This window comes from Chitinolyticbacter albus, from assembly GCF_024437655.1.
GTDB classification, from domain to species: domain Bacteria; phylum Pseudomonadota; class Gammaproteobacteria; order Burkholderiales; family Chitinibacteraceae; genus Chitinolyticbacter; species Chitinolyticbacter albus.
Window position 1 is genome coordinate 1 of sequence record NZ_JANBVF010000041.1, and the last position, 50,286, is coordinate 50,286.

55 protein-coding genes are annotated in these 50,286 nt (G+C 62.4%); 33 read left to right on the forward strand and 22 right to left on the reverse strand.

Going from position 1 to position 50,286, the window contains the following annotated elements; translation table 11 throughout:
* The 4 genes from NLI84_RS16805 to NLI84_RS16820 all read left to right on the forward strand — a co-directional run.
* Window positions 1–301, forward strand: a 301-nt coding sequence (locus NLI84_RS16805) for a transaldolase family protein (RefSeq protein ID WP_284699963.1), incomplete at its 5' end; no start/stop codon positions are given.
* Window positions 302–435: 134 nt separating this feature from the next.
* Window positions 436–2,271 carry an adenylate/guanylate cyclase domain-containing protein gene (locus NLI84_RS16810; protein ID WP_255991907.1) on the forward strand — a complete coding sequence of 612 codons (1,836 nt, stop codon included), beginning with the start codon at window positions 436–438 and terminating at the stop codon, window positions 2,269–2,271.
* On the forward strand, window positions 2,268–2,816 hold the full coding sequence (locus NLI84_RS16815; protein ID WP_255991909.1) for an SH3 domain-containing protein: 549 nt from the start codon (window positions 2,268–2,270) through the stop codon (window positions 2,814–2,816). Before NLI84_RS16810 ends, NLI84_RS16815 begins: the two co-directional genes overlap by 4 nt.
* Before the next feature lie 8 nt (window positions 2,817–2,824).
* Window positions 2,825–3,697 carry a M48 family metalloprotease gene (locus tag NLI84_RS16820; RefSeq protein WP_255991911.1) on the forward strand — a complete coding sequence of 291 codons (873 nt, stop codon included), beginning with the start codon at window positions 2,825–2,827 and terminating at the stop codon, window positions 3,695–3,697.
* Window positions 3,698–3,827: 130 nt separating this feature from the next.
* Here the strand turns inward: NLI84_RS16820 and NLI84_RS16825 are convergent, their stop codons facing one another.
* On the reverse strand, window positions 3,828–4,283 hold the full coding sequence (locus tag NLI84_RS16825; RefSeq protein ID WP_255991913.1) for a hypothetical protein: 456 nt from the start codon (window positions 4,281–4,283) through the stop codon (window positions 3,828–3,830).
* 553 nt (window positions 4,284–4,836) lie between these two features.
* Between NLI84_RS16825 and pepP the strand changes: the two genes are divergently transcribed.
* The 3 genes from pepP to NLI84_RS16840 all read left to right on the forward strand — a co-directional run bounded on the left by pepP (window position 4,837) and on the right by NLI84_RS16840 (window position 8,349).
* Complete coding sequence (gene pepP, locus NLI84_RS16830; protein WP_255991920.1) at window positions 4,837–6,162, forward strand: Xaa-Pro aminopeptidase; 1,326 nt, start codon at window positions 4,837–4,839, stop codon at window positions 6,160–6,162.
* A complete protein-coding gene (locus NLI84_RS16835; protein WP_255991922.1) occupies window positions 6,159–7,325 on the forward strand; it encodes an FAD-dependent oxidoreductase in 1,167 nt (388 codons plus the stop codon). Before pepP ends, NLI84_RS16835 begins: the two co-directional genes overlap by 4 nt.
* 340 nt (window positions 7,326–7,665) lie before the next feature.
* Window positions 7,666–8,349, forward strand: a complete 684-nt coding sequence (locus tag NLI84_RS16840; protein WP_255991924.1) for a DUF502 domain-containing protein — start codon at window positions 7,666–7,668, stop codon at window positions 8,347–8,349.
* A gap of 76 nt (window positions 8,350–8,425) precedes the next feature.
* Here the strand turns inward: NLI84_RS16840 and NLI84_RS16845 are convergent, their stop codons facing one another.
* From NLI84_RS16845 to NLI84_RS16860, 4 genes are all read right to left on the reverse strand, one after another.
* Entirely contained in the window at window positions 8,426–8,683 is a 258-nt protein-coding gene (locus NLI84_RS16845) for a PEP-CTERM sorting domain-containing protein (protein ID WP_255991926.1), read from the reverse strand.
* A gap of 425 nt (window positions 8,684–9,108) precedes the next feature.
* Window positions 9,109–9,423 carry a PEP-CTERM sorting domain-containing protein gene (locus NLI84_RS16850; protein WP_255991928.1) on the reverse strand — a complete coding sequence of 105 codons (315 nt, stop codon included), beginning with the start codon at window positions 9,421–9,423 and terminating at the stop codon, window positions 9,109–9,111.
* Between the two features lie 573 nt (window positions 9,424–9,996).
* Complete coding sequence (locus tag NLI84_RS16855) at window positions 9,997–11,697, reverse strand: SulP family inorganic anion transporter (protein WP_255991930.1); 1,701 nt, start codon at window positions 11,695–11,697, stop codon at window positions 9,997–9,999.
* Window positions 11,698–11,777: 80 nt separating this feature from the next.
* Window positions 11,778–12,704 carry a LysR family transcriptional regulator gene (locus NLI84_RS16860; protein WP_255991932.1) on the reverse strand — a complete coding sequence of 309 codons (927 nt, stop codon included), beginning with the start codon at window positions 12,702–12,704 and terminating at the stop codon, window positions 11,778–11,780.
* 123 nt (window positions 12,705–12,827) lie between these two features.
* Here NLI84_RS16860 and NLI84_RS16865 point away from each other — a divergent pair, with 123 nt between their 5' ends.
* The 7 genes from NLI84_RS16865 to NLI84_RS16895 all read left to right on the forward strand — a co-directional run bounded on the left by NLI84_RS16865 (window position 12,828) and on the right by NLI84_RS16895 (window position 18,640).
* Window positions 12,828–13,583, forward strand: coding sequence for an SDR family NAD(P)-dependent oxidoreductase (locus NLI84_RS16865; protein WP_255991934.1), 756 nt, complete (start codon window positions 12,828–12,830; stop codon window positions 13,581–13,583).
* A 362-nt stretch (window positions 13,584–13,945) separates the two neighbouring features.
* A complete protein-coding gene (locus tag NLI84_RS16870) occupies window positions 13,946–14,659 on the forward strand; it encodes a hypothetical protein (RefSeq protein ID WP_255991936.1) in 714 nt (237 codons plus the stop codon).
* Between the two features lie 87 nt (window positions 14,660–14,746).
* Window positions 14,747–15,496 carry an AAA family ATPase gene (locus NLI84_RS16875; protein ID WP_255991938.1) on the forward strand — a complete coding sequence of 250 codons (750 nt, stop codon included), beginning with the start codon at window positions 14,747–14,749 and terminating at the stop codon, window positions 15,494–15,496.
* 81 nt (window positions 15,497–15,577) lie between these two features.
* Window positions 15,578–16,048: an HIT family protein gene (locus tag NLI84_RS16880; RefSeq protein ID WP_255991942.1), complete on the forward strand. Its 471-nt coding sequence runs from the start codon at window positions 15,578–15,580 to the stop codon at window positions 16,046–16,048.
* Window positions 16,049–16,074: 26 nt separating this feature from the next.
* On the forward strand, window positions 16,075–16,902 hold the full coding sequence (locus NLI84_RS16885; protein ID WP_255991944.1) for a GTP-binding protein: 828 nt from the start codon (window positions 16,075–16,077) through the stop codon (window positions 16,900–16,902).
* Window positions 16,903–17,464: 562 nt separating this feature from the next.
* Window positions 17,465–17,848, forward strand: coding sequence for a hypothetical protein (locus NLI84_RS16890; protein WP_255991946.1), 384 nt, complete (start codon window positions 17,465–17,467; stop codon window positions 17,846–17,848).
* Window positions 17,849–17,944: 96 nt separating this feature from the next.
* Window positions 17,945–18,640, forward strand: coding sequence for a penicillin-insensitive murein endopeptidase (locus NLI84_RS16895; protein WP_255991948.1), 696 nt, complete (start codon window positions 17,945–17,947; stop codon window positions 18,638–18,640).
* A gap of 103 nt (window positions 18,641–18,743) precedes the next feature.
* On the opposite strand, the gene NLI84_RS16900 is transcribed toward NLI84_RS16895, so the two are convergent.
* The 3 genes from NLI84_RS16900 to NLI84_RS16910 all read right to left on the reverse strand — a co-directional run bounded on the left by NLI84_RS16900 (window position 18,744) and on the right by NLI84_RS16910 (window position 21,253).
* Window positions 18,744–19,151 carry an EF-hand domain-containing protein gene (locus tag NLI84_RS16900; RefSeq protein WP_255991949.1) on the reverse strand — a complete coding sequence of 136 codons (408 nt, stop codon included), beginning with the start codon at window positions 19,149–19,151 and terminating at the stop codon, window positions 18,744–18,746.
* A gap of 70 nt (window positions 19,152–19,221) precedes the next feature.
* Window positions 19,222–20,022, reverse strand: a complete 801-nt coding sequence (gene dkgB, locus NLI84_RS16905) for a 2,5-didehydrogluconate reductase DkgB (protein ID WP_255991951.1) — start codon at window positions 20,020–20,022, stop codon at window positions 19,222–19,224.
* Window positions 20,023–20,050: 28 nt separating this feature from the next.
* Window positions 20,051–21,253, reverse strand: coding sequence for an MFS transporter (locus NLI84_RS16910; RefSeq protein WP_255991953.1), 1,203 nt, complete (start codon window positions 21,251–21,253; stop codon window positions 20,051–20,053).
* Between the two features lie 94 nt (window positions 21,254–21,347).
* Between NLI84_RS16910 and NLI84_RS16915 the strand changes: the two genes are divergently transcribed.
* Window positions 21,348–22,250 (forward strand): LysR family transcriptional regulator, encoded by a 903-nt coding sequence (locus tag NLI84_RS16915; protein ID WP_255991955.1) that lies wholly within the window; start codon window positions 21,348–21,350, stop codon window positions 22,248–22,250.
* Window positions 22,251–22,426: 176 nt separating this feature from the next.
* On the opposite strand, the gene NLI84_RS16920 is transcribed toward NLI84_RS16915, so the two are convergent.
* The gene (locus NLI84_RS16920) at window positions 22,427–23,692 is read right to left on the reverse strand and encodes a PEP-CTERM sorting domain-containing protein (RefSeq protein WP_255991956.1); all 1,266 of its coding nucleotides are present in this window, start codon (window positions 23,690–23,692) and stop codon (window positions 22,427–22,429) included.
* 528 nt (window positions 23,693–24,220) lie between these two features.
* Between NLI84_RS16920 and NLI84_RS16925 the strand changes: the two genes are divergently transcribed.
* Both NLI84_RS16925 and NLI84_RS16930 read left to right on the forward strand, forming a co-directional pair.
* The gene (locus NLI84_RS16925; RefSeq protein ID WP_255991957.1) at window positions 24,221–26,194 is read left to right on the forward strand and encodes a B12-binding domain-containing radical SAM protein; all 1,974 of its coding nucleotides are present in this window, start codon (window positions 24,221–24,223) and stop codon (window positions 26,192–26,194) included.
* A 163-nt stretch (window positions 26,195–26,357) separates the two neighbouring features.
* On the forward strand, window positions 26,358–26,807 hold the full coding sequence (locus NLI84_RS16930) for a hypothetical protein (protein WP_255991958.1): 450 nt from the start codon (window positions 26,358–26,360) through the stop codon (window positions 26,805–26,807).
* Window positions 26,808–26,866: 59 nt separating this feature from the next.
* Here the strand turns inward: NLI84_RS16930 and NLI84_RS16935 are convergent, their stop codons facing one another.
* Window positions 26,867–27,325, reverse strand: coding sequence for a PaaI family thioesterase (locus tag NLI84_RS16935; RefSeq protein ID WP_255991959.1), 459 nt, complete (start codon window positions 27,323–27,325; stop codon window positions 26,867–26,869).
* Complete coding sequence (locus NLI84_RS16940) at window positions 27,322–27,912, reverse strand: TetR/AcrR family transcriptional regulator (RefSeq protein WP_255991960.1); 591 nt, start codon at window positions 27,910–27,912, stop codon at window positions 27,322–27,324. The genes NLI84_RS16935 and NLI84_RS16940 overlap by 4 nt, the downstream gene beginning before the upstream one ends.
* Before the next feature lie 109 nt (window positions 27,913–28,021).
* On the opposite strand from NLI84_RS16940, the gene NLI84_RS16945 reads away from it, so the two are divergent.
* Both NLI84_RS16945 and NLI84_RS16950 read left to right on the forward strand, forming a co-directional pair.
* A complete protein-coding gene (locus NLI84_RS16945) occupies window positions 28,022–29,077 on the forward strand; it encodes an aldo/keto reductase (RefSeq protein ID WP_255991961.1) in 1,056 nt (351 codons plus the stop codon).
* Between the two features lie 124 nt (window positions 29,078–29,201).
* Window positions 29,202–29,726 carry a DUF2306 domain-containing protein gene (locus tag NLI84_RS16950; protein ID WP_255991962.1) on the forward strand — a complete coding sequence of 175 codons (525 nt, stop codon included), beginning with the start codon at window positions 29,202–29,204 and terminating at the stop codon, window positions 29,724–29,726.
* Between the two features lie 74 nt (window positions 29,727–29,800).
* Here the strand turns inward: NLI84_RS16950 and NLI84_RS16955 are convergent, their stop codons facing one another.
* Complete coding sequence (locus NLI84_RS16955; RefSeq protein WP_255991963.1) at window positions 29,801–30,625, reverse strand: alpha/beta fold hydrolase; 825 nt, start codon at window positions 30,623–30,625, stop codon at window positions 29,801–29,803.
* Window positions 30,626–30,902: 277 nt separating this feature from the next.
* Between NLI84_RS16955 and NLI84_RS16960 the strand changes: the two genes are divergently transcribed.
* The 4 genes from NLI84_RS16960 (at window position 30,903) to NLI84_RS16975 (ending at window position 33,894) form a co-directional block, all read left to right on the forward strand.
* A complete protein-coding gene (locus NLI84_RS16960; protein WP_255991964.1) occupies window positions 30,903–31,118 on the forward strand; it encodes a hypothetical protein in 216 nt (71 codons plus the stop codon).
* A 222-nt stretch (window positions 31,119–31,340) separates the two neighbouring features.
* Entirely contained in the window at window positions 31,341–32,912 is a 1,572-nt protein-coding gene (locus tag NLI84_RS16965) for a hypothetical protein (RefSeq protein WP_255991965.1), read from the forward strand.
* Between the two features lie 38 nt (window positions 32,913–32,950).
* Window positions 32,951–33,388, forward strand: a complete 438-nt coding sequence (locus NLI84_RS16970; RefSeq protein WP_255991966.1) for an ABZJ_00895 family protein — start codon at window positions 32,951–32,953, stop codon at window positions 33,386–33,388.
* 26 nt (window positions 33,389–33,414) lie between these two features.
* Window positions 33,415–33,894, forward strand: coding sequence for an ABZJ_00895 family protein (locus tag NLI84_RS16975; RefSeq protein ID WP_255991967.1), 480 nt, complete (start codon window positions 33,415–33,417; stop codon window positions 33,892–33,894).
* A gap of 147 nt (window positions 33,895–34,041) precedes the next feature.
* Here NLI84_RS16975 and NLI84_RS16980 read toward each other — a convergent pair whose 3' ends face one another.
* The 10 genes from NLI84_RS16980 to NLI84_RS17025 all read right to left on the reverse strand — a co-directional run bounded on the left by NLI84_RS16980 (window position 34,042) and on the right by NLI84_RS17025 (window position 40,557).
* Entirely contained in the window at window positions 34,042–34,278 is a 237-nt protein-coding gene (locus NLI84_RS16980) for a hypothetical protein (RefSeq protein ID WP_255991968.1), read from the reverse strand.
* A 197-nt stretch (window positions 34,279–34,475) separates the two neighbouring features.
* The gene (locus NLI84_RS16985) at window positions 34,476–35,615 is read right to left on the reverse strand and encodes a glycerate kinase (protein ID WP_255991969.1); all 1,140 of its coding nucleotides are present in this window, start codon (window positions 35,613–35,615) and stop codon (window positions 34,476–34,478) included.
* A 14-nt stretch (window positions 35,616–35,629) separates the two neighbouring features.
* Window positions 35,630–36,895 (reverse strand): GntP family permease, encoded by a 1,266-nt coding sequence (locus NLI84_RS16990; RefSeq protein ID WP_255991970.1) that lies wholly within the window; start codon window positions 36,893–36,895, stop codon window positions 35,630–35,632.
* A gap of 337 nt (window positions 36,896–37,232) precedes the next feature.
* Window positions 37,233–37,679, reverse strand: a complete 447-nt coding sequence (locus NLI84_RS16995) for a GNAT family N-acetyltransferase (RefSeq protein ID WP_255991971.1) — start codon at window positions 37,677–37,679, stop codon at window positions 37,233–37,235.
* Between the two features lie 76 nt (window positions 37,680–37,755).
* Window positions 37,756–37,998 carry a hypothetical protein gene (locus tag NLI84_RS17000; RefSeq protein ID WP_255991972.1) on the reverse strand — a complete coding sequence of 81 codons (243 nt, stop codon included), beginning with the start codon at window positions 37,996–37,998 and terminating at the stop codon, window positions 37,756–37,758.
* A 114-nt stretch (window positions 37,999–38,112) separates the two neighbouring features.
* A complete protein-coding gene (locus tag NLI84_RS17005) occupies window positions 38,113–38,454 on the reverse strand; it encodes a hypothetical protein (protein ID WP_255991973.1) in 342 nt (113 codons plus the stop codon).
* Between the two features lie 95 nt (window positions 38,455–38,549).
* Window positions 38,550–38,888 carry a DUF6176 family protein gene (locus NLI84_RS17010; RefSeq protein WP_255991974.1) on the reverse strand — a complete coding sequence of 113 codons (339 nt, stop codon included), beginning with the start codon at window positions 38,886–38,888 and terminating at the stop codon, window positions 38,550–38,552.
* On the reverse strand, window positions 38,885–39,244 hold the full coding sequence (locus tag NLI84_RS17015; RefSeq protein ID WP_255991975.1) for a hypothetical protein: 360 nt from the start codon (window positions 39,242–39,244) through the stop codon (window positions 38,885–38,887). Before NLI84_RS17015 ends, NLI84_RS17010 begins: the two co-directional genes overlap by 4 nt.
* A gap of 114 nt (window positions 39,245–39,358) precedes the next feature.
* Window positions 39,359–39,643, reverse strand: a complete 285-nt coding sequence (locus NLI84_RS17020; RefSeq protein WP_255991976.1) for a hypothetical protein — start codon at window positions 39,641–39,643, stop codon at window positions 39,359–39,361.
* A gap of 170 nt (window positions 39,644–39,813) precedes the next feature.
* A complete protein-coding gene (locus NLI84_RS17025; protein WP_255991977.1) occupies window positions 39,814–40,557 on the reverse strand; it encodes a hypothetical protein in 744 nt (247 codons plus the stop codon).
* Window positions 40,558–41,108: 551 nt separating this feature from the next.
* Between NLI84_RS17025 and NLI84_RS17030 the strand changes: the two genes are divergently transcribed.
* From NLI84_RS17030 to NLI84_RS19065, 10 genes are all read left to right on the forward strand, one after another.
* A complete protein-coding gene (locus tag NLI84_RS17030; protein ID WP_255991978.1) occupies window positions 41,109–42,116 on the forward strand; it encodes an acyltransferase in 1,008 nt (335 codons plus the stop codon).
* Between the two features lie 7 nt (window positions 42,117–42,123).
* Window positions 42,124–42,570, forward strand: coding sequence for a methyltransferase family protein (locus NLI84_RS17035; RefSeq protein ID WP_255991979.1), 447 nt, complete (start codon window positions 42,124–42,126; stop codon window positions 42,568–42,570).
* 123 nt (window positions 42,571–42,693) lie between these two features.
* Window positions 42,694–43,956, forward strand: a complete 1,263-nt coding sequence (locus tag NLI84_RS17040) for an amino acid deaminase (RefSeq protein ID WP_255991980.1) — start codon at window positions 42,694–42,696, stop codon at window positions 43,954–43,956.
* A 47-nt stretch (window positions 43,957–44,003) separates the two neighbouring features.
* Complete coding sequence (locus NLI84_RS17045) at window positions 44,004–44,864, forward strand: MurR/RpiR family transcriptional regulator (protein WP_255991981.1); 861 nt, start codon at window positions 44,004–44,006, stop codon at window positions 44,862–44,864.
* Window positions 44,865–44,868: 4 nt separating this feature from the next.
* Window positions 44,869–45,390, forward strand: a complete 522-nt coding sequence (locus NLI84_RS17050) for a hypothetical protein (RefSeq protein ID WP_255991982.1) — start codon at window positions 44,869–44,871, stop codon at window positions 45,388–45,390.
* The gene (locus NLI84_RS17055; RefSeq protein ID WP_255991983.1) at window positions 45,387–46,877 is read left to right on the forward strand and encodes an N-acyl-D-amino-acid deacylase family protein; all 1,491 of its coding nucleotides are present in this window, start codon (window positions 45,387–45,389) and stop codon (window positions 46,875–46,877) included. Before NLI84_RS17050 ends, NLI84_RS17055 begins: the two co-directional genes overlap by 4 nt.
* Window positions 46,870–47,259, forward strand: coding sequence for a RidA family protein (locus tag NLI84_RS17060; protein ID WP_255991984.1), 390 nt, complete (start codon window positions 46,870–46,872; stop codon window positions 47,257–47,259). Before NLI84_RS17055 ends, NLI84_RS17060 begins: the two co-directional genes overlap by 8 nt.
* A gap of 14 nt (window positions 47,260–47,273) precedes the next feature.
* Window positions 47,274–48,206 (forward strand): sugar kinase, encoded by a 933-nt coding sequence (locus tag NLI84_RS17065; RefSeq protein ID WP_255991985.1) that lies wholly within the window; start codon window positions 47,274–47,276, stop codon window positions 48,204–48,206.
* On the forward strand, window positions 48,203–49,378 hold the full coding sequence (locus NLI84_RS17070) for a hypothetical protein (RefSeq protein ID WP_255991986.1): 1,176 nt from the start codon (window positions 48,203–48,205) through the stop codon (window positions 49,376–49,378). Before NLI84_RS17065 ends, NLI84_RS17070 begins: the two co-directional genes overlap by 4 nt.
* A gap of 330 nt (window positions 49,379–49,708) precedes the next feature.
* Window positions 49,709–50,286, forward strand: a 578-nt coding sequence (locus NLI84_RS19065; RefSeq protein ID WP_284699966.1) for a carbohydrate-binding protein, incomplete at its 3' end; no start/stop codon positions are given.

Consider the following 50,286-nt stretch of genomic DNA (forward strand, 5'->3'; position numbering starts at 1 on the left):
GCAGCGTCTGCTGTGGGCGTCGACCGGTACCAAGAACCCGGCCTACCGCGACACCATGTATGTGGAAGAGCTGATCGGCGCGGACACCGTGAACACCGTGCCCGATGCCACCCTCGATGCCTTCCGTGACCATGGCGAGGCTGCGGCCCGCCTGGAAACCGGTACGGCCGAAGCCATCCAGGCGCTGGTCACCCTGCGCAAGCTGGGCTTTGACTTCAACATCGTCGGCGAGCAGCTGCAAAGCGAAGGCCTCAAGCTGTTCGATGAGGCGTTCGAGAAGCTGCTGCAACTGACTGCTTAAGCCGCACGCTGACGTCGCGGCTTGAAGCCATCACGGCGCCCCACGAGGGCGCCGTGATGTTTTGGCGCCGGCTCACGGCGCTGCACGCCGCCGTCATGCTATAACGGCGGCTATCCGCACCTTCCGGCCCATCCATGTCCACCCGCCGCCGCTACCTTGCCCTGCTGCTGCTGATCATCGCCCTGATCGGGCTCGACTACGGCTGGCTTAACGTCACGCGCCCGCTCGACGACCGAGGCGGCGACGTGCTGCTGCGCCAGCATGCGGCGTCGCGTCCAGCCAGCAGCGATATCGTCATCGTCGACATCGACCAGAAGAGTCTGGAAGCGATGAACGAGGTGGCCGGCAGCTGGCCTTGGCCGCGTGCCATCCATGCCGAGCTGATCGAGATCCTTGCGGCGCAGCGGCCGCGTGCCATCGTGTTCGACATTCTGTTCAACGAGGCCGACACCTTCCGCCCGGACAGCGACGCGTTGCTGCGCGACACCGCGCTGCAGCACCGCAATCTCTATTTTCCCTATGTGCTGCTGAACGACGGTAGCGGCAGCCCGCTCAAGGCCCTCCCCGCCGCGCTCGGCATCACGCCAGGACCAATCGCCAACGCCGAGGCCAACCCGCCGCTGCTGCTGCCTACGGTATTGCCACCCGAGACCTGGCGTGGCGGGCTGATCAACTTCGACGCAGACCACGACGGCATGGGCCGCCATTACCTCGTCGTACGCCAGGTCGATGGCTGGTCCATCCCCTCGCTGCCGGCGCGCATCGCCCGCGACGCCGGCTGGAGCGTGCCTGTGGGCGAGCGGGTCCGGCTCAACTGGACGCGGCCCCACGCCCATGTACCGTTCGCCGCTATCTATCTGGATGCCAATAGCAGTACCCCCAAGCGCGCGGCGGATGAATTCGCCGGCAAGATCGTCGTCATCGGTACCGCCGCCCCCGGCCTGCAGGATCTGCGCCCCACCCCGCTGTCGCAGACCTTCCCCGGAGTGGAAATCCTCGCCACCGCCATCGACAACCTGCAGCGTGGCGACTGGCTCAGCGAGCTGCCGCGCCCGGCATTCGCGGCGCTGGCCGTACTGCTTGCCGCACTGTGCTGGCTGGGGTTCGAACGCGGCGTGAACACGCTGTGGCTGGGCCTCGCGCTCGCGGGGGCCAGCGCCGTAGCACTCGCCGCCATGTGGCTGGGGCTGAAGACCCATCATTACTGGCCGTTGATCGGCGCGCTGGCCTGGGGCTGGATCTACTTCTGGCTGGCCGCACTGATCGCTTATCTGGCGGAGAAGGCGCGCCGGGAACAAGCGGTGCAACTGTTCGGTCGATTCCTCGATCACCGCGTGGTGCAGGATCTGATCGATCAGGGAGAGCTCGACCCCAATCGCAGCGCGGAAAGCCGGCAGGTGACGGTGCTGTTCTCCGACATCCGCGGCTTTACCACGCTGTCGGAGACGCGGCCACCCGAGGAAATCGTCGCGCTGCTCAATCGTTATTTTTCACGGCAGGTCGAAGTGATCTTCCGCCACGGCGGCACGCTGGATAAATTCATCGGCGATGCCATCATGGCATTCTGGGGTGCACCGGTGAACGACGCGAAGCACGCGGAACACGCGGTCGCCGCTGCACTCGAGATGTCGCGCGAGCTCGACGCCTTCAAGCTGGAGCTGACTGAACTGGGCGCCGACTTTGACATTGGAATCGGTATCCACACCGGGCCCGCCGTGGTCGGCTTCATCGGCTCGTCGGCCCGGCTCGATTACACGGCCATCGGTGACACGGTGAACCTCGCCAGCCGCATCGAGGGCGAAACCCGCGGCGTGGCCCGGGTATTGGTGTCGCAGGCCACACGCGACGCCTGCGGCGAGCGCTTTGACTTCATCGACCGTGGCCAGCATCACGTCAAGGGTCGCGGCCAAGCGGTACAGTTGCTGGAACCGCGCGCTGTCTCGGCGCGCAACGAGGACACATCGGAATGAAACAACACTGGATATCACTGGCGCTGGCTGGCCTGATCGCCGCCGGCGCAAGCTGGGCCGACAGCGGCACGCTGATCCGCGCCACACCGCTCAAGCAAAAGCCGCTGCTCGACGCCGCCACCGTCAGCGAGCTGCCGGCCAACAGCCGTCTCAACATCGTCGCCCGCAAGGGCGCGTGGATGCAGGTAAAGACCGCCAGCGGCCAGAGCGGCTGGGTGAAACTCCTGAACGTGCGCACCGGCAGCGCAGGCAGTGGCGGCGGCGGCGGGCTCGGCACGCTGGGCAAGGTGATCACCACCGGCTCGTCCGGCACCACGGTGACCACCGGCGTGAAGGGACTGTCGGCCGAGCAGATCGAGAATGCCAAGCCCAACTTCGCCGAGCTCGACAAGCTCAAGCAGTATCAGGTGAGCAGCGGCAGTGCCACGAGCAGCGCCCGCCAGGCCGGGCTCGGTGCGCAGAGCGTGCCCTACGTGGCCTACACCCGGGGGAGCGCCAGCGGCAGCAATACCGATGCGACTTCACCGATGAACCGCCGTCCGTGAGGCCCGCCATGAAACAGAACCTGATCTCCCTCGCCCTGGCGACCTTGCTGGTCGCGCCGCTGACTCACGCCCTGGACCTGGGCAAGCTCGTCGACGAGCTCAACAAGAACCCGGACCTCGTGAACGCCGTGTCTGGCGCCGTGCAGAACACCATCGATGCCAACCGCACCATAGGCCCCAAGGAAGAAGCGGCCATCGGCGACGGCTTGGCCGCCAACCTCCTGGGCGCGGCGCCGCTGGTGAACGACGCCGCGCTGCAGCGCTACGTGAACCAGGTCGGCGCGTGGGTGGCCAGCCGTTCCGAAGCGCCGAATCTCAGCTGGCGCTTCGGCGTGATCGACAGCCCGAACGTCAATGGCTTCGCCACGCCGGGCGGCACCATCCTGATCACGCGCGGCCTCTATCAGAAACTGAACGACGAGGCCGAGCTGGCCGGCGTGCTGGCGCATGAGATCAGCCACGTGCTGCTGCATCACCATATCCGTGCCATCCAGGCCGGCAAGGGCCGCGAGGCCATGGGCAACGCACTGCAAGGCTTCGCCAGCTACAAGCAGGGCGATACCGCGCGCCAGATCGGCGCCAATGCGCTCTCGGGCATGTCCGAAGTGTTCGTGCGCGGCCTCGACAAGGACGACGAGTACGAGGCCGATATCCGCGGCATGGCGCTGGCCGCGCGTGCCGGTTACAACCCGTATGCGCTGGTCTCGGTGCTGCAGGCGCTCTCGGCGATCAACCCGGCCGACGGTACGGTGCAATTGATGTTCAGCACCCACCCTGCCCCCAACGATCGCCTGAACAAGATCGACCAGGTGGTCGGCGACAAACTGGAACGCTACGCGACCGGTGCCGAGGAAACCCAGCGCTTCTACCGGCTGAAGTAGACGTTGCCGACTGGGCGATGCAACCTACGGGCGCGAAGCCCGTTCTGGCTGCATCGCAGGCGGCGCTACTGCGCGGCCCCCGCACTTCGATCAGCACGCGCCAGTCCGCGAAAAGGGTTTGAACAGGCGCTTAGCGCTTGCTTTCAATCTGCAAAGCGAAAAACGTCCCTTCCTCTTTGTTGGCGTGGAAGCCAAAAGCGACCCGTCCTGGGGGAAGCTCAAACAGGGTCTTGATTGCTTCGAAATCTTCGATAGCGGCCCAGCGTTGCGCGTCTGGACTGATCCTCAAACCAGTCGGGCTCACGATCATGAATACATCCTGAGCAAAAACCGCATTATTCGTTCCGTTTTCCAACTTGAGGGTAGGCAGGTCGATCGATACCTTTACCGGAACGCTTTGCCCCTTGGGGATCTTGAATATGACCTTTTCTCCGGCGCGCATGTCATTGGCGATCTCCTCCGACATGCCATCCGGGAGGGTCACGATCTTCATCTGGGTGCCATCCATTTGATGGATGGTTGTACAGCCTGCAGCCAGCAGCGTGAAAAGCGCTGATATCAAGAGTGGCTTGATGCGGGAAGTCATGGCGTCTCCTTTAGAGCCCGTTCAATCCAAGATTGGCGTGGGCCTACGCTTGAGGTAACAGGCAGCTAGGAGCTGATCACAAAACCCGCGCAGCGGTTCTGGCCAGAAGCGCGAAACGCCCTGAAAGGCGATAACTCGGACTTCCTTCACGCGCAGACAGTACATGGCGTACGGCAGGTGAGTGCGACGTCGCCAGCAGGGTTTTGTTAGCCGCTCTTAATCCGGCCCCGGTTGACTGAATAACTTCCCCCGCTTGCCCTGCGGCTGAGCCCTGCCAGTTGTGAAGCGAAGATCGAGGAGCAGGCTCAACCCGAAACAGCGCAGTGGAAGTCTGCCCGGATACTACAATTGCCCTCGTCAATGCGGCAAAGCAGGCGATCAGCGTATGGACAGCAACAATTTATAAGTCTTTTCAAAAAACTGTCTAACAACACAAGACACGCAATAAGTAATAGATGCGCCCATGCCGGGCGACGCATCGCCAAGCACCCGGGCGGCTGCCCGCGGAACAAGGCAGCCGTATAATCAGAACAGCCCACTCAGGAAAGCCCGCATGCCCGCCGCGCAGCAGATCTCCCCCTTCCAGTCCCGCCGTGCCCGGCTTACCGCTACGCTCGCACCCGGCATCGTCATCGTGCCGACCGCGCCAGAACTCGCACGCAACGCCGACACCCAGTTCCCCTACCGCTTCGACTCCAGCTTCTATTACCTGACCGGCTTCACCGAACCCGAGGCCGTGCTGGTGTTGCTGGTGAAGGAAGGCGGTGAGTTCGAAGCGGTGCTGTTCTGCCGTGACAAGAACCTGGAACGCGAGATCTGGGACGGCTACCGCTACGGGCCCCAGGCCGCGCGCGAGGCCTTCGGTTTCAACCGCACCTACAGCTGGGACGACCTCGACACCGAGCTCGTCAAGCTGATCGCCAATCAGCCGCGCATCCATACGCCGTTCGGCATCGATGCCGCCTGGGACGCGCGCGTCGCCGGCTGGCTGAACGCGGTGCGCTCGCAGGCCCGCGCCGGCGTGGCCGCGCCGCGCGAGATCGTCGACGTTCGCGACGCCATCAACGAGCTGCGCTTGTTCAAGGATGAGGCTGAGCTCGACGTGATGCGCCGCGCAGGCAGCATCAACGCCGCTGCGCACGTGCGCGCGATGCGCGCGACGCGCCCGGGAATGATGGAGTACGCGGTCGAAGCCGAGCTCTTGCACGACTACTACCGCCAGGGCAGCCGCTTTCCGGCCTACACCAGCATCGTCGCTTCCGGGCCCAATGCCTGCGTGCTGCACTACGTCGAGAACAACCGGCAGATGCAGGATGGCGATCTGCTGTTGATCGACGCCGGTTGCGAGCTCGACGGTTACGCCAGCGATATCACCCGCACCTTCCCGGTGAATGGCCGCTTCTCCGGCCCGCAAAAAGCGGTGTACGAGCTGGTGCTGGCCGCGCACGCCGCCGCCATGCAGCAAGCACTGCCCGGCAAGCCCTGGAACGCGATGCACGACGCGGCCGTCGCCGTGCTGGCGCAGGGCCTGATCGATCTGAAGCTGCTGAAGAGCTCGCTCAGCGAGGCACTGGAAAGCGAGAGCTATCGCCAGTTTTACATGCACCGCACCGGCCACTGGCTGGGGCTCGATGTGCACGACGCCGGCGCCTACAAGCAGAACGGCGATTGGCGCCAGCTCGAAGCCGGCATGGTGTTCACCATCGAGCCCGGCCTTTATATCCGACCTGCCGACAATGTGCCGGCCGAGTTCGAACATATCGGCGTGCGCATTGAGGACGATGTCGTCATCACCGCCAGCGGCAACGAGGTGCTCACCGACGGCTGCCCGCGCGATGTTGCCGGCATCGAGGCGCTGATGCGGGATGTCGCCGCATGAGCACCCTGCCCGGTCATGTCGATATCGCCATCGTCGGCGGCGGCCCGGTCGGCGCGCTGGTGGCGTTGCGGCTGGCTGCGGCCGGCCACGACGTGCTCGTGCTCGAAGCGAAGCGCGATATCGGCCAGGATGCCCGCGCGCTGGCGCTGTCACACGCCAGCCGCGAAGCGCTAAATCGCGTCGGGCTGTGGGACGAAGCACGGCTGGCACCGACCGCCATCGAAAAAGTACTGGTCTCGCAGGCCGATACGCTGGGCCGCGCCGAGCTGTCCGCCGCCGAGATCAAGCTGCCGGCACTCGGCTACGTGATCGGCTACGCGGCGCTGGCGCAGCTGGCGCTGGAACGACTGCAGGCCGGATCGGCACGTGTGTCGCTCGGCACTCCCGTCACCGGCATCCGCCAGCTGGCCCGATACGCCGAGCTCAGCATCGCCACCGAGGCCGGGCCGCGGCAGCTGACCTGCCGCCTCGCCATCCTCGCCGACGGCGGCAAGCTCGTTGATACGCTGGCCGGCATCCGCCAGACCGTGAAGCCGTACGACCAGCACGCGATCATCGCCACGCTGACCCCGTCCGCGTCGCACCGCCATATCGCCTACGAGCGCTTTGCCGACGACGGCCCGCTGGCCTTGCTGCCGCGCGGCGACGATTACACACTGGTGTGGACGCAGAACCCGGCCGATGCCCAGGTGCGGCTGGCGCTGTCCGATCACGATTTCATCGCTGAAGTCGGCCAACGCTTCGCCGGCCGTGTGCCAGGGTTTACCGCGGTCGGCCCTCGGGTCAGCTTTCCGCTGGCGCTAAAGACGGTGAACAGCGTGGCCGACCGCCGCGTGGTGCTGATCGGCAACGCCGCGCAGACCTTGCACCCGGTCGCCGGACAAGGCCTCAACCTGGGGCTGCGCGACGCCACGGTGCTCGCCGATGTATTGGCCGCCACGCCGCGCCACGATGTGGGTGAGACGGCCACGCTGGCGCGCTACGCCCGCTTGCGCCGGCGCGACGCCGGCCTCGTCACTGCGTTCACCGATAGCCTGATCACGCTGTTCGACAAACCCGGCCCGCTGTTCAAGCATGGCCGCAGCCTGGGGCTGCTGGCGCTGGACCAGGCGGCGCCGCTCAGGCGCGGCTTCGCCGAGCACATGGTCTACGGCGCGCGTTGAGCGGTTTATCGCTGCCCGCGGCAGTGATCGCGCAGAATGCACTGCCCACGCCGTTTACCGCCCGTGAGCCGCCGGTATGGCCGGCAACGCTTGCGTCACCAGCCGAGCCAGATCGGCCCGCATGCCGATCCCGGTCTCGCTGCTAGGCTGGGAGCGCAGTCGATCACACAGCGGCCTACCGGCTGGCCATAGACCTGCAACGGGCTGCCGCTCCAGTGGCGGCTGCACGGTAGCGCGACCGTCGTTGTTGCCCAATCCCGATATCGCGAGGGCAATTTCCACATCACACCGTCAGATCGTCGCTTTATCATGCGCCGTAACCGCCCCTCATTTGGCCATCATGCTCAAACACAGCTTCAGATCCATCCTCACCACCTGGCTCGCCGGCCTGATCGCCCTGCTGCCGCTTGCGCTCACCCTCACGCTGATCGGCTGGGTGATCAGCCTGCTCAACCAGCTCATCGGCCCAGGCAGCCTGATCGGCAAGCTGTTCGGCCTTCTGGGTACGCCATTTGCCAGCAACCCCTACCTTGCCTACTTCTTCGGCACGCTGTTGCTGATCGCCGCCATCTACCCGCTGGGCCTCGCCGTGCAATCCGGCCTGAAGCGCCCACTCGCGGCCTTGGTGGACAAGACGCTGCGCCGCATCCCGCTGATCGGCAACCTCTACAACCTGGCAGATCGCTTCGTCGGCTTGCTGGACCAGAATCAGGAAGCGGATATCGGCGCCATGGCGCCGGTCTGGTGCTTCTTCGGCGGCGACGGCGTCGCCGTGCTGGCCTTGATGCCCAACCCGGAACCGGTAGAGCTGGAAGGCAGGCCGTACCAGGCGATCCTGGTGCCGACCGCGCCGGTGCCCATCGGCGGCGGCCTGCTCTATGTGCCGTGCGAATGGATCCGCCCGGCGCAGATCGGCGTGGACAAGCTCACCAGCATTTATGTCTCGATGGGCATCACGCCACCGCCGACGCTCAAGACTGGCAAAGTGCCGCTGGCGCAAGGCCCTGCAGCCATCCTGCATTGATCGCTGCCGGCTGCGATTTCGCGGATACGCAGCATCGGCACGAGCGAATAGCGGGTGCGATAGCGCCCCCTATCAACTAGGACTTCGTGGCTCGACGCCGGCGCAGCACCAGCGCCAGTACGCCGATCCCCATCAGCGCATAGGTTTCCGGCTCGGGCACTGGGGCCACCGGCACAAGGAAATTGAGCTGCGCAGCACCCGGGCTCCAACTCCAGCCCATCTGATCCAGCTGTATGTGTTGCTGGTAGTCGAGCGTATAGGGTTCCCACGGAGTCCGACTATCGTAAGATCGACCAAGGCTGTAGCTACCGCCACCAGCGTGTATGACGACCACCCTACTGGCGTTGTACCGGAGAAATCCACCGTCCGTTTTCGGGTACCAAGCTGCGACACGAACGTGACATCACCATTTGCCACACCGGGATAATGAGACATATCTGGGGTGTTGGGGGGCATGTCCACGTGGATGTCGGCGCGTGCAGCCGAGATGTATATTCGCTCCAGAAAGGCTTGGTCGGACAGCTTCAGGTTCAGACCAAACGTCAGCTGCTGGCCAATATCGTTTTGTTGCTCTGCCAGCGGCAGTCAGATCAAACCTCAGGGTGAAAGACTCGAAAAGCTGCCCTTCGTACCGCACCCGTTGACTGTCACCGCTAAACGACGCGCCATCCGAAACGGTCAGGTAGCGCTGGTAATCGGAGAACTGCGCATACGCCTGGGTAGCCAACAACAGGCCCATTGCGGCAATCATCGGCTTCATCATGCTCGCACCTCATCACGATGCGACTTCCCAACCTGCTGGCGCCGGCGCACCAACAAGCCAGCGAGCAAGCCCGTTCCCATCAGCGCGTAGGTCTCCGGTTCCGGCACCGGGTTCGCCACGAAGGAGAGCTCGATTTCCGGTACGGTGAACGAGTTGCAGCAGCCCATCTGCCAGGCTTTCAACGAACTGTAAAAGACTTGCTCCGGCCCGCCAAATGCGCCCTGAAAAGTCTGCGTGTACAAATAGGGCCGCGTTTCGGTCGTAGCCTCGAAGAGGGGGTCTGCGTAGACGGTCTCAAACAGTTTGCCCACGCTGTATTCCCGGCCGCCAAGCTGATGGTAGTAGTCGAGAGAGAGACGCCAATTTCGGGATCAGTGCCGTCGTGGTAGTCGCGCTTTATCACGTACGTCAACTCACCAAGGCGCAAGTGCGTCAGAAATGCCTGGTTGGACAGACTACCCCGCAGGGTGAAGGTCTTAATGGGCCAATACTCTATAGCGGTCGGTAAGATGGTGAGATTGAAACGCTCGTACTGGCGACCGTTCAAGGTAAACAGCTCGCTGGTGCCCGTGACATTGCTTTGCTCGACTTTCCACTCCGTCAAAGTCAACCAACGGCTGTAATCACTGAACGCCGCATGCGCCGAGCTCGTCACCGCGAGCAGCGCCACAGCAGACCATATTTGCTTCATTGCCATGCTCCTCAAATGCAACCCCCTGTGGCTGCTGAGGCATTGATGCACGGAAATATTTTCTTCTTAAGAAAGAAATTAGACAGCAAATAAGCGGATTACGATGTGCTAAATCGTTTTTATCCCAGCTTGCGACGGTGGATCGCCACAATGGCGCTGCCTATGCAGCGCCGATGTAAGCGTATGGCAAATGCTAGCTCTGATCCGGTGCCGCCGCCGTAGGCAAAGCCAGGAACGCCGCCAGCGCCGCCTGGCGCGATGGATAGAAATGAAGGCCGGTGCTGGCCGGATCGATCCGGCTATGCGCCAGCCACTCCATCAGCTGCGCGGTACGGCCGGCGATCACCAGTTCGATACACGATTCGGCCAGTTTTTTTTGCAACGCCCTGATCGCCAGCGCACCGGTCAGGTCGACTTCGGCAATCGATACCGCATCGATCACCACCCAGCGCGGTGCGTGCTCCGCCACCAAGGCCAGCAGGCGCTGGCGGAAATAATCGGCATTGAAGAAGGTGAGCGGCGATTCGAAGCGGTAGATCAACAGGCCGGCAATCGGCTTGGCCTCCGGGTAGTGCGCCAGCTCGTACAACCCGCCCTGACCAGCAATCACGCCGAAGAGCTGCTCGGATGGCCGCGCCATCTGCATCAGGAAGCGCAGCAAGGCGAGTGCCACCGCCAGCAGGATGCCGGACATCACACCGAACAGCACCACGCCGATCACGGTGGCAAGCGCGATCTTGAACTCGGCGCGACTGTAGCGGCGCAACCCCAACAGGCCATCCATATCGATCAGGCTGATCGAGAACGCGATCAGGATGGCGCCCAGCGCCGCCACCGGTAGCGCGGCGAGGATATCGGTCAGCAGGAACAGCGACAGCAGCAATGCTGCAGCAGCGATCAGCGGCACCATGCGGGTCCGCCCGCCCGTTACATCGGCCACCAGTGTGCGCGAGCTGGAACCTGCCACGGCAAAACCCTGGCTGAGCACGCTTGCAATATCGGCTGCGCCCAGCGCCAGGAATTCGCGGTTGCCATCGATCTCGTAGCCGTTCTTGACCGCAAAACTGCGCGCGGTGAGCATGCCGCTGCTGAACGACACCAGCGCCAGCGCCGCGGCCGAGGGCACCAGCGTGCCCAACAGATCGTGTGGCAGGCTGGGCCAGACCCAATGCGGCAGGCCGGATGGCAACGCGCCGACCACCGCCACGCCATAGCGCGACAGCTCGAACAGATAGCTCGCCGCGGTCACCGTCGTCATCGCAACCAGCGCTGCCGGGCCGCGAGGCCAGCGGTACTTGAGCGGCGCATAGATGGCGATGGTCGCGCCGGCGAGCGCAAGGGTGATCCAGTGTATGTCCGGCAGCTGTTGCGCCAGCGACAACAAGCGGCTGATCACGTCATTGCCGGGCAGCTTCAGCCGCGTGATTCTGCCGAGCTGGCTGATGACAATACTGATCGCCACGCCATTGAGCAGCCCGGCCAGGATGGGTCGGGACAGGAAATCGGCGAGAAAGCCCAGGCGAAAGCGGCTGGCCAGCAGGCAGAACACCGCGCACAGCAGTGACAAGGTGATCGCCAGCGACTCGTATTCCGCGGTGCCCGCCACCGACAAGGGCGCCAGCGTGGCGGCGATCATGGCGCAGGTGGCGGCATCGGGCCCCACGATCAGCTGCCGCGACGATCCCACCAGCGCATACACCACCATGGGCGCGATGGAGCTGTAGAGCCCGGCGACAGGGCTCAGCCCGGCGAGCTGGGCATAGGCGATGCCTACCGGCAGCGCCACCGCCGCCACCGAGATGCCCGATTGCAGATCGGCGCGCCAGTGCTGCCGCTGGTAGTGGATCAGCTCGGCAAGACCTGGCATCCAACGGTTAGAGAGGGCAAGCAGCATGGCCAGATCGCGAACGATGATATCGCCACCTTAGCGCATGCGGCGCGCCGCAGCCTGAGGCCAATGGCCGGCCGAGCTGCTCAGCCCGAAGCGGCTTGATCGTCATCCGACTGCAGATAAGGCGCCATCACCTGGGCCAGCCAGGCCATGAAGGCCTGCACCCGCCGCGGCAGGTGGCGGCGGTTGGCGTAAAGCAGCGAGACCGGCATCGGCTCGGCGCGCCAGTCCGGCAGCAACTCCACCAGCTCGCCGCTCGCCAAGCCATCCGCTACGCCGACCCGCGGCAGCTGGATGATGCCAAGGCCCGCACGGCATGCGGCCTGGTAGGCCTCGGAGTTGTTCACTGTGATCACCCCAGCCATCGCCAGTAAGGCCACCCCGCCAGGGGTTACGTACTCAAAGCCCGCCACCTTGGCGCCCAGCGTCGCGGCGTAGTGCACCAGCCGGTGCTGAGCCAGATCGGCCAACGTGCCGGGCCGGCCGTAACGCGCCACGTAATCGCGACTGGCGCAATTGACCATCTCGAAGCGCCCCAGGCGCCGCGCGATCAGGCTGGAATCGACAAGCGCCCCCACCCGCATCACGCAATCGAAGCCCTCGCGCACCAGATCCACCCGCCGATCGGTGCTGGAGAGCTCCAGCTCGATGCGCGGATGCGCGGCGAGGAACTCCGGCAGGCGCGGCAGCACATACATGCGCGCGCTGGCCGCCGGCAAATCCACCCGCAACCGCCCCGTCAGATCCCCCTCCCCCGCCTGAAACATGGCCTGCAACTCATCCATGTCCGCCAGCAGATCGCGGCAGCGCTCGTAATACGCCTGGCCATCCTGCGTCATCTGCACCCGGCGCGTGGTCCGGTGCAGGAGCCGTGCGCCCAGCTGGTTCTCCAGCTGCTGCACCGCCGCCGAGATGCTGGCCTTGGGCAGGCCCAGCTGTTCGGCCGCCTGGGTGAAGCTGGCAAGCTCCGCCACCCGCAGGTAGACGCGCATCGCGGCGAGTTGCTCCATGCCGACCTCATTGTTCGTTCAATTCGAACAGTTTAGCCATATAAGCGCAATTTATCGCCAACCATCACAACAATACACTGCATCGCAAGCCGGACCTCCGGCGTCATCGAACAGGAGCTCATCATGACCAAGATCGCCCTCATCACCGGCGGCAGCCGTGGCCTCGGCCGCAATGCCGCGCTCAAGCTCGCCGCACGCGGCACCGACATCATCCTGACCTACCGCAGCCAAGCCGGCGAAGCGGCGCAGGTGGTCGCCGAGATCGAGGCACTGGGCCGCCGGGCCGTGGCGCTGCAGCTCGACGTGGCCGACAGCGGCGCCTTTCCCGCCTTCGCGGCGGCCGTGCGCGAACAGCTGCAGGCGCGCTGGCGCCGCGAACGCTTTGACTACCTGCTGAATAATGCCGGCATCGCCATCTACGCCACCTTCGCCGAAACGACGGAGGATGAGTTCGACACGCTGATGAAGATCCACCTGAAGGCGCCGTTCTTCCTCACCCAGGCCTTGCTGCCACTGATCAACGATGGCGGCCGCATCCTCAATGTCTCCACCGGCCTCGCGCGCTTCGCCCTGCCCGGCTACGCCGCCTACGCAACGATGAAGGGCGGCATCGAGGTGCTGACGCGCTATCTCGCCAAGGAACTGGGCGGGCGCGGCATCGCCGTTAACGTGATCGCCCCTGGCGCCATCGAGACCGATTTTGGCGGCGGCGTGGTCCGCGACAACAGCGAGCTGAACGCCCAGATCGCCGCCCAGACCGCGCTGGGTCGGGTCGGCCTGCCGGACGATATCGGCAACGCCATCGCGCTGCTGCTGTCCCATGAGGCCGGCTGGATCAACGCCCAGCGGATCGAAGCCTCGGGCGGCATGTTCATCTGAGGCGGCAGGAAAAAGAGGCGCCCTTGGGGCGCCTCTTTTTGCCGACGATGCTCGATGCCAACAATTTCGCGCCATGCTGGGCGACGAAGCGTGTCGACGCTTCATCCTGCTGGATGGCCGCACGATACCCAAGCCATTGCGGTCAGTGCACCCGCCACTCCCTCTTGCGTGAATACCGCCGGTATACGCTGGGCCTCTTGGGCGCAGGCCAGCTCATCCAGCCCCGGCAATTTGATTCCGAGCATCTTGTTTTAACAAAAACAACACCGCCGATTTGGCTAGCGCCTGGGTCGCAGCCGCGGCATGACGCTAGACTGCATGGTGTGTTAGAAATACTGCAACCTAGGCCTTACCCCCAACGGATGGCGCACGCCGTGAAAGCGGTTGAATGCAGCAATCCAGCCAAGGTAAGCCTCGTCGGTCCGTATGCAGTCATGCAACACCCGAACCCGGTCACGGACCAGGCCCTGCAGCGTGGTGAACGCGATGCATCGGCCGCCATGGTATGTTTACCTCGGATTTTTAGGGTCGCTAAAACCCGGCGTAGCGGTCGAAAACTAGCGGGGACAAGGCGCGGCAGCCGGATGGCTGGCGCATTTATCACCCCTAAACGATCCGCGACCGGTCTTTTAGGGACACTACTTAACGTTAGAGGTCTTGTGAGCAACGGGTTCACTGATGTCATCTGGGAGTGGGACGCACGCTCTGATAGGAGAGAGATTCGTGCGCTCTTCTCTCTTTGCGAGAAGCTCCAATTCCTTGCGATGCCCGCCGCTGACCAGGCCGAGTCCGTACCCGACTGCCCGTGCTGCAAGCTGATTCAATGCTTTGACAGCGCATATAGCGAGTTCCAGCAAACGATTGCGACTTACGCCGCTCCAACGACCCTTGATGCTCTGTCGGAAGTGTCTCTTGCCATTGACTCGCTTACGGACAATGAGGCGCAGTGCTTCAACCGCGAGATATTTCACCTGGATGGATGGACAAGGATTCGAGATAGTTCTTCCATGGCCTTGATTGCAATTGAATGGGGCACCCTTGATGGCTTCCGGCCCTACCTAGAGATGAAAGCCTAATGCTGCTCGTTCCCCGGACGACCTCTAACAATTCATTCAAGCCGACCGCCACTTCGTGGCGGCGGCTTAATTCAGGCGTTGGGCGTCATGATCTCGTCTCAGTACGTTAGCCGAATCACCTTACGTCGCGAGAAGGTCGATTCATTCAATCGCTACCCATTCAGTCTTCCAGCCGTTCATTCCCTTGAGAGCATTGACCTTCACCCAAAAGTCACCTACTTCGTGGGTGAGAACGGTTCTGGTAAATCAACGCTGCTTGAGGCCATTGCTATCTCTCTTGGTTTCAATGCGGAAGGTGGCACCAGGAATTTCCGCTTCGGCACTCGGCGTTCCCACTCTGAGCTTCATGAGTTCCTTCGCATCGCAAAGGGATTTCGCAGGCCTCGAGATGGTTTCTTCTTGCGAGCAGAAAGCTTCTTTAACGTCGCCACAGAGATCGAGAACCTCGATGCAGAGCCTGCTCCTAGCCCGCCAGTCATCAACTCATATGGTGGCCGATCCTTACATGAGCAATCACACGGCGAGTCATTCCTGGCACTCATGACAGAGCGCTTTGGCGGCCAAGGCCTATATATCCTTGACGAACCGGAGGCAGCCTTGTCACCGCAACGTCAACTTGCCGTCCTGGCACGAATACATGACCTCGCCCAAGATGACTCTCAGTTCATCATTGCCACTCATTCGCCAATCCTGATGGCGTATCCCGAATCGGTTATTTATCTCTGCAGCAAAGACGGCGTTTCGCAAGTTGCGTACGAAGACACTGAGCACTTCCAGGTCACTAGAGATTTTCTGGCCAGTCCGGACCGCATGCTGCGCAAGCTGATGGTGCGATGAGCACAATGACGCCCTTCCATCGAGAGGACATCGCCCGGCAAGCCGGCCGCTGCCTCACATGTCAAACGTTAGGGGCCACACATGAACCAGCATTTCATTTTTGAAACTGACCATTGGCTAGTCAGCCACCGCAGAGATGCTCGCCACCCTGGTTATCTCATGGTTTCGTCTCGTGAGTCGAAGAGTGATTTACATGAGCTGAGTGCTAATGCACTGCAAGAACTCGGCTGGGTGCTGAAAAATACTGAGAAATTACTGCATTCGTTCTATGCGCCATGCAAAGTTATTTTCTATAAGCTAGATTTTTCTAGCGGTTTTAGTTGCCATTTTCATGTCGCACCAGTGACGAACAAACTGCTATCTGAAATAGTTTCCCATCCGGACTACACAAACGAGCCAGATGGGAGCGATACAATTCTATTTCTGAGCCGAACCTATTGCGAACGGCCGCTAACAGAGGCTGAATCATTAACCATGAATGATGTTGTTAGCCAATTGCGGAAAGCTGCCAAGACTTCACTCAACCGGGACGAGTTAACGCCCGCCCGTTAGTTCAAACGTTAGCCTTTTCTGGTTCTATGAACATATTTCAAGCCTTGATCGTAGCTACTGTCTTTTGCCTTATCGCTGGTAGCAGCGTCGCGAACGAAATTGTTTTCCTCGGCGATGAAATACGCCTAGATGTGCTAAAAAAATGTGGGGCCGAATGCCAGAGCTCTAGGATAAAAGTCGGCACCCCCAGTCGCGGGGCCACCGCATCAGAAGTTGCAAATTCGGCACAGAGCGCTCGGCACGCAATTATTGTCGTCGATGCTGCTTCTGGCCCTCTCCAAATCACGAGGGAGCACATTCTCATTGCGCGCCAAGCGGGCGTTCCTTCGTTGTCTGTTATGTTCGTCAACATGCCTCTGCTTGAAGGGATGCGCGACGCTAACGAGCTTGTCGAATTAGAAGAGTTTGAAGTCAGGGAGCTGATGAACAAGTACGAAATGGGCGGCAATACAGCGATGGTTTTCCATGATGCATCGATCCGATCCATTCCAAAATTGCACACAAATGGAGTCGGAACCAAGGCCATATTGAGTAAGACTCTGTCGCTACCGGCCAGAAAAGTCGTTTCGCTAGAAAAATTTTCGGGCCGAACTTTACATGCATACCTCTATCTTCTGACCAAGCTCGAATCAAAGTACACTGCTGTCTTGAACAAGGGATCGGCAGTTGCTGTCTGGATCAACGGTCAGTCTGTTAGCGCAGTGGTCAAATCGGCACGCTCGCTTAGTCCGGGAGGCAATGATGAACTGATGTTCGAAGCTCAAACCCCAATTAACGCCCCGCTTGGATCGAGATTATTGCTTGAGCTAAAGGGGGAGATTGTTGCTGCCGGAGTGCTGAGCCGTGGCGGCTAACAACTCCGTCGAGAGGGACCGCCCACACGCTGCGCTTGTAGGTACCCTTCACGGCTTCTCCGCTTCGGCGGCCCCTCACGTCAAACAATTAGGTGCCGCTATGCAAGTGGATGTACGAGTCATTGGTTTTGGATTTCTAGTGTTTTGTGTCATTACTGGACCAATGTACGCAGCGCCTGCCTGCGGAATTTCAATTTCCACCCCAATATCGGAAATATTTCTTTGGCTTCCGTATATTGCGGCATTCCTGTCCGGCCTTACTATTGCGCACCAAGGACGACACAATGAAACTGTTAATGGGATCCTTCTGTCCTGCATCATTTCATTGTCACTTGGCGCCATCAATTTTTGGGGCCACTTCATAGGTATCCCATCAGATTTTCCCAGTGTGCACTATTCGCTTTGGCTCACCGCACTCGCCCTGCCTTTTGTAGTATTTCTTGTAATAGCGGGGATTGGCAGTAAAGGTTTGTGGCGCGCGTACAGAAATGGCGCCTAACTCTTCATTCAACCGGGATGGGCTAACGCCCGGCCGTTAATTCAAACTTTAGGGCTTACCTCCGTGAAGCGATTATCTGCTGTGTTCATCGCACTAAGCATTATCGTCGTATTGCCCTTCATCTACTTCAGATTCACGCCGCTTGCTATCGACGGAGTGGTCGTCACTCCGGGACCAAGCTGCAATGGTGGCATTGATATGGAAACGCACAGCAGCTCAGCCTGGAAGGGCGGCTCACTCATGGTTGAAGTCTCCGAGCCCCAGACCTGCGGCGAAACGCGGCGATCTGCTGCGGTTCAACGGATAGGCGGGCGGCTGTTTATTAGAACCAAGTATTCCTCACCGACCGACGAGGTGGCCGCTTGCACCTGCCGGCAGCACTTCAGCCTTTTGGTCCCTGGCGTGCCGGAGCGGGACTACGGCATCACCGTCTACAATCTGCCCTAACGAATCATTCAGGCCCACGCCTTCGGCGCGATGCCCAACCTCTCAGTCAAACCCGGACGCGCTAAAGTGCGCCGGTTACTTCTACCCTTAGCCTGCATGCAAAAGCCTTCCGCCTTCCTTGTCGCTCTTTGTGCCGGTCTTGCGGTGGTCGCGGCGCACGCTTCGGAGAGCAGATGCTTCGGCACCGTTGCAAACGGACACCTGGAAGGAGGGGTCCAGCTCCCTCCGTCCGGGCCCAACTTCGAGACATATAGCTCTGTGGGATGGAGCGCCGGGCGCACCTATGTCCATTCGAGAGTGGCCGAGATCGTTGTTGCGGCGTATGGCGCGCTTGCTGCCCATGAGGCCAACGTCCACTTCGTGTACGGCGAAACGGGGTGGGAGTCGGGCGGGAATTTCAGGCCGCACCGGTCACATCAGAACGGCCTGTCCGTCGACTTTTTTGTTCCGGTACGCGATCGCGCAGGCACCCCGACGCGCCTCCCGATTGGGTTCGCGAACAAGCTTGGATACGGGATCGAATTCGATTCAGGGGGGCGCTACGAGCAATACACGATCGACTACGAGGCCATAGGCGAACATCTGTACCAGCTTGATGCCGCTGCTCGTGCTCGCGGAGTGGGCATTGCCATGGTGATCTTCGATTCCAAATACCTGCCTATGCTCTTCGCGACCTCGCGTGGCGATTACCTGCGTCGGAACATCCCCTTCATGAAGGGCAAGCCCTGGGTGCGGCACGACGAGCACTACCATGTTGACTTCTCGATTCGGTGTGCGCCCAATGCAGGCTGACGTCGATCGGTTATCCAGATAGACCAAAGCCGTACTTTGGCTTCCCTCCGTTAAGTAAAAAAGGCGCCCTTGGGCGCCTTTTTAAAGCAGATCAATCGGGCAATCAGGCGCCGCCGACGTCGGGGTCCATGCGGTGCTGTTGCAAGCGGGTACGGTAGGTATCCCGCGCACGCTTGCGCTCGGCAGAGGTGAGCACGCCGTTGTGATCACGGTCCGCGTGGTCGAACACCTTGCCGGCCAAGGTGTCGGCCTTGGCGAAGTATTCATCACGGTTGACGTCGCCGTGCAGGCGCGACGGATTCATATTGCTATCCTTCGCCACCTCCTTGCGCTTGGCATCTCGCTCCTGCTGTGTCAGCACGCCATCCTTGTTGGCATCGAGCTGTTCGAACAGCTTGCCTGCACGCTCGCGCGCTTCCTTCAAGAAGTCATCCCGGCTGGTATCCGCTGCCAGGCCCAGTTGTGCAGCCAGGCCCAAACCTGCTGCCACCCACCATAAACGTCTGTTCATCGTCGGCTCCTGTGACACCGGCACGCAGCCGGTGCCACCACCTTAGGCGACACAGCAGGCCGCGTGGCCATCAATCCCATTCCGGGGCGAAATCCGGCTTGGCGAGGCGCTCGCCCCGGTCCAGTGCGGCGATTTCCGCCATCTCCTCGGCCGAGAGTTGCAGCCGCTGCGCGGCGAGATTGCTTTCCAGGTTTGCCCGTTTGGTCGACGACGGGATCACCGCGTAGCCCTGTTGTAGCAGCCACGCCAGCGCCACCTGGGCCGGCGTTGCGCCGTGGTTGGCAGCAATGCGCTGCAGCAGCGTGTCTTCCATCACCTTGCCGTAGGCGAGCGGCATATAGGCGGTGAGGTGGATGCCCGCTCCATGTGCGAACTGCGCAAGCTTGCGGTTCTGCAGAAACGGGTGGATTTCCACCTGGTTGGTCGCGATCTGGTCCGCGCCGACAACATCGATGGCCTGCTGCAGGTGGCGGATGGTGAAGTTGGACACCCCGATCTGCCGCGTCAGACCCTGGCGCTTGGCCTCGAGCAGCAGCGGCAGGTAATCGGCCACGGCAATCTCGTCGTGTGGCGAGGGCCAGTGGATCAGCGTGAGATCGACCGCGTCGGTGCGCAGCTTGGCCAGGCTCTCCTTCAGGCTGGGCAGCAGCGTGTCGGGCGTGAAGTTGCTGGTCCAGATCTTGGTGGTGATGAAAAGCTCGCTACGCGGCACGCCGGATTCGGCGATGGCCTGGCCGACTTCGGCCTCGTTGCCGTAGATCTGGGCGGTATCGATGTGGCGGTAACCGACGGCAAGGCCGTTCTTCACCGAATCGATCACTTGCTGGTCCTTGAGGCGGAAAGTGCCTAGACCAAATGCGGGAATGGACATGCTGTGCTCCTGTCGAGGGGTCCTGAACTCAATGCGCGGCGGCAAACGCGGGCTTGTCAGGCGCGAAGGCCGGGTTGACGCGATCGAGCCGGCCGCTCCTCGCGGTAAGCAGCCAGGCGCCGATCACGATCAGCCCACCTATCCATGGCGTGTGCAGCAAACCCAGATGCTGCACGATCAATCCGCCGCCCCAGGCGCCACCGGCGATGCCCAGGTTGAAGGCGGCAATATTCAGGCCCGATGCCACGTCGACCGCGTGCGGCGCGTGCTGCTCAGCCTGTTGCACCACATAGACCTGCAGCCCCGGCACATTGCCAAAAGCGAAGGCACCCCAGGCCAGCACGGTGGCCAGCGCCAGCCACGGATTGTTGGCGGTGACGCTCAGTACGAACAACACCGCAGCAAGCCCGGCGAAGATCAGCTTCAGCGCAGCGATCGGACCACGCCGGTCGGCCAGCCGGCCACCCCAGATATTGCCCACGGCCACCGAGACACCGTAGACCAGCAACACCCCGCTCACCGCGCCCGCGCTGAAACCGGACACCTGCTGCAGGATAGGCGCGAGAAAGGTAAAGGCAACAAAGCTGCCGCCGTAGCCCACCGCCGTCATCGCGTATACCAGCAGCAATCGCGGCTGTTGCAGCACCTTCAGTTGCTGCAATACCGAAGCCGGCGGGCTGCTCTTGATGTGACGCGGAACGAACACGGCGCTGGCGACGAACGCGATCACGCCCAGCAGCGATACTGCCAGGAAGGTCTCCCGCCAGCCCAAATGCTGGCCGATGAAGGTGCCCAGCGGCACGCCGGTGACCAGCGCCACCGTCAGCCCGGAGAACATGGTGGCGATTGCGCTGGCCGCCTTTTCACGTGGCACGAGCCCCGTGGCGATGGTGGAGCCGATCGAGAAGAACACCCCGTGCGCAAGGCCGGTGAGTACGCGCGCCACCACCAGCGAGGCGTAGCCTGGCGCTTGCCAGGCCACCAGGTTGCCGACAGTGAACAGCAGCATCAGTCCCAGCAACAAAGCCTTGCGCGGTACCCGGCCGGTCAGCGCAGTCAGTACCGGCGCACCGATGGCCACGCCCAGCGCATACAGGCTGACCAGCAATCCTGCCGAAGGCACGGAAACGCCGAGATCGGCGGCGATGGTGGGTATCAGGCCGACGATGACGAACTCCGTCGTCCCGATGGCGAAGGCGCTGATGGTCAGCGCCAGCAGGGCAAGTGGCATGGCAAGGCTCCAGTGAACGAAGCCGCAGTGTCCGGCTTTGACCATTGATGAAAAAGCCGCTAAAAACCAAAAAATACTTGAAAAAAAATCAACAATGAAAACCACACTCGACGAACTCGCCACGCTGATTGCCGTGGTGGATGGCGGCAGCATCACCGCCGCCGCCGAACGGCTGGAGCAGACCGTTTCCGCCGTCAGCCGCACGCTGGCACGGCTGGAGACCAAGCTGGGCGCCACGCTGCTCCATCGCACCACCCGCCGGCTGGAACTCACCGAAGAAGGCCGGCTGTTCCTGGAGCAGGCGCGGCACATCGTCGCCAGCGTGGAGGATGCCGAGGAACTGATGGCGCTGCGCCGCAGCCAGCCTGCAGGCCGGCTGCGGGTGAATGCCGCCGCCCCGTTCATGCTGCACGTGCTCGCGCCGCTGGTGCCCGACTTCTGCGCCGTCTACCCGCAGATCGAGCTGGAACTGAACACGAGCGATCACATCATCGACCTGATCGAGGAACGCACCGACGTTGCCATCCGCATCGGCACGCTGGCCGATTCCACGCTGCACGCCCGAGCACTGGGCAGCAACCCACTGCGGGTGCTGGCCAGCCCCGCCTACCTGGCCGAGCACGGCGCGCCGCAGCAGGTGGCGGATCTCGCCCGGCACCGCCTGCTCGGCTTCACCCAGCCGGACAGCCTCAACGCCTGGCCCTTGCGCCACGCACTGGGCGAGCACTACGCCGCCCAACCCACACTGCGCGCCTCCAGCGGCGAAACGCTGCGCCAGCTCGCGCTCGCGGGCGCGGGCCTGGTCTGTCTGGCCGATTTCATGACCCGGCATGATCGCGAACGCGGTGCCTTGATCCAGGTACTGCCTGAGCACACGGCGGACGTGCGCCAGTCGGTGCACGCGGTGTACTACCGCAATACGGCGTTGGCGCCACGGATAGCCTGTTTTCTGGATTATGTGGCCGCGCAAATGGCCACCGGGCAAGGCGGGGCCTGACTCATCCCAGCGTGCCACAAGCGCCCGTTTCCGACGCGACCGCGACCGCGTTCGGGGCCAGGCGGGTGGCGGCGAGCGATGTCCGGGCAGGGGCCACATGCAGCAGTGGCCCCCAGGGCTGCGCAGCACGAGCGCGTTGCGCAGCCCAACCGACATCGATCCCGCAAGCTTCGACGTTATGCGGACTGACGACGGCGACGGTTCCTGCCTATCCCGCCTATCACCCCCAGGCCCACGGCGAGGAGCGCCATCGTGGAAGGCTCAGGTACGGGTGCGATGGAGATGAACAGCGTTCGGGTGAGCGGGTCGGAGGGGTCGGCAAAGGCACCGAGCATGCCGGTTGGCAGCGTGATCTGCGCGATATCGTTGAACGTGTCGAGGGAATACGCCCCCCCCAACGCGGCCGGATTGACCTGCCTCCAGGTGCTGGACAACGAATCGAAGAAGAACGGACGCAGCAGTGACTCGTCCACGCGGGGAAACTGCGGATCGGCGAGCTCAATCAGGAAGCCGTCTCCCTCGACCCCATCCTCGTAGGGAATCCGGACGGTGAAATAGCCCTCGGGGTCGATCTCCGGAACACCGGAAAGGCCGGTCAGCCCGATATGCACCCCCTTGATCATCCGGCCGACGCCGGCAGGCGTGCTAAATGGCGAGGGCATCGAATACATCGACGTGATGCTGAAGGTGGTCTCGATGTTGTTGAGCAGCGCGGAGCCCGGAATGGACAGCTCGGCATTGGGTGTCTTGACCGGCACCGGCAGCTCCAGCGGATAGGCCGGCACGACGAGGCTGACGTTGCCGCCGCCGCCGGGAGGCGCGCGCTTGATGTTGATCGGCGCGGTGGAGATCTTCTTGGCCTCGTCCTTGTCGTCCTTGGACGGCGTGACGACGTCGTCGCCCGCCGTGACCGCGTCGCTCGGATCCTTGATCTTGCCGCTCTTCGTTCCCAGTTCGCCCTGATGCGCCAAGCGCATCGGGTGCGTGAGCTCGTGCATCGCCACGCGAACGGGGTTCACCTTCTTGTCGTCGTTCACACCCCACTTGAAGCCTTCGCGCGGCGCCGGATCGAAGGTGATCGTCGCCTGGGATAGCCGCCTATCCTTGCCGATTCCGCTCGGATCCCCCATCGCGCCCCCGGTCAACCGCGGGATGTTCTCGACCTTGATGCGCAGATCGTGAGCATCCTTGGTGCCACCCTTGACGAACTCCCAGCCAGTGTCGTCCTTCACCTTGTTCCAGTTATCGATGGCCTCATCCATGACCTCTTTCATTTTTTTGTCGCCCAACGTGGCCTTGTCCGCGTCGAAGTCATAGAAGACGGTCAGTTTGCGCTTGGGCTTCTTGGTGGCTGGGTCATCGGCCCAGTCCCAGCTATCGTCCATCCCGGCAAAAGCAGGCAGGGCAACCGTGAAGGTCGTCGCGGCGAGCAACGTCGCCATCCAGATGCCAAGAGTGGTCCTAGTCGACCCGCGTGTAAGTTCTTGCATGTGCACCTCCGCAACATGAAGCACGGCCCCCCGTGGGGGCACCATAGGTTGATGCCTATGACATGCAAGCGGGAAATGGACCGGCGGACCACCGCCCAGTGCTCACGCCGCATTGGTCACGTTCATCCCCGACTGACGGCGATTCCGACACCGAGCCCCGGCCCGCAGCCATGGCGGAGCCGATTGAAAAGAACACCCGGTGCGCAAGACCTGCACCGACTTTCATTACAAACAGATCCGCAAGCGGCACATCGGCCCCGCTCGGGCGACACCGGGTTCAAGAGAGGACAACAACGGAACAATCGCAGCGATCTGCCCCCGTAAAGGCTGCCATTCATCTCGGGGCAGGAATCAAAACTTGGGGGCTGGGTTTTCGGCAGTGCCCACGCCTCTGCCCGCCATCGGGCCGGCCGCTGCCGGCACACGCCGCTTGCCCTGTAAAATGCCGCGTTTGGCCCGAGCGGGCAGGAGTTACAGGCTGTGCAGATCGCGATCCAGAACGTCACCCCGGCACTGACAGGCGCGGCGGAAGCCGCCGCCATCCGCGGCGTGCGTGTGCTGTCGCTGATCCCGCCGATGACGCAGCTCAACACGCCCTACCCCTCCACCGCCTACCTCACGGGCTTCTTGCGCAAGCAGGGCGTACCCGCCTTCCAGGCGGATCTGGCGCTCGAATTGGTGCTCGCACTGTTGTCGCGCGACGGGCTCGCCCGCCTGCTCGACCAGTGCGCCGAGCTACCTAAGCGCCAGCGCTCACCCACGGTGAAGGCCTTTCTCGCGCAATACGAGCGCTATCTGGCGACCATCACGCCGACCATCGCCTTTTTGCAGGGGCGCGACCCGACCATGGCGCACCGCATCGCTTCGCGCAGCTTTTTGCCCGAGGGGCCGCGCTTTGCCTCGCTCGATGCCTACGTCGATCCGGACGATCCGTATGGCGGCGATCCGCTGGCCTGGGCCTTTGGCGCCCTGGGGCTGCAGGATCGTGCCCGGCATCTGGCCACGCTGTACCTGAACGATCTGGCCGATGTGCTGCGCGATGCGGTCGATCCGCGCTTCGAATTCGTGCGCTACGCCGAATCACTGGCGCAGAGCCAGCCCACGTTCGAACCGCTGGCCGAGGCGCTGGCCGCGCCGGCCAACCTGGTCGATGCCACGCTGGCCGAGCTGACGCTCGCCACCATCGGTAAGCACCAGCCGGATCTGGTGCTGTTGTCCGCGCCGTTTCCCGGCAATGTCTACGCGGCGTTTCGCATCGCCCAGACCATCAAGGCCGCGCACCCGCACATCCGCATTGCGCTGGGCGGGGGCTTCGTCAACACCGAGCTGCGCGAACTCAAAGAAGCGCGCGTGTTCGATTATTTCGATTTCGTCACGCTCGATTCGGGCGAGCGCCCCTTGCTGGCACTGCTGGCCCATCTGGCCGGATCAAGGCCAGTGGACCGACTGGTGCGCAGCTACGTGCGTGGCGATGACGGCGCGGTGCGCTACCTCAACCACCCCGAAGCGGATGTGCCATTCGAGGACTGGGGGGCGCCGACCTGGGACGGTCTGCCACAGGATCGCTATCTGTCGCTGCTGGACATGCTCAACCCCATGCACCGGCTGTGGAGCGACGGCCGCTGGAACAAGCTGACCATCGCCCACGGCTGTTACTGGAAGAAATGCAGCTTCTGTGATGTGAGCCTCGATTACATCGCGCGCTACGAAACGGCGTCGGCAAAGGTGCTGGTCGACCGCATCGAAGCCGTCATCGCCGAGACCGGCCAGACCGGTTTTCACTTCGTCGACGAAGCCGCTCCACCGAAGATGCTGCGCGCACTGGCCGAGGAGCTGTTGGCGCGCGGCGTGGCGATTTCGTGGTGGGGCAATATCCGTTTCGAGAAATCGTTCACGCCTGAGCTGTGCCAGCTCTTGGCCGACAGTGGCTGCATCGCCGTCTCCGGTGGGCTGGAAGTCGCGTCCGACCGGCTGCTCAAACTGATGAAAAAAGGCGTCTCGGTCGACCAGGTGGCGCGGGTGACGCACGGCTTCACCCAGGCCGGCATCCTGGTCCATGCCTATCTGATGTATGGCTTTCCGACACAAACGGTGCAGGACACGGTGGATGCGCTCGAATACGTGCGCCAGCTCTTCGCCGCCGGCTGCATCCAGTCCGGCTTCTTCCACCGCTTCGCCTGTACCGTGCACTCTCCCGTGGGCCTCCATCCCGAGGAATACGGCGTGACGCTGGAGCCGCTACCGGCGATCAGCTTCGCCACGAACGACGTCGGCTTTCACGACCCGACCGGCGCCGACCACGACGCGCTCGGCCGTGCTCTGAACAAGGCGCTGTACAACTACATGCACGGCATCGCGCTGGACGACGACGTGCGCGGCTGGTTCGAAGGCCAGGCGCCGCGCAGCACGGTGCGAACGGACTTCATAGAACGCGCACTCAGCGCGATATCGTAAATCGGTTTTTTTCAGCAGTAGGCGCCTTCAGTTTCCAATGCGCACCGATTCCCTGAAACTGCTGTGCCATCGTCGTTCATTCGAGGGGATGGCCGCTTTGGCGGCTCCCTTGCAAACCCAGCTTGCGCTGATTCCAACTCATCATCTTCCGCCACTCGCCCCCATGAGACATTTCGCCCTTTCCTTGCTCCTGCTTGGCTTCAGTGCCGCGGCGGCTGCAGCCGATGATCCTTCGTCCTTGCTCGCCAAGGCCGGCCTTGCCGGCAAGGTCGAAGCCCATTGCAGCGCCCGATTCTTTGCCACCGCAACCCGTGCGACTGCGCTTGCCGTGCAAGGCAAGGATGGCAAGGCAGCCTATTACATGCTCGCCGAGGGCAAGGCCAGCTTGCTGGCAGCCTATCTGCCGGGAGCCGAGCTGCAGTGCCTGTCGCCGGCGCAAGTGGCAGAGCGTAATCGCAACATTGCGGACAGTGGAGGCATTCTCGAAGGGTATATCGCGCCGAATGGCAAACTGGACGTGGTATGCGGCTTCATCGACGATACCGAGGCGGCATGTTGGGGCTACGATCCCAAGCGTAAAACCGTGGTAAGCCGTGGCGGCTGGATCACCTGATCACGGCCGGCATCCAGACCACTGCCACACCATGCCCATGGCGCGGCAGGACTATCCATTCACTTGGCCGGCAATTCGAACACCAGCAAGGTTGACGTCGCCGACGCATACACCGTACCCGCCGCGTCAGTGATCCGCCCTTCGGTGAACGCCACGCGCTTGCCCACGGTGATCACTTTCGCCTCGGCGCGCACCGTACCGGTCTGCGCAGTCATCGCCTTGTGGTACGCCACCTTCAGTTCCAGCGTGGTATAGCCCTGGGCGGCCGTCAGCGTGCTGTGTACGGCGCAGCCGCAGGCCGAATCGAGCAGCGTGGCGGCATAGCCACCGTGCACGGTGCCGAGCGGGTTGTAGGCGTGCGGTCCTGGCGTGCCGGCGAACACGGCACGGCCGGTTTCGATCTCGACCAGGTTGAAATCCAGCGTGTCGGCAATCGGCGGGCGGCGCCCGGCGGCGATCAGCGCCTGCAATTGTTGCAAACCGCTCAACTGGCCCTGGCTTTCCTCGAATACGTTCATGCTGATGGCTCCAGGTTGGGCGCCACCTGCAACGCAGCGGCAACGGCGGCGAGGATGTCCTGCGCCAGTTGGGGATCACTGCTGCTGCGCGCCAGCACCTGCGCGCCAACCAGGCTCGCCAGCGCCACCAGCGCCTTGTCGCGCCGGGCGGCCTTGCTACGGCCGGGCAGCCATTCGGTGAAGCGCTCGATGATGCGAGCCAGACCACGCGTGGCGACCGAGCGCACCACCTCGCCCTGGCGTGCCACATCGCTGCCCAGCGCGGCAAACAAACAGCCCTCGCCTGGGCTTGCCCGGTGCAGGTCGGAAAGATAAGCCGCCGCCATCGCCGGCCACGGCCCTTCCGGGTGGGTGGCAGCGAGGCGATCCCAGTAGGCCAGGGTTTGCGCCAGCGCGCGCTCGCTCGCCTCGGCCATCAGCTCTTCCTTGGAGCCAAACTGGCCGTAGAAGCCGCCGTGGGTCAGCCCGGCGGCCTTCATCAGATCCGCCACGCCTATACCGTCAAAGCCGCGCTCGCGAAACAAGCGCGCGGCCACATCGACCACGCGCTCGCGATTGGCGACGGCCTGCTCCCGACTTACTTTCATGGCGCACCCTCCTGTCATGCCGTTCATCAGATGTCACTATACATGTCGTTCAACATTTATTTCAATGACGTTCGTCATTTAAATTGCAACCACATCCAGGAGCCGCACCATGAACTACGTCAGCTTTGGCCGCCGCACCGGCCTTCGTGTTTCCGAGATCGCGCTGGGCACCGGCAACTTCGGCAACGGCTGGGGCCATGGCGCGGAGCCTGACGAGGCACGCCGCATCTTCGAGGGTTATGTGGAAGCCGGCGGCAATTTCATCGATACCGCCGATGGCTACCAGGCCGGCCAGGCCGAGGTGCTGGTCGGCGAGTTGATCGCCAGCCAGCGTGACGATTTCGTGCTGGCGAGCAAATACACGCTGGGTGCGCGCCCCGGCCTCGGCGTCTCGGCCACCGGCAACAGCCGCAAGAACATGGTGCGCTCGGTGGAGGACAGCCTGAAGCGGCTGAGCACCGACCATATCGATCTCTACTGGGCGCACTTCGCCGACGCCCACACGCCGATCGAGGAAGTGCTCCGCGCTTTCGACGATCTGGTTCGCGCCGGCAAGATCCTCTACGCCGGGCTGTCCAACTTCCCGGCCTGGCGCGTGGCGCGCGCCGACGCGATCGCCGAGCTACGCGGCTACGTGCCCATTGCCGGCATCCAGGTGGAATACAGCCTGGTGCAGCGCTCGGCCGAGCGCGAGCTGCTACCAATGGTGGAAGCGCTGGGCCTCGGTGCCGCGTTGTGGTCGCCACTGGGCGGCGGCTTTCTCACCGGCAAGTACCGCAGCGGCGACACCGGCCGGCTGCAGGGCCTGGGCATGCTAGTGCATACCGAGAAATCGGCGCGCGAAACGGCCATTCTCGATGCGCTGTTCGCCGTGGCCGAGGAGGCCGGCCGCACGCCCACCGAGGTGGCCATCGCCTGGATCCGCGCCAAGGCCGCCGCGTCGAGCACCGCGCTGATCCCCATCCTGGGCTCGCGCAACCGCGCCCAGCTCGACGCAACCTTGTCGGTACTGACGCTGGCGCTCACCCCCGAGCAGGTCGCCCGGCTCGACGAGGCCAGCGCGATCGAGCTCGGCACGCCGCACGAGCAGATCGCCAGTGTGAGCGAGGCGTTGGCGGGCGGTGTGCCGGAGCGGTTGTTGCCGCGCGCGTTGCCGGTGGCCTGACCGGCCGGCGGCCAAGTTGCTGCTGTCACCTCATCGAAACAACGTGGTTTGTTTTGCCAACTATGCTGCAGTCATTTGCGGCGGCGCCACCCTGCCGCCGCGAACCGACCCGGAGGACACCACCATGCTCGGCCTCACCCCGCTCGGCACCATCCACACTGCCATCAGCCTCGTCGCCGTCGCCGCCGGCCTCGTTGCCCTGGTGCGCAACAAGCGCATCACCTGGCACAACACATTGGGCAAGACCTATGTGATCACCACCATCCTCACCTGTTTGACCGGCTTCGGCATCTTCCAGCACGGCGGCTTCGGCAAGCCGCATGCGCTCGGTGTGCTCACCCTGCTGGTGATCGCACTGGCGCTGGCGATACGCAACCGGCCAGAATTCAAGGCGTTGGCCACCGAGGCCGTCGCCTACAGCGCCACCTTCGCCTTCCACCTGATTCCGGCCGTGACCGAAACCACCACCCGGTTGCCGCTAGGCGCCCCGCTGCTGCCCAACGCCGACGCGCCGGAACTGCAAGTGTTCGCGGCAGTTCTGGCGGCACTGTTGCTGGTCGGCGCCGTATTGCAGGTGCGCAGGCTCAAGCGCATACAGGCGGGCGGATCGAGCCCTAGCCTCGCGGCACAGGGCGCAACGGCGGTTTAGGTACGGACCAATCTAGCGGGTCGATGAAAAGACGGCACCTACAGGTGCCGCCTTCGCCTTGAACCGGGCTGGGGTCAGCCTTGCAGGAAGAACAGCAAATCGGCGTTCAGTTTGTCCTTGTGGGTGTCAGTCAGCCCGTGCGGCGCACCTGGATAGACCACCAGCTTGGCGCCCCGCACCAGCTCGGCCGAACGGCGGGCGCTGGTCTCGATCGGCACGATCTGGTCGTCGTCGCCATGCAGGATCAGCGTGGGCACGTCGATCTTCTTCAGGTCTTCCTCAAAATTGGTTTCGGAGAAGGCCTTGATGCAGTCATAGGCATTCTTGTGCCCGGCCTGCATGCCCTGGCGCCAGAACGAATCGATCATGCCTTGCGATGCCTTGGCACCATCCCGGTTGAAGCCAAAGAACGGCCCGCTCGCCAAATCCTGGTAAAGCGTGGAGCGATCGGCGAGCGAGGACCGGCGCAAGCCATCGAAAACCTCGATGGGCACACCATGGGGATTGACCTCGTTCTTTACCATCTGCGGCGGTACGGCGGCAATCAGCCCCACCTTGGCGACGCGCGCAGTGCCGTGCCGGCCGATATAGCGCGCCACCTCGCCGCCGCCGGTGGAAAAGCCCAGCAGCACCACGTCGCGCAGGTCGAGGAACTCGATCAGCTGGGCCAGATCGTCGGCATAGGTGTCCATCTCGTTGCCATGCCAGGGCTGGCTGGAGCGGCCATGACCGCGCCGATCATGCGCGATGCAGCGAAAACCGCGCTCGGCAAGGAACAACATCTGCGCCTCCCAGCTATCGGCATTCAACGGCCAGCCGTGGCTGAACACCACCGGCTGCCCGCTGCCCCAGTCCTTGAAATAGATTTCGGTACCGTCTCGCGTGGTGAACGTGCTCATGGCAACACTCCGATGCAGCGGCCGTCTGGCCGGATGGGGAAACAGGGCGTATGCCGTACGCGGCGAGCGCCCTGATAGCGAAATGCGGGGGAACGACAGCGAAACCGACCCGCCAGCGCAGCATAGCCAGCGGAAAGTTACAAAGGCTTGTCCATTTCGCGGATCGATCGCTTGAGGCAACGCAGCAAGCGCCGTACCTGCTACCGGGCTCGCCGCTGCCGACACGCGTCGCTGCCCTGTAAAATGCGGTGTTTGGCCCAAGCGGGCAGGAATCATCGTGCAGATCCCCATCCAGACCGTCGCCCCCGGCGTTGCTCGGCAAGGCCGAAGCCGCCGCCATCCGTGGCGTGCGCGTGCAGTCGCTGATCCCACCGATGACGCAGCTATGGACGGCTTTCCTTGCGGTGTGTATTGCGCCCTGAGCCAGCGGCTCTTCGACATTGCGCAGCTCAGCGGCAGCGTCACCGCCATTTTCTGCGCAAGCCACGCCTGATGCAGACCTGTGACGACTCCAGGGGGGACGCAACACATCATTACGCAATATTTACAAATTAATTGCCTTTACAGTAGCCTTCGCGCCTATCCCCTCGACCGCACTAACTAGAACTCCGCGATGCAAGCGCCTACTGCCTCTTTCGACTCCTCCTCCACCACTCCCGAAGATCTGTTGCCACTGCTGGTAGCTGGCGGATTCCTGCCTCAGGAGCAGCCGGCCTTGGCCGATTTGCAAGCTGTATCGCCGGAACAAAAGGCCGTACTTCAGCAAGGTGGTATCCGCGCCGTGCTCGACTGGTTGATCGACCATCTCTACTGTTCGCGCGATGCCGAAGCCGCGGCGCTGGACCGTTTGCTCGATCCGGCCGAGGAATTGAATAGCAAACAGTTGCTGGCTTTCCTACCGATCGCTCCGCAGCAGATAGGACGCCGCATCCAATGGCTGTCGCTGGCCGAGCTACAAGGCGAAGGCTTTCTGGATGATCTGGAAGGCGCGCGCCAACGTCTGCAGCAGGATGCGCAGCTATCGAGCGCCGATCCCTCTGTACGCAAGCTCCTCGACTGGGCGCAGCAGCAGGGATTTACCGATCAGGACCGCATCACCGCAGCATTGAGCCGGCTGCTCGCCCGCATCCAGGACGATGAGGAGGCGCTGCTGTACTGGCGTGAGCTGGACCCAGCTGCCGTCGACGCGATGCTATTGCGCCTGCGCTGGCAAGCAGGCGTGAACCAGCTCAGCCAATTCGGTTACATCGAGCCGGCGCAGCGCAAGGCGCTGATCGCCTCATCCGAGCCCATTCCAGCACAAGCCGCAACGCTCGCCGGCCTCCTGGCCTGGCTACAGGAGCAGGGGGGGATCAGCGCAGCGGCGTGTACTGAGCGCACGCGCGAACTCTGCCTGGCCCAAAGAGACACCCCCAACCTGCGTGCGCTGGAATTCCTCGCCGAGATCGCACCGCAAGGGGTGGAGGAAATCGTGCAGTTCCATGAGCTGCGGCGGCACAGCGAATCGCGCCGCGCACTGCTCAACACCGTGGCGTTCTTTGCGCTGCTCGTGATCGGTGGGCTGATCTACCTGTTCTGGCCGGTGCGCGCGCCCAGCTGCGACGACAGCGATACCAAGGCCACGCTGGAAAAAATGTGGTTCACCACCTCGGTGCAAACCAGCACGCAACGGCTGCTGCAGGGTGACAAAGCGATCCCCTCGCACAGTTTCAAGGACATGGGCGAGCTCGGCTACGACGAGGAGAGCGACACGCGCGCCTGCAAGGTCACGCTGGTGATGGATGGCGAACCCAGCCCGCTCGGCTTCCTGATCCACCCGGCCGACAAGGGCGACGGCGACAACTACCAGGTGCAGATGCGCCCGCTGGAATACGTAACCGTACGTTTCGGCAAGAACGCCTATGCGCGCGATCTTGGTCAACCGCTTGGCGCTGCCGCGCTCGACACGGCCGTGCGCGACGGCATCCAGCAGATCAACGAGAGCAGTACCGCGCTGCGCCGCCTGCACCAGGACGACGCCGAAGACCCCGTGCTCGGCGTGCTGCCGACGGCCAATTGCAGCAAGCTCGCCGGTGGCTTGCAATCCTGCGCGGTGTTGATCGACTACGACGATGCGCTGCAGAGCCTCGTTGGCGGATCGGGATTGGTCCAGCTACATGCCAAGGTCACACTGCAGCAGAGCGCCGGACAATGGCGCGTCACCGAACATTTCGCCGAGGAGTTCGCCAAAGCGCTGCTCGAGACGCGTATGGCGCATCTGCCGGGCAAATCCGCCGCGCCCAAATAAGCACACCTCCAACCCGCACACCGCAGGAGCCGCCCGCGATGCAACAGCAAGCCCCCCTTTCGATCAACCGCTACGTCTGGATGGCCGGCGCTGGCTATGTCGCGATCTCCATTGCAATTGGCATCGTGGTCACGCTGCTGGGAATGAAAAACAACATCAGCCTGCATGGAGCGACCAGCCTTACCGCCGGCATGCTCGCGGCGTGGCGCTTCGTGGTGGAGCAGCAGCGTCAGCCTGCAAAGACCGAAACGCACCAATTCGCGCTGCGCACCTCGGCCCTGATCGGCTTGCTGTCGCTGCTGGTCATCGCCTTGGTCTTGTTGGCCTTTGATATCACCCAGCAAGCCGGTACCGGCGCGTTCATCGCCATCATGTTGGGTGTCGTCGCCGTGCTGAGCTTCATCACCTACTGGATACTGCGCTGGTCGTTCAACTGGTTTGCGGCACAGCAGCTCAAGCAGCGGCCGTCGCGATAGTTGTCCCATCGATAGAGCCCGTCACGATGCAACAAATCACCCCCCGTTCGATCAACCGCTACGTCTGGATAGCCGGCGGCGGCTATGTCGCGGTGCATATCGCCCTTGCAGTTGTGATAGTGCTCGCGCCCGGGGGTAATGCGTTTGCCAACGCCTTTGCGCTGCTTGGCGTCTTCTTCCTCAATCCGATCCTGCCTTTGGTTCTCGGCTATGCTGCCGGCATGCTTGCGGCGTGGCGCTTCGCAAAGGAGGAGCAGCGCTACCCTGGGGAGGTCGAAACGCGTCAGTTTGCGCAGCGCACCTCGATGGCGCTCACGTGGATCTGGATGCTGGAGAGCGTCGTGGGGATGTTGGTCATGAAGGTGCCGGACGTGGCGTTTGCCCTAGCCACACTCGCCGCCCTCGTCATCCTTGGCATACTTGCAATCATTACCTACTGGATACTGCGCTGGTCGTTCGGCTGGTACGCAAAGCTGCGACTCGAGCAACAGCAGGCTGCGCGCTAACGTCTCAGCTTCATATCAGACGCCCCCGCTTTCACGGGGCGGGCACGATGGATGGTTTATTCATCGCGGACCGGAGAGGCGATCGCGCCAGTTCGTTTGCTAATGAGCAAGCCGAGACTGGGTACGCCGGAATAGCCGAACTGTCCCTCAACAATCCAGGATTCCTGGTGTTTCAGCAAGACCCGAGTAGTGGCCACAACCGACGTGCTGCAGGAAGTACGCCTCGGCAATTTCATTGGCCTCGGAACGGCTGATGCCATCAGAAGCATCGACATATTGCAGCAAGCTGGAAAGCGTCGCGGACGGCATGCGCAATGGCGAATCGCCTGCGATTGCGAACATCGAAAGCGCTGCAAAGACGAGAAGTGCTGGCGTTCTTCTCACGGGGCCAATGTAAAGGCCAGGCGGCGGGAGCGCAAAACGCGTAGGGAACGCGTAAACGCAGCGTGCACTCGATTGGGCATTCGCCACCACAAGCCGTCGTTACCCATTCTGGTTCTGCGGTATGCACCGGCCTAATAGAGCGAAGCAGGATGAAAGCCCGTCCTGTGTCGATCGGGTTTTGATGACGTGCACGCCTTTCAGCTCGTTTTCAGCGCCAACGTCGCCGCGATATTGCGGGCTACCCGTGCCAGATTGTCGTGTGCGCCGGCGAGGGCCTCTTCAAGCGGCATTGCCTTGTGCACGCAATCGAAGACCGCATCGATGCCATGCTCGTGCACCACGTCGACGTCCTCGCGCAAACAGCCGCCGATCGCAATCACCGGCAGGTTGAAGCGCTTGGCCAGCTTGGCTACCCCGATCGGCGTCTTGCCGAAGATGGTCTGTCCATCGAGCCGCCCCTCACCGGTGATGACGAGGTCGGCGCCGGCCAGGATCGATTCCAGCGCGCAGGCGTCGAGCACGATATCGACGCCGCGGCGCAGCTTGCCGTTGAAGAACGCGAGCGAGGCGGCACCCATGCCACCGGCGGCCCCGGCGCCTGAGGCGGTTTCCACCTCGCGCCCGAGTTGCTCGCGAATGACGCGGGCGTAGTTGCCCAGCGCTTGATCGAGCTTGGCCACCATCTCCGGCGTTGCCCCCTTTTGTGGGCCAAAGACGGCCGACGCGCCGCGAGGGCCGGTCAGCGGGTTGTCAACGTCGCAGGCGATCTCGAAATTGCATTCGGCGATCCGCGCGTCGAACCCGGTGAGGTCGATCCGTTCGAGCCGGGTGAGTGCTGCACCGCCCACCGGCAGATCCTGCGCTGCCGCGTCGAGGAAGCGGGCCCCCAGCGCACGCAGCATACCGGTGCCGCCATCGTTGGTTGCCGAACCGCCGATTGCGAGGATGAAGTGGCGGGCGCCGCTGTCGAGCGCCGCGCGGATCAGCTGGCCGGTCCCTTCGGTCGAGGTGACCAAGGGGTTGCGCTGCGCTGCCGGCACCAGGGCGATCCCGCTGGCTGCGGCCATTTCGATGACAGCCGTTTTGCCGTCGCCCAACATGCCCCAGACTGCGTCGACCTGCTCGCCCAGCGGCCCCAATACCGGGAACCGATGACGCGTACCGCCGGTGGCGTCGACAAGCGCGTCAAGCGTGCCTTCGCCGCCATCTGCGACCGGAACTTCAACCAGCTCGACGCCGGGCAGCAAAGGCCGCATGGCCTCGGCGATCGTGTGGGCCACATCAAGCGCGCTCAGTGTTTCCTTGAACGAGTCGGGTGCAATGACGATCTTCTTCATGGTCGGGACTCCGCTCAAGCCAGTTGCATTACGCCGTAAATCAACGTCGCAACGACGGTGATGCTCAGACCAACCACCGCTTCATATGGAATCAGCTTCAACCGCTCTTTCATTTCCATATTGACCGCACCGGCGGTGGCATGGAAAAAACTGCCGTGCGGCAAGCTGTCGAGTACGGTGGCGCCCGAGTGGATCATTGCCGCCGATCCCAGCGGCGCAACGCCGAGACCAGCGAGTGTAGCGGCAAAGACTTGCGAAGCAACCGCAGTGCCTGCGGTGGTCGAGGCCGTGGCCATAGACATCAGGATGCCGGCAACCGGCGCGAGCACGTAGGCCGGCAGGCCCAGCCCGCCGATGACGTGAATCAGCAGGGTTTTCAATTCGGAGTTGGCAATGATGCCGGCCAGCGTACCGGTTCCCAGCAGCATGACGGCAACCGGCATCATCCGCGCCAGCCCGGCTGCACTGTACTGGGTCGCGTAGCGGAACTTGTTCATGGTGACGAGCCCTGCCAGACCGCCCACAGGCAGCGCGATCAGCGGATCGACAACGATGCCGGCAATCGGGCGCAAAGCCAGCAAGCCTATGGCGACGACCGGTGCGGCAATCGATGCGCCAAACGACGGGAGGGTTTCGTCGTGATGGCGGTCGTGCAGCTCCGCACTGGTGACCGTGCTGCCCACATGGGTGATCCTGCGCGCCAGCAAGTAGGCCACGAGCAAACCGAACAGGCCAGGAACGATACCGGCCATCATCACCGAGGTCAGCGGCTGGTGGAACGCGTCGGATGCGGCGATGGTGTTCGGGTTCGGAGACATCACGTTACCGGCCTTGCCACCGCCTATCATCGCCAGCAGCACGGCAAAGCGCGACAGATTGGCACGTTCGGCAATCAACAGCGCGATCGGCGCGACGGTGATCACGGCAACGTCGATGAACACCCCGACCGAGGTCAAGAGCAGCGTCGCCAGTGCCAGCGCCAGCAATGCGCGAACCTCTCCGATCTTTTTGACGATGGTGTCGGCAATCCGGGCCGCCGCACCCGATTCGATCAGCACCCCGGCCAGCACACCGGCCGCGATGATGCGCATGACCGCCGGGATGATGTTTTTTGCGCCATCCATCATCAGCGTAACGGTTTCGGGGAGGGCAACCCCACCAATCAGCCCGCCCAACAGAGCGCCCGCGATCATGCCGTAGGCGGGCGCAACCTTTTTGAGGATCAGTCCAATCGCGATGGCGAGCGCGGCAATGGCGCCCAAGGTGGATACCGTTACCATGGCCTACTCCTGGTGGAGAAAACGTCTTGCTGCACTGCGACGTACAAGGCGGCGCCGGGCGACGCATCGGCATGCGGGTGCGATGACCCCTTCTTAGTTCATCGCGACGGCGTTGCACAGTTGCAATGCGCTTGGCGCTTCTGGACGTATGGCGTGGAACAACAACCCTTGCCACAAGCTGGAAATTCCAGTTTACCTAGACGTAAAAATCCGGGAACAGATCACAGCCTGAGCGCTTTGATACGAGCTCATTGACTAGCCCAACGTTTGACTTGAGTACTGCGACGCAGACAGCGAAGCCGGGCCGCTCGAACGAAGCGGCTAGGCGATTGCATGCTTACGTTCGAAACTCACGCCTGTACTTAACGAAGCCTCGCTTCGACGAGCCCGCAAAGCCCTCCCTCTCGAAAAAGCGGTGAGCCTTTTCTCGCCGGATGGCACTAAGAAGCATGATCTTCGAGCAGTCTTTGCCCAAGCAAAACGCCTCTATATGTTGAAGCAAGGCTGCACCCAAGCCTGTGCCTCTGTGCGCCTGGTTTACGACGATATTTTCCACTACTGCAAATGGCTGAAAGCCGAACATAGCATCAGCGCATAGAGAAACCAACGCGGTTCCTTCGACCAAGCCATTGTGCTCGCATACAAAAAGAGCGGTGTTTGGATCGTCTGAGAGCTGCGCAATGCGCTCGGGCATGACATTAATGACGGGACTATCAACAAGTTGGGCGTAGAGCTCCGCGATGCGATTGCTATCGGTTGGCTTTGCTGGTCTTACACGGTTCATAGATCTGACTAAAGCGCCTAATATTTGAAGTAATGGGCCGACTTTAGCCGGTCTTGGTTGACTGAAGTGCTTGAGCTTATGCCACTGAAATCACGATACGTTCGTTGTCTTTGTGGTCAACAACTTCTATTAATTGACCAGAAATTTCACCAGATTTTGCTGCGTTGATAACATCCTGGATGTTGATGCCTTCGCTCTCAAGTGCTTGAAAGGCTTTCCTGGGAATTAACTTTGCTGCGATCTGAAGCACAAGCAATGGAATTTTAAAAGTGACATCCGGCTTTTCATTCTCGAACACCTCGATAATCAAACTTGCCATTTATCTTTCTCCAATGCGTTGTGATGTTTGTGCAAACTTCAGCAGCCGCCCTAACGAACGACCTCAGCAGGGACAGCCACGGTGTTGGGGGATACAGTCGGCGGCAATGGTTTGTCAGGCGCCGAAGCTGATAACGAGCTCTTCATTGGACCAAAGCGTGAATACCCCTCCACCTTTACTCTTCGCGTAGCCGATCCGGTTAATGCCATCCACATTAAACACTTTAGCGGGCTCAGCCCTGGTGATTTTGCCATCTTTGAAAAACCAGACATTCTTTTTATAAATGAAGCACATGGTTTTGTAATCCGAGTCTGTTTCATAGATTTTTACCGGTTCGTCAAACTTCGCATATCGCGCAGATTGATAAAATGAAGTCCAGAGCGTTTTTAAAGGATCATCCGCGAAAGCGCTTATTGAAATACAGGACAAAAATACAACCAAGACAAATATTCTCATCACCCATCCTCACGTTTGATATGAGAGTTGGCACAATGAAATAACCTTTACAACACCCTATCGATTTAAGGGTGAGTCGCCAGCACAGCAAAACTTCAAATTTGGTTAGGCAATTCAAGATCCAGAAGCAATTCCAGCCGATCGACATGCGACCAGGTCTCTCTCTTGAAGGTATTGTGGTAAGCATCAATCATTGCCAGTGAGTTCGCCGCGACGGCCTCGGCTTTGCTTTGGGACGCGGATCGCATGTAATAGACAAGAAAGTCGCCGCTGGGACTTGAGTCGAGAAAAACGGATTCGATGGTCACTCCTTCAAGCTGCAAAGTTTGCAGCGCTTCCTCTCGGTGTTGGGAGATGAACGCGGCCCACTCTCGAACTCGCTGGAGCGAATTGGGCTTCAAGGCAACGCGGGCACAGACAACTTCTTGTGTCATCTACAGGGCTTCCAACGCCAATTGAGGGCGGTAATGGCAATACTGGTGAGAAAACCAGAGATAGCTGCGGCATAGAACTCAGGAAAACCCCACGCAACATGTACCGCGACAGCAAACCCGGTGAGAAAGGAGACCCAGGCAACAAGAATCCGGTAGCTTGGCGCTACGAGAACGGCGGACAAGACGACGGCAATGGCCGATAGGCCTGCAAAGGCCAAAATCAGCCGGTGCAGCAACTCGACAATATTGTCGTTGGTGCAGATACCTGACACGAGATCATCAGGTGGGCACAGTGATCGCTCAACATAGCTATGGGTTACCAAGCCAAGAAATATCACTAAATACCAGGCAGCCATGGCTACTGGAATTACAAATAGCCAACGAAGAATTATTGACATAGTGTCTGACGTTTAAAGCAATGGGCCAGCTAACTGAAGTGTTATGGCTTTAAGCCACCATGACTTTCCGCATTATTCCGAATCTTCTGCCCACACTGCCGCAGTTTCACCAAATTCGCTCTCCAGTGCATTGCGTACCAGTGCCGGGTAGGCAAACCAATATTGCCTGCGAACTGCATCCCGAACGAAATCTTCACCAAACACACTGGCAAAGTGTCGTTGCTCATAAAGCTTGAGCGGGCTTCGATCATCAGTTAGCAAAGCACGCCGATGCTTCTTTAACAGGCGCTGAAGGTCGCTGCGGGTACAAATCCCGAATCGATATAACTCAGGCAGCAGTTCTTCATAAAGAGCCATGTCCAGAACGTAGTCGTTCCTTCGCGGAAACAGACTTTTCATAACTTTTCGCACCAACTCAGCAGAGAGAGTCGCTAGGAGTACTTTGCGACGAGCTGATATGCGCGATTTCATAGCTCTAACGATGGTGTTAAGCGGCCGCGCGTCGCGCGGTCCGCTTGAAGGACTTATCAGCCATTGTCGACCACAATTTCAGTTAACCTCCTATCAAAAAAATCCAAGTAATAAACTCTATGAAAAGGAGATTCAAATTTCACTTTGAGCACAGGCGGCTGAGCATCAAACCATGATGATGGGTCATGTCCATCCGCCACTACAAGCAACCATATTTCACTGCATTTTGTGAGATATTCATTTACTTTGGATTTTTTACTCTCTACTGCTGCTACAACTTCTTGATCGATAGTTCTTTTAACCCAGCCAGCCCTTGCCACAGTTGCTCTAGTTGCAATAGTTTCATTTGTTGCGAACAATCTAATACATCTAATAAATTCGTTATCAGGACGAATTTCAAACAATTCCATACCAGACAAGTTACGGCCATTAATTTCATTTACGATACATCTGTAAATTTCGTTAGCCAGATTTTCACGCTCACTTGGCCCAATCGCCCTGGGCAAATTCAATAGCAACGTAGCTTGAAATTTATAATGAAGATCCGCTCCTTTAAGCTGAACTCTTCTGGCTATATCGTTTCCAATGTTTTCAATTGCAACTAGCTTTATGTCACTTGAACCATCTAAAAATATCTGAGTATGTTCAACCCCAACAATTTTATCGAATCGCTCGAAAATGAAGTCTGGTGGTTCTGGTCTAGCATAATCAACAACAGGGGAACCAAATAATTCTTTAGTAAACGCTTCAAAATGTAGCTGCTCTCTAAATAAATTTGGCATATTCGTATTGGCCAACATTAAGGAGGGCCCCCAAAAGGGCAATTGTGTGTCGTATCGGGGCACTAAAATCCGTGGCTCTGCTGCTTGCAGCCCTCAGCTTTGCTCGTTTCCGCCCACCTTCTTCCTGCAACCCGGGTAGCTGCGCAGCTTCATAGCATTTCTCGGTCGCCAAGCCATGGCCGGTGGGGAATGGTTTCGGTTGTACCACGTAGCTCGCGGATGTTGCCAAGCCAACAGTCAATTTCCAGTCAGCATGTGGCTAGTATGCGACGGATGCCGGCGCGGTGTGCTGGTCGTTCGACGTGTGCCACGAACTCAATCAACGCCGGCCCGCCTCGCCTGCCATCCGCACCACATCAGAACCGCATGCCATTCGCAGTGCCGGGCCGATTGCGTAGTGCTCACCGAGCGCGCGGGTGCAATGGCCGGGCATAGCGGCAGCCCGGCTAGGTGTAGCCCAGCAGCGGTGCCGCGCCAGCTTGGGGTGATTTATAGTGGACCATCCCTTACAAGGGCTGATGCGGGAATCGCTCAACCCGAACGGCCCGCCCACCCACCCTCGCCCTGCGATGACAACACCTGCCCACCGCCAGCCCCAGCTTGATCTGATCCGACTGTTCGCCACCTTTGCCGTGGTCTGGCTGCATGTGTCGGCCAATGTGGTGATTTATCGACCGGATGCCGCAAGCAGCGCGTGGTGGACCGCCAATGTGGCCGACGCGCTGGTGCGCTGGTGCGTGCCCGTGTTCGTGATGCTGAGCGGCGCCTTGCTGCTGCCAGGGGCCGGGCAGATGTCGGCCACCGACTTCTACCGCAAGCGCCTGCCGCGGCTGCTGTGGCCACTGTTGGGCTGGACCGCGTGCTATCTGGCGCTACGCGCCGGCACCGAACCGCGCTTCAGCTGGGCGCAGGGCTGGCGCGATGTGGTTAAGGGCGTGCCCTACTACCACCTGTGGTACCTCTATATGACGCTGGGGCTGTATCTGGCCGCGCCGTTCATTGCGCGCGTCACTGCGCCAGCCGAAATGCGCCTGCTGATGGGGCTGGCACTGGCGATCGCGGCAACCGAATCGTTGATCGGCAGCGGGCAGGCCAGTGTCCTCACTCGCTTCGTGCCCTATGTCGGCTACTTCGTCGCCGGTCACTATTTTGCGCTGCGGCCGTGGCGACCGGCCCCCAGCCGGGCGATCCTGCTGGCGCTGGCTTGTGGTGCGCTGATTGCGCTAACCACCGGCCTGTTGCTGCCCACGCTGGGGAAACGCGCCTGGTTGTTGATGTATGCCTATACCAACCCGCTGGTCATCGTGATGTCGTTGGCCCTGTGGCTGGCGCTATTGCAATGCCGCGCGGATGGCTGGGCATGCCATCCGCTGGTCCGCGCGCTTTCCCGCCTTTCGCTCGGCATTTACGCCATCCACCCGCTGTGGCTGCTGGCGCTGGGGCGCAATGGGTTGCACGGGCTCAGCTTCAATCCGGCATGGGCCATTGCGCTAACCAGCATTGCGGCCTTTGTCTTGTCTGCGCTCTGTGCCGCACTGCTATCGCGGCTGCCACTGCTGCGACGCCTCGTCGAGTAGCCACCCCATGCTTGCCCGCGCGCTGCTCGCTTTCCTCGCTCTGCCCGGCGTGGTGGCATTTGGCGTGCCGCTGCTCTGGCTGTATCTAGACGGATATACCGTGCTAGCCCACCCACTCGGGCTCGCGCCACTGATCGCCGGCTGCTTCGGCCTGATCTGGTGCGTGCGGGATTTCTATGTCGCCGGCAAGGGCACGCTGGCGCCCTGGGCGCCACCGCAACGGCTGGTGGTGGTGGGCCTTTACCGCTACAGCCGCAATCCCATGTATGTGTCGGTTTTGCTGATCGTGCTGGGTTGGGCCAGCTGCAGTGGCGCCTGGGCACTCGCGGTATACGCCGCAGTGCTGGCGCTGGCTTTCCACTGCCGCGTGGTGCTGGGCGAAGAACCGTGGCTTGCGCGCACCCACGGCGATGCCTGGCAGCGCTATGCAGAGCGCGTGCCGCGCTGGTTCTGATACGACCGCTTAATTTCAATATCACGCCATTTTTCCGCAATTCAAGAAAATTATTTTCTTGATCGCACGCAGGACCGCCACTATCATCACTCGCTTACAGCACCTGGATATGCGGCGATCCCCATGGAAAATCGTTTTCACGATCATCTGCTGGACCTTAACGGCAAGGGCTTGGGAGCGGCCGATCACGGCGCCACGCTGGGCGACGTTGGCAGCCTCAACTGGAACATCCTCGCCGAGGAGGTCAGCCTGCCGGTGGCCGTGCTGCGCAGCGAGCGTATCGCGCACAACCTGGCGTGGATGCGCGATTTCATTGCCCGCTACGGCGTGAAGCTGGCCCCGCACGGCAAGACGACGATGAGCCCTGCCCTGTTCCACCGCCAACTGGAGCACGGCGCCTGGGGCATCACGCTGGCCACCGCGCCGCAGGTGCTAGCCGCCTACCGCCACGGCATCCGCCGCGTGCTGCTAGCCAACCAGCTGGTGGGCCGCGCCAATATGGCCATCATCGAACGGCTGCAGCGTGATCCGGCGTTCGAGTTCTGGTGCTGTGTCGATTCGGTCGCCAACATCGCCGCGCTCGGCGCCCATTTCGCCGCCGCCGGCCAGACGTTGCAGGTGCTGCTTGAGCTGGGCGTGGCGGGTGGGCGCACCGGCGCGCGCAGCGAGGCCGAAGAAAATGCACTGCTTGCCGAGATCGCCCGCTGGCCCGCGCTGCGCCTCTCTGGTATCGAGCTCTACGAGGGCGTGCTCAAGGACGAAGCTGCGATCCGTGCGCTGCTGCAACGCGCCGCAACCCGCACCCGTGCTCTGGCCGCAGCAGGCGCGTTCGGCGATGGTCCGGTGATCCTGACCGGTGCCGGCTCGGCGTGGTTTGATGTGGTGGCCGAGGAATGGGCGGGGCTTGAGATCGGCCGGCCGCTCGACATCGTGCTGCGCCCCGGCTGTTATCTCACCCACGATGTAGGCATCTACCAGGCGGCACAGCAACGCATCGAGGCGAACAATCCAGTCGCCCGCGACATGAACGCCAGCCTGCTGCCGGCGCTGCAACTGTGGGCCTACGTGCAGTCGTTGCCGGAACCGGGCCTGGCCATCATCGGCCTGGGCAAGCGCGATGCCGCATTCGACGCCGGCCTGCCCGTGCCCGCGCTGCAGCATCGCCCGGGCGAAGCCGCGCCGCGCAACGCGCCGGCCGGGTGGGCGCTCTCCAAGATGATGGACCAGCACGCCTTCATGCAGGTGTCCGCTAGCGACGACGTGCGGGTAGGCGATCTGGTTGCATTCGAGATCTCCCACCCCTGCCTCACGTTCGACAAGTGGCGCCAGCTCGCCATCGTCGATGCGCACTACGCGGTGACCGAGCTCGTCGAGACTTTCTTCTAGCAACCGCTGCGGCCCGCGACCTAACCGACCACACACAGAACCCGCCCATGAACGTCGACATCATCTATCACATCCGCGCCAGCCGGGAGCGGCTATCTGCCACCGAACAGAAGGTGGCCGACGCCGTGCTTGCAGACATCGATTTTGCGGCCCGGGCCAATATCAACGAACTGGCTACGCGGGCCGGAGTAAGCATCGCCACCATTTCGCGCTTTGCGCGCTCGGTCGATTGCAGCGATATCCGCGAGCTCAAGCACAAGCTGGCGCGCGCGGGTTCGGTGGGCGAACGCTTCCTTGCGCCGCAACTGGAAGAGAGCGCGTTCTACAGCCGTATCGTCGGCGATATCGACGCGGCGCTGCGTCGGCATCTACTGCTCTTCGCCGAGGCGGATTTCCACGCCGCCGCCGCGCTGATCGCCAAGGCGCGCATGGTCTACGTGATCGGCATGGGCGGCGCGTCGACCATGCTGTCGGACGAGCTGCAATTCCGGCTGGCGCGGCTGGGCTATGCCGTCGCCAGCTACCACGACGCGGTGCTGACCCGCATGCTCGCCGCCACGCTCACCCCCGAACACACGCTGGTGATGCTATCGACCAGTGGCGTCACGCCCGAACTCTTGGCCACCGCCGAGATTGCCCGCGAATACGGCGCGCACATCGTCGCCCTCACCGTGCCCGGCTCGCCGCTGGCCAGCCTCGCCAGCGTCGTGATTCCGCTATCGCTGGAAGAAACCGACTTCATCTTCAAGCCTTCGGCCTCGCGCTACGCCATGCTGCTTGCCATCGACATCCTCGCCACCGAGCTTGCGCTGGCGCACAAGAGCGAAAGCCAGGAACTGCTGCGCCGGGTGAAGCTCGCACTCGACGACTACCGCGGCGGCGGCGGCTGGCTGCCGCTGGGGGATTGATGAGATGGACCCGCTTACCAAGGAAGAGCGACTGCAGCTGGTTGCGCGGCTGGATGGCTATCTCGATGCCGCAGCCTCTGTGAACGGTGAATTCCGTGACTTTGTCGCCAGCGCACAACTCATTCCTAAAAATGGCTACAACGTCACGCAAATGCTTCAGCACTTTGTCGCCAGTTGGGAGCCGGCCCACGCATGCAAAATCGTATCGCTGTCGGATGCACACAAATGGACCGCAATTGAGTCTTTTCTCGAGCAAGCGCTGCTCACATGCCCATTCAACGAACCTAGCATGGCTCGGAGTCTGCATGTCCAAGAACGCCGATTCGAACTCGCATTTCAAGCCTCGGACATGGTGATGTTTCTGTCACCCAATCACAAACCTACTGCCTGCTATCGAGCAGAGCTGGTATCCAAACTGGTACATACGGCACAGATATGTGTCGTCGAATACGAAAGTGACTATCTAGTGCTGACCAACATCCATTGGCGCACGGGGCACTTGGGCGACCAGGAGGCTGCCACGTGACAGCACCATACGACTGGCTAATCCGCCACGCCACCGTCCACGACGGTAGCGGCGCCACGCCATTTTCCGCGACGCTGGCCATTGCGGACCAGCGCATCGCCGCCATCGCGCGCGATGGCGAGCTCGACCTCGCCACGGCCACCCGCGAAATCGATGCGACCGGCCTCGTGCTCGCGCCCGGCTTTATCGACGTGCACACGCACGACGACACCAACGTGATCCGCCAGCCCGACATGCTGCCCAAGCTGTCGCAGGGCATCACCACCGTCATCGTCGGCAATTGCGGCATCAGCGCGAGCCCGGTGCGACTGCGTAGCGAGCCGCCCGATCCGATGAATTTGCTGGGGGGCATGGAGCACTTCGTCTACCCGCGCTTTGCCGACTACCGCGCCGCCGTCGATGCCGCGCGGCCGGCCGTCAACGTGGCAGCGCTCGTCGGGCACACCGCACTGCGGCAGAACCAGATGGATCAGCTGGATCGCGTCGCCAGCACCGCCGAGATCGCCGGGATGCGCGCCGAGCTGGCCGACGCGCTCTCCGATGGCGCGCTGGGGCTGTCGACCGGCCTCGCGTACGCGTCGGCGATCAGCGCCAGCACCGACGAGGTGAAACAACTCGCCGAGGAGCTGGCCGCGCACGGCGCGCTCTACACCACCCACCTGCGCACCGAGTTCGACGGCATCGTCGAAGCGATCGCCGAGGCAATCGCCATCGGCACGCACGCCCAGGCGCCCGTCATCGTGTCACACCTGAAATGCGCCGGCGCCGGCAACTGGGGCCGCAGCACCGAGGTGCTGGGCGCGCTGGAAAACGCCGCCGCGCACCACCCGGTCGGCTGCGATTGCTACCCCTACGCCGCGAGCTCGTCGACGCTCGATCTCAAGCAGGTCACTAGCGACTTCCCGATCACTATCACCTGGAGCACGCCGCATCCGGACATGGCGGGCCGCAACCTCGCCGACATCGCCGCCGACTGGGGCGTGCCGCTGCTCGACGCTGCAGCGCGGCTGCAACCGGCCGGTGCCGTTTATCACGGCATGGATGAAACGGACGTGCGGCGCATCCTGGCGCACCCGCTGACCATGGTCGGCTCGGACGGCCTGCCCAACGACCCGTTGCCGCATCCCCGGCTGTGGGGCGCGTTTCCGCGGGTACTCGGCCATTACAGCCGCGAGGTGGGCCTGTTCCCGCTCGCCACGGCCATCCACAAGATGACGGGCTTGTCGGCCAGGCGCTTCGGCCTCGCCGAGCGCGGCCTGATCCGGGTCGGCCACTGGGCGGACCTGACGCTGTTCGACCCGGCCAGCGTGCGCGACAACGCCAGTTTTACTGCACCGGTCGCCGCGGCTTCCGGCATTGTCGGCGTATGGGTGAACGGACAGCTCGCCTACGACGCGGGCACACCGACCGGCGCGCGCTCCGGCCGTTTCCTGCCGCGCGAGACCGATCTGCGTCACACCTTCAACCCAGGAGCAAAGCATGAGTGACATCACCCGTATCGGCGTCGAAGGCGGCAAGGGCACCGGCGGCCAGCACCTGCCATTCGCGCGTGCCGCGGGCGCCGATGGCTGGCTGTTCGTGTCCGGCCAGGTGCCGATGGTGAATGGCGAAGTGATCGACGGCGGCATCGTCGCGCAATCGCACCAGGCCATCCAGAACCTGCTCGCCATCCTCGCCGAAGCCGGCTACGGCCCAGAGCACGTGGTGCGCTGCGGCGTGTGGCTGGACGATCCGCGTGACTTCATGTCGTTCAACAAGGTGTTCATGCACTACTTCGGCGCCAACCCGCCAGCCCGCGCCTGTGTGGTGTCGAGCATGGTCGTCGACTGCAAGGTCGAAGTCGATTGCGTGGCGTACAAGAAACCCTGATCAGGAATCCATCCATGAATATCGCGGCTCTGGGCGAAGGCATGCTCGAACTCTCTGGCATGCCGCTGGTGCGGCGCTGGGGAGGCGACACGCTGAACACCGCCGTCTACCTCTCCCGCCAGCTCCCAGCCAACCACCGCGTGCGCTACCTGACTGCGCTGGGCGACGACAGCCTATCCGACGAGCTCATCACCGCCTGGCGCAACGAGCACCTGCTGACTGACCGTATCGCCCGTCTACCCGGCCGAACCCCGGGGCTTTACCTCGTAGAGACCGACACGGCCGGTGAACGGCGCTTCCACTACTGGCGCAACGACAGCGCGGTACGCCACTGGTTTGCCGGCGGCCTCGATTTCGCGCGGCTGTTCGACGGGCTCGATGCGCTTTACCTCTCCGGCATCACGCTGGCGCTGTTCCCGCCCAAGGAGCGCGCCCGGCTGATCGCGGCGCTGATCGAATTCAAGGTACACGGCGGGCACATCTGGTTCGACAACAACTACCGGCTGCCGCTATGGAGCCGCGAGGCCGCGCGCGATGCCTATACCCAGCTCTACGCCATCGCCGATATCGCCCTCGTCACCGAGGACGACGAGACGCTGGTGTTTGGCGATGGCGGCGACACACTCATCGAACGCATTCGCGCCGCCGGCTGTACAGAGCTCGTCGTCAAGCGCGGCGCGGCGCCCTGTCTCGTTGTCGCGGGCAAGGTGCGTTGCGAAGTCGCGCCACAACCGGTCGCGCGCATCGTCGATACCTGTGCCGCCGGCGATGCCTTCGCCGCTGGCTACCTCGCGGCCCGGCTGGCCGAGGCCAACCCGGTGGCCGCCGCCCACGCCGGCCACGCGCTCGCCGGCGTGGTGATCCAGCACCCCGGTGCCATCATTCCATCCAGCGCGATGCCGCACGCCATCCCTACTGCAGCCCACGCCATCCGGAGGCCCGCATGACCACCCGCTCGCTCTACACCTATTCCTGGGACGTGGCCGGCCGCAACACCGTCGCCTTCGTCGACGAAGTGCTCGCGCTCGGCCTCAACGGCGTCAAGCTCGCCGCCAGCTACCATGCCGGCAAGTTCATCCGTCCGCCACGCGCGGGCCAGGTGGGCGGCCGCGTGGTGTTCCCCGAGGACGGCGCGCTCTACTACGAGCCCAGCCACAGCCATTACGGCACGCTGCCGGCCTATCCGCACTCCGACCCGGCGCAGCGCCGCGTCGCCTACGATCTGGCCGACGACGGCCGGCTGGCGCTGTCGGCCTGGACCATTTTGTTCCACAACTCGCGCCTGGGCGCCGAGCACCCTGAGCTCGTCACCCGCAATGCCTGGGGCGATGGCTACCTGTATGCGCTGTGCACGATGCAGCCGGCCGTGTTTGACTACGGCGTGGCACTGGCCGCCGACGTGGCGCAGGCGCTGCCGTGGCAGAGCCTGACACTGGAATCGCCTGGCTGGGCGCCCTATGGCCACGGCTACCACCACGAATTCGCCCAGGTACGCGGCAACGTCTGGCTCGACACCATGCTGGGCTTGTGCTTCTGCGATGCCTGTAAAGTGACCGCCCGGGCACGCGCAATCGACGCTGATGCGCTGGCCGCTCGCGTACGCAACCGGGTCGACGGTTATCTCGCCGCGCATGTCGATGCCGCACCGGACCAGGCGGGCGCCTGGCTCGCCGCCGACCTGTTCGAGGATCTGGAACTCGCCGCCTATATCCGCATGCGGCAGGAACGGGTGACCGAGCTTGTCCACACCATCCGCCAAGCGATCAAGCCGGAAACGGCGCTCTACGTGATCCCCACCGTGCAGCGCCCCACCGCGCAGACTTGGCTGGAAGGCAGCGATCTGGCCGCACTCGCCAAGGTATGCGATGGGGTCGAGGTGCCGTTTTACGAGCCGAATGCCGAGCGGGTGATCGCCGATGGCGTCGACACCGTGCGCCGCATTGGCGACGCATCCAAGGTGCGCGCCATCCTGCGCCCTGGCGTGCCAGACCTCGGCGATGGCGCGCAGCTGCAACCTGCCTACGAGGGCCTGAAGGCGCTCGGCATTCAAGCCTTCTCCTTCTACAACTACGGCATGCTGCGACCGACAGCGCTGGCCACGCTGGCCGCGCTACGTTAAGCCATGAGCGGGCCGGCACCCCCTTCCGGCCCGCGCAATTTCAGCTGCGTGGACGCGCTTTTGGCAGCGCTTTCCTTTTGCACTGAAAGCGCAATCATTTATACCGTTCATCCCCTAAATTTCATACGTTTGTCATTTTCCCGCTTGTAGTTTCCACCTCGCGCGTGAGATGTATGGCGCCACAAAGCCACCGGTCCTAAGGCCGGGGCAACGTCGTCGGACTGTGGGGATGGACATCCGCTACCACCGGGCCCGCCAGGGTTCGGATCGGGTCATTCTCGCTCCGACGTTCCATACAAAGAAGCCCTCGGGCTCGCGGAGAGAGAAGAAATGAAATCACCCAAGCTGGCGATGCTGGTCATCGCAGCAGCCGTATCGACCCTGGCCGTCCATGCCAACGCCGCCTGCCGCGGCAACTGGGCCGAAGGCAATGCCTACCAGGCCGGCGATACCGTCACCTACAACGGCGCCACCTACACCGCCCTCGTCACCCATACCGCCTATGTTGGCACCAACTGGAACCCGGCTTCCACCGCCACGCTGTGGCAAGCCGGCGGCAGCTGCGGCTCCGTACCGACCCCCGCACCCACGCCGTCCCCGCAAGCCACCCCGACGCCGCGCCCGACCACCGCGCCGCAACCAACCCCGACGCCTTCCACCCCGTCCACCTGCACTTCGGCACCGGCCTGGACCGCCAGCGGCGTCTACAACGGCGGCGCCCGCGTGAGCTACCAGGGCACCGTGTACGAGGCCAAATGGTGGACCCAGGGTGACAACCCGGCCCAATCGGGCGAATGGGGCGTGTGGAAGGTAGTCGGCACTTGCTCGGGCAGCTCGCCCACGCCGACCAAGGCACCGGTCCCGACCCCAACGAAGGCCCCGACGCCGCAACCGACTGCTGCTCCCAC

Bases quoted from the DNA above. Each gene is read 5' to 3' on its own strand.
- NLI84_RS16810 (WP_255991907.1), top strand. From the start codon at position 436: ATGTCCACCCGCCGCCGCTACCTTGCCCTGCTGCTGCTGATCATCGCC.
- NLI84_RS16815 (WP_255991909.1), top strand. From the start codon at position 2,268: ATGAAACAACACTGGATATCACTGGCGCTGGCTGGCCTGATCGCCGCC.
- NLI84_RS16820 (WP_255991911.1), top strand. From the start codon at position 2,825: ATGAAACAGAACCTGATCTCCCTCGCCCTGGCGACCTTGCTGGTCGCG.
- NLI84_RS16825 (WP_255991913.1), bottom strand. From the start codon at position 4,283: ATGACTTCCCGCATCAAGCCACTCTTGATATCAGCGCTTTTCACGCTG.
- pepP (WP_255991920.1), top strand. From the start codon at position 4,837: ATGCCCGCCGCGCAGCAGATCTCCCCCTTCCAGTCCCGCCGTGCCCGG.
- NLI84_RS16835 (WP_255991922.1), top strand. From the start codon at position 6,159: ATGAGCACCCTGCCCGGTCATGTCGATATCGCCATCGTCGGCGGCGGC.
- NLI84_RS16840 (WP_255991924.1), top strand. From the start codon at position 7,666: ATGCTCAAACACAGCTTCAGATCCATCCTCACCACCTGGCTCGCCGGC.
- NLI84_RS16855 (WP_255991930.1), bottom strand. From the start codon at position 11,697: ATGCTGCTTGCCCTCTCTAACCGTTGGATGCCAGGTCTTGCCGAGCTG.
- NLI84_RS16860 (WP_255991932.1), bottom strand. From the start codon at position 12,704: ATGGAGCAACTCGCCGCGATGCGCGTCTACCTGCGGGTGGCGGAGCTT.
- NLI84_RS16865 (WP_255991934.1), top strand. From the start codon at position 12,828: ATGACCAAGATCGCCCTCATCACCGGCGGCAGCCGTGGCCTCGGCCGC.
- NLI84_RS16870 (WP_255991936.1), top strand. From the start codon at position 13,946: ATGGCGCACGCCGTGAAAGCGGTTGAATGCAGCAATCCAGCCAAGGTA.
- NLI84_RS16875 (WP_255991938.1), top strand. From the start codon at position 14,747: ATGATCTCGTCTCAGTACGTTAGCCGAATCACCTTACGTCGCGAGAAG.
- NLI84_RS16880 (WP_255991942.1), top strand. From the start codon at position 15,578: ATGAACCAGCATTTCATTTTTGAAACTGACCATTGGCTAGTCAGCCAC.
- NLI84_RS16885 (WP_255991944.1), top strand. From the start codon at position 16,075: ATGAACATATTTCAAGCCTTGATCGTAGCTACTGTCTTTTGCCTTATC.
- NLI84_RS16895 (WP_255991948.1), top strand. From the start codon at position 17,945: ATGCAAAAGCCTTCCGCCTTCCTTGTCGCTCTTTGTGCCGGTCTTGCG.
- NLI84_RS16900 (WP_255991949.1), bottom strand. From the start codon at position 19,151: ATGAACAGACGTTTATGGTGGGTGGCAGCAGGTTTGGGCCTGGCTGCA.
- dkgB (WP_255991951.1), bottom strand. From the start codon at position 20,022: ATGTCCATTCCCGCATTTGGTCTAGGCACTTTCCGCCTCAAGGACCAG.
- NLI84_RS16910 (WP_255991953.1), bottom strand. From the start codon at position 21,253: ATGCCACTTGCCCTGCTGGCGCTGACCATCAGCGCCTTCGCCATCGGG.
- NLI84_RS16915 (WP_255991955.1), top strand. From the start codon at position 21,348: ATGAAAACCACACTCGACGAACTCGCCACGCTGATTGCCGTGGTGGAT.
- NLI84_RS16920 (WP_255991956.1), bottom strand. From the start codon at position 23,692: ATGGCGACGTTGCTCGCCGCGACGACCTTCACGGTTGCCCTGCCTGCT.
- NLI84_RS16930 (WP_255991958.1), top strand. From the start codon at position 26,358: ATGAGACATTTCGCCCTTTCCTTGCTCCTGCTTGGCTTCAGTGCCGCG.
- NLI84_RS16935 (WP_255991959.1), bottom strand. From the start codon at position 27,325: ATGAACGTATTCGAGGAAAGCCAGGGCCAGTTGAGCGGTTTGCAACAA.
- NLI84_RS16940 (WP_255991960.1), bottom strand. From the start codon at position 27,912: ATGAAAGTAAGTCGGGAGCAGGCCGTCGCCAATCGCGAGCGCGTGGTC.
- NLI84_RS16945 (WP_255991961.1), top strand. From the start codon at position 28,022: ATGAACTACGTCAGCTTTGGCCGCCGCACCGGCCTTCGTGTTTCCGAG.
- NLI84_RS16950 (WP_255991962.1), top strand. From the start codon at position 29,202: ATGCTCGGCCTCACCCCGCTCGGCACCATCCACACTGCCATCAGCCTC.
- NLI84_RS16955 (WP_255991963.1), bottom strand. From the start codon at position 30,625: ATGAGCACGTTCACCACGCGAGACGGTACCGAAATCTATTTCAAGGAC.
- NLI84_RS16970 (WP_255991966.1), top strand. From the start codon at position 32,951: ATGCAACAGCAAGCCCCCCTTTCGATCAACCGCTACGTCTGGATGGCC.
- NLI84_RS16975 (WP_255991967.1), top strand. From the start codon at position 33,415: ATGCAACAAATCACCCCCCGTTCGATCAACCGCTACGTCTGGATAGCC.
- NLI84_RS16985 (WP_255991969.1), bottom strand. From the start codon at position 35,615: ATGAAGAAGATCGTCATTGCACCCGACTCGTTCAAGGAAACACTGAGC.
- NLI84_RS16990 (WP_255991970.1), bottom strand. From the start codon at position 36,895: ATGGTAACGGTATCCACCTTGGGCGCCATTGCCGCGCTCGCCATCGCG.
- NLI84_RS16995 (WP_255991971.1), bottom strand. From the start codon at position 37,679: ATGAACCGTGTAAGACCAGCAAAGCCAACCGATAGCAATCGCATCGCG.
- NLI84_RS17000 (WP_255991972.1), bottom strand. From the start codon at position 37,998: ATGGCAAGTTTGATTATCGAGGTGTTCGAGAATGAAAAGCCGGATGTC.
- NLI84_RS17005 (WP_255991973.1), bottom strand. From the start codon at position 38,454: ATGAGAATATTTGTCTTGGTTGTATTTTTGTCCTGTATTTCAATAAGC.
- NLI84_RS17010 (WP_255991974.1), bottom strand. From the start codon at position 38,888: ATGACACAAGAAGTTGTCTGTGCCCGCGTTGCCTTGAAGCCCAATTCG.
- NLI84_RS17015 (WP_255991975.1), bottom strand. From the start codon at position 39,244: ATGGCTGCCTGGTATTTAGTGATATTTCTTGGCTTGGTAACCCATAGC.
- NLI84_RS17020 (WP_255991976.1), bottom strand. From the start codon at position 39,643: ATGGCTCTTTATGAAGAACTGCTGCCTGAGTTATATCGATTCGGGATT.
- NLI84_RS17025 (WP_255991977.1), bottom strand. From the start codon at position 40,557: ATGTTGGCCAATACGAATATGCCAAATTTATTTAGAGAGCAGCTACAT.
- NLI84_RS17030 (WP_255991978.1), top strand. From the start codon at position 41,109: ATGACAACACCTGCCCACCGCCAGCCCCAGCTTGATCTGATCCGACTG.
- NLI84_RS17035 (WP_255991979.1), top strand. From the start codon at position 42,124: ATGCTTGCCCGCGCGCTGCTCGCTTTCCTCGCTCTGCCCGGCGTGGTG.
- NLI84_RS17040 (WP_255991980.1), top strand. From the start codon at position 42,694: ATGGAAAATCGTTTTCACGATCATCTGCTGGACCTTAACGGCAAGGGC.
- NLI84_RS17045 (WP_255991981.1), top strand. From the start codon at position 44,004: ATGAACGTCGACATCATCTATCACATCCGCGCCAGCCGGGAGCGGCTA.
- NLI84_RS17050 (WP_255991982.1), top strand. From the start codon at position 44,869: ATGGACCCGCTTACCAAGGAAGAGCGACTGCAGCTGGTTGCGCGGCTG.
- NLI84_RS17060 (WP_255991984.1), top strand. From the start codon at position 46,870: ATGAGTGACATCACCCGTATCGGCGTCGAAGGCGGCAAGGGCACCGGC.
- NLI84_RS17065 (WP_255991985.1), top strand. From the start codon at position 47,274: ATGAATATCGCGGCTCTGGGCGAAGGCATGCTCGAACTCTCTGGCATG.
- NLI84_RS17070 (WP_255991986.1), top strand. From the start codon at position 48,203: ATGACCACCCGCTCGCTCTACACCTATTCCTGGGACGTGGCCGGCCGC.